This window comes from Variovorax sp. R-27 (assembly GCF_049913215.1).
Classification (GTDB): domain Bacteria; phylum Pseudomonadota; class Gammaproteobacteria; order Burkholderiales; family Burkholderiaceae_C; genus Variovorax.
In genome coordinates this window covers 3380114-3436484 of the sequence record NZ_CP183984.1, presented here as the reverse complement: position 1 = coordinate 3436484, position 56371 = coordinate 3380114, and the positions used below count along the sequence as shown (strand labels likewise).

The 56371-nt window shown below is 67.6% G+C and carries 52 protein-coding genes (2 of these 52 cut by a window edge); 30 read left to right on the top strand and 22 right to left on the bottom strand.

The genetic code is table 11. The features are described from left to right. The 12 genes from ACN9MV_RS16040 to ACN9MV_RS15985 all read left to right on the top strand — a co-directional run. Positions 1-349, top strand: partial view of a polysaccharide biosynthesis tyrosine autokinase gene (locus ACN9MV_RS16040; protein ID WP_426393095.1) — the 3' portion only. Its footprint begins 1985 nt before the window's first position; only the last 349 of its 2334 coding nucleotides appear in the window; the start codon falls outside the window, past its left edge; the stop codon is at positions 347-349. Continuing rightward, a complete protein-coding gene (locus ACN9MV_RS16035) occupies positions 346-1050 on the top strand; it encodes a sugar transferase (protein ID WP_093058351.1) in 705 nt (234 codons plus the stop codon). The genes ACN9MV_RS16040 and ACN9MV_RS16035 overlap by 4 nt, the downstream gene beginning before the upstream one ends. A 79-nt stretch (positions 1051-1129) precedes the next feature. After that, positions 1130-2128: a GDP-L-fucose synthase family protein gene (locus ACN9MV_RS16030; protein WP_093058350.1), complete on the top strand. Its 999-nt coding sequence runs from the start codon at positions 1130-1132 to the stop codon at positions 2126-2128. 34 nt (positions 2129-2162) lie between these two features. Continuing rightward, positions 2163-3488, top strand: coding sequence for a hypothetical protein (locus ACN9MV_RS16025; protein ID WP_093173713.1), 1326 nt, complete (start codon positions 2163-2165; stop codon positions 3486-3488). 11 nt (positions 3489-3499) lie between these two features. Then, complete coding sequence (locus tag ACN9MV_RS16020) at positions 3500-4597, top strand: glycosyltransferase (RefSeq protein ID WP_426393094.1); 1098 nt, start codon at positions 3500-3502, stop codon at positions 4595-4597. Beyond that, complete coding sequence (locus tag ACN9MV_RS16015) at positions 4594-5553, top strand: hypothetical protein (protein ID WP_093058347.1); 960 nt, start codon at positions 4594-4596, stop codon at positions 5551-5553. Before ACN9MV_RS16020 ends, ACN9MV_RS16015 begins: the two co-directional genes overlap by 4 nt. A 45-nt stretch (positions 5554-5598) precedes the next feature. Continuing rightward, the gene (locus tag ACN9MV_RS16010; protein WP_093074426.1) at positions 5599-6531 is read left to right on the top strand and encodes a hypothetical protein; all 933 of its coding nucleotides are present in this window, start codon (positions 5599-5601) and stop codon (positions 6529-6531) included. Positions 6532-6551: 20 nt separating this feature from the next. Continuing rightward, positions 6552-7811: a lipopolysaccharide biosynthesis protein gene (locus ACN9MV_RS16005; RefSeq protein ID WP_426393093.1), complete on the top strand. Its 1260-nt coding sequence runs from the start codon at positions 6552-6554 to the stop codon at positions 7809-7811. Continuing rightward, entirely contained in the window at positions 7808-9055 is a 1248-nt protein-coding gene (locus ACN9MV_RS16000) for a glycosyltransferase WbuB (RefSeq protein ID WP_093173721.1), read from the top strand. The genes ACN9MV_RS16005 and ACN9MV_RS16000 overlap by 4 nt, the downstream gene beginning before the upstream one ends. 28 nt (positions 9056-9083) lie before the next feature. Continuing rightward, a complete protein-coding gene (gene galE / locus ACN9MV_RS15995; RefSeq protein WP_426393091.1) occupies positions 9084-10208 on the top strand; it encodes a UDP-glucose 4-epimerase GalE in 1125 nt (374 codons plus the stop codon). Continuing rightward, on the top strand, positions 10201-10980 hold the full coding sequence (locus tag ACN9MV_RS15990; protein ID WP_093058343.1) for a LuxR C-terminal-related transcriptional regulator: 780 nt from the start codon (positions 10201-10203) through the stop codon (positions 10978-10980). Before galE ends, ACN9MV_RS15990 begins: the two co-directional genes overlap by 8 nt. Positions 10981-11009: 29 nt before the next feature. Beyond that, positions 11010-12506, top strand: coding sequence for a mannose-1-phosphate guanylyltransferase/mannose-6-phosphate isomerase (locus tag ACN9MV_RS15985; protein WP_426393090.1), 1497 nt, complete (start codon positions 11010-11012; stop codon positions 12504-12506). Between the two features lie 26 nt (positions 12507-12532). Here ACN9MV_RS15985 and ACN9MV_RS15980 read toward each other — a convergent pair whose 3' ends face one another. Further along, on the bottom strand, positions 12533-13135 hold the full coding sequence (locus ACN9MV_RS15980) for a DJ-1/PfpI family protein (RefSeq protein WP_093074436.1): 603 nt from the start codon (positions 13133-13135) through the stop codon (positions 12533-12535). Positions 13136-13220: 85 nt separating this feature from the next. On the opposite strand from ACN9MV_RS15980, the gene ACN9MV_RS15975 reads away from it, so the two are divergent. Beyond that, complete coding sequence (locus tag ACN9MV_RS15975; protein ID WP_426393174.1) at positions 13221-14555, top strand: PLP-dependent aminotransferase family protein; 1335 nt, start codon at positions 13221-13223, stop codon at positions 14553-14555. Positions 14556-14601: 46 nt separating this feature from the next. Here ACN9MV_RS15975 and ACN9MV_RS15970 read toward each other — a convergent pair whose 3' ends face one another. From ACN9MV_RS15970 to ACN9MV_RS15960, 3 genes are all read right to left on the bottom strand, one after another. Next, the gene (locus ACN9MV_RS15970) at positions 14602-15258 is read right to left on the bottom strand and encodes a dihydrofolate reductase family protein (RefSeq protein WP_093058339.1); all 657 of its coding nucleotides are present in this window, start codon (positions 15256-15258) and stop codon (positions 14602-14604) included. A gap of 169 nt (positions 15259-15427) precedes the next feature. Next, positions 15428-16564 carry a DSD1 family PLP-dependent enzyme gene (locus tag ACN9MV_RS15965; RefSeq protein ID WP_426393088.1) on the bottom strand — a complete coding sequence of 379 codons (1137 nt, stop codon included), beginning with the start codon at positions 16562-16564 and terminating at the stop codon, positions 15428-15430. A gap of 11 nt (positions 16565-16575) precedes the next feature. Next, entirely contained in the window at positions 16576-17220 is a 645-nt protein-coding gene (locus tag ACN9MV_RS15960; RefSeq protein WP_426393086.1) for an HAD family hydrolase, read from the bottom strand. Between the two features lie 72 nt (positions 17221-17292). Between ACN9MV_RS15960 and ACN9MV_RS15955 the strand changes: the two genes are divergently transcribed. From ACN9MV_RS15955 to ACN9MV_RS15930, 6 genes are all read left to right on the top strand, one after another. After that, on the top strand, positions 17293-18204 hold the full coding sequence (locus ACN9MV_RS15955; protein ID WP_093173737.1) for a LysR family transcriptional regulator: 912 nt from the start codon (positions 17293-17295) through the stop codon (positions 18202-18204). Between the two features lie 95 nt (positions 18205-18299). Next, positions 18300-19316 (top strand): ABC transporter substrate-binding protein, encoded by a 1017-nt coding sequence (locus ACN9MV_RS15950; protein ID WP_426393085.1) that lies wholly within the window; start codon positions 18300-18302, stop codon positions 19314-19316. Further along, positions 19313-20386 carry an ABC transporter permease gene (locus ACN9MV_RS15945; RefSeq protein ID WP_093058335.1) on the top strand — a complete coding sequence of 358 codons (1074 nt, stop codon included), beginning with the start codon at positions 19313-19315 and terminating at the stop codon, positions 20384-20386. Before ACN9MV_RS15950 ends, ACN9MV_RS15945 begins: the two co-directional genes overlap by 4 nt. Continuing rightward, entirely contained in the window at positions 20380-21183 is an 804-nt protein-coding gene (locus tag ACN9MV_RS15940) for an ABC transporter ATP-binding protein (protein ID WP_426393083.1), read from the top strand. Before ACN9MV_RS15945 ends, ACN9MV_RS15940 begins: the two co-directional genes overlap by 7 nt. A 1-nt stretch (position 21184) precedes the next feature. Further along, entirely contained in the window at positions 21185-22348 is a 1164-nt protein-coding gene (locus tag ACN9MV_RS15935) for a c-type cytochrome (protein WP_426393081.1), read from the top strand. Between the two features lie 66 nt (positions 22349-22414). Continuing rightward, positions 22415-22621 (top strand): dodecin, encoded by a 207-nt coding sequence (locus tag ACN9MV_RS15930; RefSeq protein WP_093058332.1) that lies wholly within the window; start codon positions 22415-22417, stop codon positions 22619-22621. 34 nt (positions 22622-22655) lie between these two features. Here ACN9MV_RS15930 and ACN9MV_RS15925 read toward each other — a convergent pair whose 3' ends face one another. Continuing rightward, positions 22656-23150 carry a low molecular weight phosphatase family protein gene (locus tag ACN9MV_RS15925; RefSeq protein ID WP_097199325.1) on the bottom strand — a complete coding sequence of 165 codons (495 nt, stop codon included), beginning with the start codon at positions 23148-23150 and terminating at the stop codon, positions 22656-22658. A gap of 101 nt (positions 23151-23251) precedes the next feature. Here ACN9MV_RS15925 and ACN9MV_RS15920 point away from each other — a divergent pair, with 101 nt between their 5' ends. Genes ACN9MV_RS15920 through ACN9MV_RS15910 form a run of 3 tightly spaced genes read left to right on the top strand, consistent with a single transcriptional unit; the run spans position 23252 to position 28982 of the window. After that, positions 23252-25954, top strand: a complete 2703-nt coding sequence (locus ACN9MV_RS15920; RefSeq protein ID WP_426393079.1) for a GNAT family N-acetyltransferase — start codon at positions 23252-23254, stop codon at positions 25952-25954. Between the two features lie 59 nt (positions 25955-26013). Further along, a complete protein-coding gene (locus ACN9MV_RS15915; protein WP_093173748.1) occupies positions 26014-27045 on the top strand; it encodes a DUF4105 domain-containing protein in 1032 nt (343 codons plus the stop codon). After that, positions 27045-28982 carry an esterase/lipase family protein gene (locus ACN9MV_RS15910; RefSeq protein WP_426393077.1) on the top strand — a complete coding sequence of 646 codons (1938 nt, stop codon included), beginning with the start codon at positions 27045-27047 and terminating at the stop codon, positions 28980-28982. The genes ACN9MV_RS15915 and ACN9MV_RS15910 overlap by 1 nt, the downstream gene beginning before the upstream one ends. An 8-nt stretch (positions 28983-28990) precedes the next feature. Here the strand turns inward: ACN9MV_RS15910 and ACN9MV_RS15905 are convergent, their stop codons facing one another. Further along, entirely contained in the window at positions 28991-29785 is a 795-nt protein-coding gene (locus tag ACN9MV_RS15905; protein ID WP_426393075.1) for a tetratricopeptide repeat protein, read from the bottom strand. Positions 29786-30009: 224 nt separating this feature from the next. Between ACN9MV_RS15905 and ACN9MV_RS15900 the strand changes: the two genes are divergently transcribed. After that, positions 30010-31662: an ankyrin repeat domain-containing protein gene (locus tag ACN9MV_RS15900; RefSeq protein ID WP_426393073.1), complete on the top strand. Its 1653-nt coding sequence runs from the start codon at positions 30010-30012 to the stop codon at positions 31660-31662. A 126-nt stretch (positions 31663-31788) separates the two neighbouring features. On the opposite strand, the gene ACN9MV_RS15895 is transcribed toward ACN9MV_RS15900, so the two are convergent. The 10 genes from ACN9MV_RS15895 to mgrA form a co-directional block, all read right to left on the bottom strand. Further along, positions 31789-32796: an LLM class flavin-dependent oxidoreductase gene (locus ACN9MV_RS15895; protein ID WP_426393072.1), complete on the bottom strand. Its 1008-nt coding sequence runs from the start codon at positions 32794-32796 to the stop codon at positions 31789-31791. Next, positions 32793-33731 (bottom strand): ABC transporter substrate-binding protein, encoded by a 939-nt coding sequence (locus ACN9MV_RS15890; protein WP_426393071.1) that lies wholly within the window; start codon positions 33729-33731, stop codon positions 32793-32795. The genes ACN9MV_RS15895 and ACN9MV_RS15890 overlap by 4 nt, the downstream gene beginning before the upstream one ends. 8 nt (positions 33732-33739) lie before the next feature. Continuing rightward, entirely contained in the window at positions 33740-34660 is a 921-nt protein-coding gene (locus ACN9MV_RS15885; protein ID WP_093173758.1) for an ABC transporter substrate-binding protein, read from the bottom strand. Positions 34661-34698: 38 nt separating this feature from the next. Beyond that, on the bottom strand, positions 34699-36534 hold the full coding sequence (locus ACN9MV_RS15880; RefSeq protein WP_426393070.1) for an amino acid ABC transporter permease/ATP-binding protein: 1836 nt from the start codon (positions 36532-36534) through the stop codon (positions 34699-34701). After that, complete coding sequence (locus ACN9MV_RS15875; RefSeq protein WP_426393069.1) at positions 36531-37070, bottom strand: GNAT family N-acetyltransferase; 540 nt, start codon at positions 37068-37070, stop codon at positions 36531-36533. The genes ACN9MV_RS15880 and ACN9MV_RS15875 overlap by 4 nt, the downstream gene beginning before the upstream one ends. Further along, complete coding sequence (locus tag ACN9MV_RS15870; protein WP_426393067.1) at positions 37070-38410, bottom strand: LLM class flavin-dependent oxidoreductase; 1341 nt, start codon at positions 38408-38410, stop codon at positions 37070-37072. Before ACN9MV_RS15870 ends, ACN9MV_RS15875 begins: the two co-directional genes overlap by 1 nt. Before the next feature lie 42 nt (positions 38411-38452). Beyond that, positions 38453-39463: an LLM class flavin-dependent oxidoreductase gene (locus tag ACN9MV_RS15865; RefSeq protein WP_426393066.1), complete on the bottom strand. Its 1011-nt coding sequence runs from the start codon at positions 39461-39463 to the stop codon at positions 38453-38455. Positions 39464-39564: 101 nt separating this feature from the next. Beyond that, complete coding sequence (locus tag ACN9MV_RS15860; RefSeq protein ID WP_426393064.1) at positions 39565-40065, bottom strand: AAA family ATPase; 501 nt, start codon at positions 40063-40065, stop codon at positions 39565-39567. A 38-nt stretch (positions 40066-40103) separates the two neighbouring features. After that, positions 40104-40301, bottom strand: coding sequence for a hypothetical protein (locus ACN9MV_RS15855; protein WP_307614151.1), 198 nt, complete (start codon positions 40299-40301; stop codon positions 40104-40106). 106 nt (positions 40302-40407) lie between these two features. After that, positions 40408-41448 (bottom strand): L-glyceraldehyde 3-phosphate reductase, encoded by a 1041-nt coding sequence (gene mgrA / locus ACN9MV_RS15850; RefSeq protein ID WP_426393062.1) that lies wholly within the window; start codon positions 41446-41448, stop codon positions 40408-40410. A gap of 215 nt (positions 41449-41663) precedes the next feature. Between mgrA and ACN9MV_RS15845 the strand changes: the two genes are divergently transcribed. The 4 genes from ACN9MV_RS15845 to ACN9MV_RS15830 are packed head-to-tail and all read left to right on the top strand — an operon-like array spanning position 41664 to position 45252. After that, positions 41664-42728: an ABC transporter substrate-binding protein gene (locus ACN9MV_RS15845; protein WP_426393061.1), complete on the top strand. Its 1065-nt coding sequence runs from the start codon at positions 41664-41666 to the stop codon at positions 42726-42728. 10 nt (positions 42729-42738) lie between these two features. Then, entirely contained in the window at positions 42739-43548 is an 810-nt protein-coding gene (locus ACN9MV_RS15840; protein ID WP_093054897.1) for an ABC transporter ATP-binding protein, read from the top strand. Further along, a complete protein-coding gene (locus ACN9MV_RS15835) occupies positions 43545-44375 on the top strand; it encodes an ABC transporter permease (protein ID WP_426393060.1) in 831 nt (276 codons plus the stop codon). Before ACN9MV_RS15840 ends, ACN9MV_RS15835 begins: the two co-directional genes overlap by 4 nt. After that, positions 44368-45252 carry a substrate-binding periplasmic protein gene (locus tag ACN9MV_RS15830; RefSeq protein ID WP_426393058.1) on the top strand — a complete coding sequence of 295 codons (885 nt, stop codon included), beginning with the start codon at positions 44368-44370 and terminating at the stop codon, positions 45250-45252. Before ACN9MV_RS15835 ends, ACN9MV_RS15830 begins: the two co-directional genes overlap by 8 nt. Positions 45253-45275: 23 nt before the next feature. On the opposite strand, the gene ACN9MV_RS15825 is transcribed toward ACN9MV_RS15830, so the two are convergent. Beyond that, entirely contained in the window at positions 45276-46763 is a 1488-nt protein-coding gene (locus tag ACN9MV_RS15825) for an MFS transporter (protein ID WP_426393056.1), read from the bottom strand. A gap of 127 nt (positions 46764-46890) precedes the next feature. Here ACN9MV_RS15825 and ACN9MV_RS15820 point away from each other — a divergent pair, with 127 nt between their 5' ends. Both ACN9MV_RS15820 and ACN9MV_RS15815 read left to right on the top strand, forming a co-directional pair. Then, positions 46891-47823, top strand: coding sequence for a LysR substrate-binding domain-containing protein (locus ACN9MV_RS15820; RefSeq protein ID WP_307614145.1), 933 nt, complete (start codon positions 46891-46893; stop codon positions 47821-47823). A gap of 125 nt (positions 47824-47948) precedes the next feature. After that, positions 47949-49679: a carboxylesterase/lipase family protein gene (locus ACN9MV_RS15815; RefSeq protein ID WP_426393055.1), complete on the top strand. Its 1731-nt coding sequence runs from the start codon at positions 47949-47951 to the stop codon at positions 49677-49679. Positions 49680-49728: 49 nt separating this feature from the next. Here ACN9MV_RS15815 and ACN9MV_RS15810 read toward each other — a convergent pair whose 3' ends face one another. Together ACN9MV_RS15810 and ACN9MV_RS15805 are read right to left on the bottom strand one after the other, a co-directional pair. Next, positions 49729-50961 carry a class I SAM-dependent methyltransferase gene (locus ACN9MV_RS15810; RefSeq protein ID WP_426393054.1) on the bottom strand — a complete coding sequence of 411 codons (1233 nt, stop codon included), beginning with the start codon at positions 50959-50961 and terminating at the stop codon, positions 49729-49731. Positions 50962-51115: 154 nt separating this feature from the next. Further along, on the bottom strand, positions 51116-52108 hold the full coding sequence (locus tag ACN9MV_RS15805) for an AraC family transcriptional regulator (RefSeq protein ID WP_093054883.1): 993 nt from the start codon (positions 52106-52108) through the stop codon (positions 51116-51118). Positions 52109-52352: 244 nt separating this feature from the next. Here ACN9MV_RS15805 and ACN9MV_RS15800 point away from each other — a divergent pair, with 244 nt between their 5' ends. After that, positions 52353-53405 (top strand): aldo/keto reductase, encoded by a 1053-nt coding sequence (locus ACN9MV_RS15800; RefSeq protein WP_093054881.1) that lies wholly within the window; start codon positions 52353-52355, stop codon positions 53403-53405. Here the strand turns inward: ACN9MV_RS15800 and bioD are convergent. The 3 genes in view from bioD to bioA are tightly spaced (each overlapping or abutting the next) and all read right to left on the bottom strand, a layout consistent with a single transcriptional unit that may run on beyond the window. Further along, on the bottom strand, positions 53388-54131 hold the full coding sequence (gene bioD / locus ACN9MV_RS15795) for a dethiobiotin synthase (RefSeq protein WP_426393052.1): 744 nt from the start codon (positions 54129-54131) through the stop codon (positions 53388-53390). The genes ACN9MV_RS15800 and bioD overlap by 18 nt on opposite strands. Then, on the bottom strand, positions 54128-55360 hold the full coding sequence (bioF, locus tag ACN9MV_RS15790) for an 8-amino-7-oxononanoate synthase (RefSeq protein ID WP_426393051.1): 1233 nt from the start codon (positions 55358-55360) through the stop codon (positions 54128-54130). Before bioF ends, bioD begins: the two co-directional genes overlap by 4 nt. Further along, positions 55344-56371, bottom strand: partial view of an adenosylmethionine--8-amino-7-oxononanoate transaminase gene (bioA, locus tag ACN9MV_RS15785; RefSeq protein WP_426393049.1) — the 3' portion only. 355 nt of this gene lie beyond the right edge of the window; the window shows 1028 of its 1383 coding nt (coding positions 356-1383); its start codon lies beyond the right edge, outside the window; its stop codon occupies positions 55344-55346. The genes bioF and bioA overlap by 17 nt, the downstream gene beginning before the upstream one ends.

The window sequence follows — 56371 nt, the reverse complement described above, 5'->3', positions numbered from 1 at the left end:
GTCCGCACGCTACGACGTGGTGATCGTCGATGCGCCCCCCACCCTGCTGGCATCGGAGACCGCAGCGATGGCACCGAACATGGGCACGCTGCTGCTGGTGGCCCGGGCCGACAGCAGCGAGATGGGCGAGCTGGTGGAAAGCGCCAAGCGCCTGGCCCACGTGGGCGCGGCCTTCCACGGCGTGGTGTTCAACGCGGTGGACACCTCGCGGCGCCAACACCGCAGCTATGGCTACGGCTACTACGGCTATGCCCCGGCCACGACAACACGCAGCGAACCCCACTACGCGCTGGACACGGCCGACACCGTCATGCCCAAACGCATCGAACCGGAGCACGCAACATCATGAGCACGCTTCGATCGACCACCCCCGCAGGGCGAGGAACAGGCAGCGCGGCGGCCAACACTGCCGCGTACGGGCCGCTCGGCGGCTCGCCCTGGCTGCGCCATGCCAAGCGCGCGGCCGACATCCTGATGGCCGGCTCGTTCTTCGTTTTCTTCGGCTGGGCCTACGCGCTCATCTGGCTCGGCGTGCTCTACACCTCGGGCGGCCCGGCCATCTACATGCAGCCGCGCTACGGCAAGGACGGCCGCGTCTTCAAGTTCTACAAGTTCCGCTCGATGGTGGCCGACGCCGACGCAGTGCTGGCGCGCCACCTGCGCGAGAACGAGGCCGCGCGGCGGGAATGGGCCATTTACCAGAAGCTGGTGCACGACCCGCGCATCACCCGCTTCGGCGCCTTCCTGCGCAAGTACAGCATCGACGAGTTCCCGCAGTTCTGGAACGTGCTCAAGGGCGACATGAGCATGGTCGGCCCGCGCCCCTGCATGTTCACGCAGAAGGACCTGTACGGCGACTACTGGGACCACTACTGCGCCGTGCGCCCGGGCATCACGGGCCTGTGGCAGATCAGCGGGCGCAACGAGATCAGCTACCGCCGCCGCGCCGCGATGGACGCGGAGTACGTGGCCCACCTGTCGCTGTGGCGCGACCTCGCGATCCTGCTGAAGACCTTCGGCGTGGTGACCGGTGCGCGCGGGTCGCGCTAGCCGCGGCCATCACCGCTTCTCCCGATTTCTCTCGATTTCGTCTCCCTCGAACTTCATCAACCTCTTCACGAAAGCTCATATGCGTATCTTTGTTGCAGGTCATCGCGGCATGGTGGGTCAGGCGACGACAAGGCGCCTGCGCGAACTGGGCCACGACGTGGTGACGCGAACCCACAGCGAACTCGACCTCCTCGACCAGGCGGCCGTGGCCCGTTTCTTCGCGACAGAGCAGATCGACCAGGTCTACCTGGCGGCGGCGAAGGTCGGCGGCATTCACGCCAACATGACCTACCCCGCGCAGTTCATCTACGAGAACCTGGCGATCGCCACCAACGTGACGCACCAGGCATTCGTTTCGGGCGTCAAGCGGCTGCTGTTCCTCGGCTCCAGCTGCATCTACCCGCGCATGGCAGAGCAGCCGATCCGCGAGGAGTACCTGCTGGGCGGCAAGCTCGAACCCACCAACGAGCCCTATGCGATCGCCAAGATCGCAGGCCTCAAGCTGTGCGAGAGCTACAACCGCCAGTACGGCGCCACGCACGGCATCGACTACCGCAGCGTGATGCCGACCAACCTGTACGGTCCCGGCGACAACTACCACCTTGAAAACAGCCATGTGGTGCCGGCGCTGATCCAGCGCTTTCACCTGGCAAAGATCAGCAATGCGCCCAGCGTGCTGATCTGGGGCAGCGGCCGCGCGCGGCGCGAGTTCCTGTACGTCGACGACATGGTCGAGGGCTGCATCGAGGTGATGAACCTGTCGCGCGCCGAATACGACCGGCAGACCGACGCGATGCGCGGGCACATCAACCTCGGCACCGGCGAAGACGTGTCGATCGCCGAGCTCACCGAGCTGATCCGCGACGTGGTGGGCTACACAGGCGCCATCCGCTACGACCTCGCGCAGCCCGACGGCGCACCGAGAAAGCTGCTCGACGTGTCGCGCGCCAGCAGCCTCGGCTGGCACGCGACGGTGTCGCTGGCCGAAGGCCTTCGCCGCACCTACGCCGACTACCAGACGGCGATCCGCCCGGTCGAGGAAATCGACCCGATCCAGACGGCGCAGGTCGCCGCCTGAGCCACCCCGGCAGCCACACCACAGCAGGCCCACCATGCGCATCCTCTCCTTCTGGTCCGGCATCGTCTGCGCCATGCTGTGCGGCCTGGTCGACCCCGTGTGGGGCTATGCGGCGGTGTGCGCGCTGTCGCTGATCCAGCTCTCGCTGCTGGGGTCCTCGGGCTCCAGCGTGTTCCTGCTGATCCACTACGCGACGATCCTCACGTACTTCTCGATCGCGCCGGCGATGCAGATCTCGCACGACGTGGAGTTCTGGGAGGCAGGCGTGATGAGCACGGCGGCGCACACGCAGGCACTGATGCTCCTGCTGCTGTACATGGCCGGCGTGGAAGCCGCGCGGCTGGGCGTGCCCGACGTACCCGCGCACCTGCCCGGGGGGCACGACCGGCGGCTGGTCGGCGTGGCCCACCCTCTTCTTCTGCTGCTGAGCTGCTCGCTCGCGGCCTTCGCCACGCTGTTCATCAAGCCCGAGCTCAACTTCGTGGCGCGCGGCCTCACTGGCACCAGCGGCGGCGAAGAGAACGTGCCGATCGACTTCATCTTCTATTCCACGCTGCCCAAGCTGGTGGTGCTGATGTGCTTCGTGGCCCTGGCCATCCACGCTGTGCGCCGTCGCACGCTGTGGTCCTGGTGCGCGGCGGGCCTGGCGTTCGGCCTGGCGCTGGCTGCGGCCAACCCGGTGAACACGGCGCGGCAGGTCTTGCTGATCGGGCTGCTGCCTCTGCTCATCCACGCCCTGGGGCGCAGCCGGCGCTGGCTGCTCGGCAGCGTGATCTTCGGCTCCATCGCGGGCCTGGGCCCGGTGCTGAACCTGATCTCGCGCGGCAGCTTCTGGGGCGAAGAGCTCACGACCTTTCCGTTCAGCCAGGACTTCGACGCCATGTTCGTGGTCGCGGGCATCCTGGAGCGCGCACCCATTCCCGATCTCGGCTGGGGTCGCTACCTGCTCTCGGCGTTCTCGTTCTTCCTGCCGCGCGACCTGAAGATGTTCCCGGACTTCGACCCGCTCGGCTGGTCGGCCATCCTCGGCAACTTCTCGCAGAGCAACCTGTCGCTGCCGCCCTTCACCACGGCGTATTTCGACTTCGGACTGGCAGGGCCGGCACTGTTCGGCTATGCGATCTCGGCGGGCTTTCGCGTTGTCGACCGCGCCATCGATCCGAACCGGCCGCTGTCGGGCTCCTACCTGTCGGCGCTGGTGCTGCTCGCCGCCTACGTGCCGTTCATGCGCGGCCCGATCCTGGGCTGGGGACCGTTCGCGGTCTCGGGCCTGATCGCCGCCGTCATTGCCGGCGCCCTGAGTTCCCGTGCCCGCCGGCCGCTGCCGCGCGCGGTGCGTCACGGCCTTCCGAGTGCGTGAGGACGTCGCACATGGCCACCTACCTCTACTACGACACCGTGCGCCTGAACAAGGCGGCCGGCGGCGTGCTCAACGTGTCCGAGGTGCTGCTGCGCCACATGCGGATGTCGCGGGACGACCGGGTCGAGCCGGTCAGCGAGCGGCATCCGCGCATCTACGCGCTGGCGCAGCGCCTGAAGATCAGCCGCTTCGTGCTCGACACGCTGCTCTACAACTTCCACTACCTGCGCGCGCTGCTCATGGGCGAGCAGCTGTTCTCGGTGTTTCCCAACTACTTCCTGCCGCTGACGTTGTTCGGGCGGCATCGCGATTCGATCGTCATCGTCCACGACCTGCAGTACAAGGCCTACCCGCAGTACTTCAGGCGCAGCAAGCGGCTCTTCCTCGATTGGAGCCTCTGGCGCGCGGCGCACAGCGCGGCGGATGTGGTCTTCATCAGCCGCAGCAGCCAGCTGGACTTCGAGCGCCATTTCGGCCACTGCGAGCATTCGGCCGTGATCTTCAACCCGGTGGACGCGCCCCGGGTCGGGGCGGCCCCCACTACACCGGGTGCAGCAACGAATGCGGCGCCGGGCGAGCGCTACCTCATCGCGGCCTACCACTACTACCCGCACAAGAACTTCGGCGGCATCCTCGCCCTCTTCGAGCGCATGAAGCGCGCGGGCCTGGTCGACTACCTCGACATCACCGGCAACGGCGCCGCCGATGTCGAGCGCATGGTGGCCGCGCTGGCGCCCGAGGTGCGTGGCTCGGTGCGGCACCGGGGGCTGGTGTCGCGCGACGAGCTGCTGCGGCTGTACCAGGGCGCCACCGCGTTCATCTCGCTGTCTACCTTCGAGGGCTTCAACCTCTCGGCGGCCGAAGCGGCAACGCTGGGCGTGCCGCTGCTGCTGTCGGACATTCCGGTGCACCGCGAGCTGTTCACGGACTACGCCTTCTTCGTGGGCAGCGCTGCCAGCGACCCGTACCGGCTGGCCAAGCACCTCGCGCGCCACGAGCGCACGCATCCGGTGTGGGCCCATGCCACCGCCTGCGCGCCCGCGGCGGTCGCGGGACGCTATCTCATGCTCAAGCGCGGCGCGCTGTCGCTCGCCCGGGCCATGCCATGACGAAATGGCCGTTCCCCGCGATGCGTTTTCTTGCAGCGCTGCTGTTGCTGGCAGTGATGCCGCTGGCCGGCCGCGCACAACCCGCGGTCACATCGGCGGGCGCCCCGATGCCGGGCTTCGGCGTGATGGTGCATTACCTGCCCGACAAGCAATCGATCAACGAGATCAAGCGCTTCGACGTCGAGGCCTTCGCCTCGACGCTGGCGGACATGCGCGCCTCGCACTTGATCCTGACGCTGGGCCAGAACAACGGCCAGTACATCGCGCCCAATGCCGCGCTCGAAGTGCTCTGCCCGGGCAGCGCCGCGAACCGCTCGCCGCGCGACCTGCCGATGGAGATCGGCCAGGCGCTGCGCAAGCGCGGCATCTCGCTGATCCTCTACCTGCCGTTTCGTGCGCCGCAGGCAGACCCCGCGCTGATGGATTGCCTGGGCGACGTATCCGAGCAGGAGCCGCCGCCCGCGCGCTTCATCGCCGCATGGTCGAGCGTGATCCGTGACTGGTCGGAACGCTACGGCTCGCTCGTGAGCGGCTGGTGGTTCGACGGTACCTACAACACGAAGGGCATCACGCCGGCCGGCTGGGAAATGCTGTGCAGCGCGGCCCGCACGGGCGCCGCCAACCGCTGGCTGGCCTTCAACGCGGGCGAAGGAGCTGAGCGCTTCAGCGCCAAGTCGGCGCCCTGCCAGAACCTGATGGCCGGCGAATACATGCAGCCGCCAGCGCATCTCACCGCCCCGCCATCGGAGCTGGCGCTGCACGTGCTGACACCGCTGAGCGCCTCGTGGGGCCGCGAGGCGCCGGCGCGCTTCACGGCTGCGCAGCTGCGCAGCTGGATTTCGGAAGCGGCCGCCGTGCGCGGCCTCTTCACGCTGGACATGCCCATCGACGCCGCCGGCCGCTTTCTTCCCGCGCACGTCGCGCTGATGAAGAGCGTCACCGCGCGCAAGCCCTGAGCACACCGAACGCTGTCACATCCCGTCAACCCTCAACCAAGCGCCATGAACCCAACCCTGCCCTTCATCGTCGTGGAAGACCGCCAGAACAAGACCCTCGCGCTGTGCCGCGAATCGGCGGCACTGGCCGGCGAGCCGCTTTTCGTGCTGTCGGACACCGACGCGGGCCCGGCCTACGAACGCTTCTGCCGGTCCTACGTGCATCTGTCGAGCAACCCGCCGGAGTTCGAGAAGATCTGCTTCCGGCGCTACTTTCTCCTAGCGCAGTTTCTGGAATCCCACCCCGAAGTGCGCGAATTCGTGCTGATCGACAGCGATGTGCTGCTTTTTCAGGGTGCGGCGCCGCATATCGCGCGGCTTGCGGGCAAGTCCGACTTCTCGGGCTCCTGCATGCAGTCCGCGGACGGCTGGAACCCCTGCCAGATCTCGCCCCATGTCAGCTACTGGACCGCGAACGGCCTGCGCCGCTTCGTGGCCTACGTGCTCGACAGCTACGCCACCCCCTCGGGCCGCAGGAAGCTGCGTGACATCGCGGGACGTTTTGCCGCGCGAGGCGTGCGCGGCGGCGTGTCCGACATGACCCTGCTCTATCTCTGGGCCCACGCCACGGGCAACGACGCCCCCATCAACCGGGTGCTCGACGGCACGGTCATCGACCACAACATCAACGGCATGCACAACCTCGTGCGGCGGGAGTTCAAGGTGCTCGGCGGCGCCAAGCGCATTGCATACCGCGATGGCAAGGCCTGGCTGACGAGCACCGCCGGCGAACTGACGCGCGTGGTGGCACTGCACTTCCAGGGCAGCGCCAAGATGGCCATGCCCTTCGCGCTGCGCGGCCACATGCACACCGTGGCGGCCGTGACCTACGCGCTGCAGATGGCCCGCCGCGCGAAGAACAACGCGTTCCGGGCCGGTGCATTCGTGCGCCGGCTGTTCGACACCGGCCGCGTATCCCGCGCCCCGGTCGGCAAGTAAGCGTGAAGCCAGCCGACGCCATGAAGCACTTCAGCCTGTCACTTGCTCCGCCCGGCGCGCGCATGGCCTGGCTGTCGGGCCTGGGCGCGCTTGCTTCGCGGCTGTATGTGTACCTGTCGGGCTTCCTGGCGATCTTCCTGATGGCGGCGAGCATTTCGCCGGCGCGCTTCGGCGAGTACTCCATCTACCAGTCGGTCATGGAAGTGGCGCTGGTGATGGGCACGCTGGGCAGCTCGCTGCTGTTCTCGCGCAATGCGGCGAGCGTGCCGCCGGGCGTGACGCGCGGCGACGTGGTGCGCACGCTGGCCATCGGCCTGCCGCTGGCCACGGTGCTGGTGACGGTGATCCTCACGGTACAGCACATGCCCGTGGGCGACGCGCCCTTCCTGCTGCTGGTGGCCACGCTGGCGGTCTTCTCGTTCAACAGCCTGCGTCTCTCGTTCAGTCGCGGCCTCGGCCACGCGGGGCTGCTCAACCTGGAGGCCGGCATCCGCGCGACCATCCTGGTCGTGGGCATAGGCCTGTGCGTGGCGGTGCGCTTCGACCTGGGCGTGGCGCACCTGCTGCTCATCAACCTGTTCGCCGTCGTGGTGGTGTGCGTGGCCGTCGGCCTGCCGGGCAATGGCGCAGCGCCACCGGTCGGGCGGGCCGCGCTCGGGCTGGCATCGCAGGCCGGAGCGACGGTGTATTCGCTGCTCATGTTCCTGCTGCGCAAGTCGGACCTGCTCATCGTGGCGTACTTCATGCCGCTGAGCTACGTGGGGGCCTTCAAGCTCGCGTTCCTGCTGGCCGAGGCGCCGTCGCAGTTCGTGCAGGCCTTCCTGGTCACGAAGACGCCCGCGATGCTGGAAACGGACGCAGGCAATTTCACTGCGGCCAAGCTGCGCCTGGCGAAGCATTCCTTCCTGCTGGGCTGCGGGCTCTTCGTCGGGCTGGCTGCCCTCATCTCGGTGGCCGCGCCGCTGCTCAAGCTGGGCAACGAGGCGCGCACCATCTTCATGTGCATTGCGCCGTACTTCCTGCTGCGCACCTACACGATCCACCACGAGATGGTGTTGTCGCTGAAGACCTCGATGGGCTCGCTCGGTGCCTGGGCGCTGGTGGAGGTTGCGCTGCGGCTGGCGTCATACGGCGCGGTGGTGATGGTCTTTCCGGACAGGCCGCACTACGTGTTCTTCATTGCCTGCGTGACCGACTTCGTGCTGTACGAGACACGCATGCGCCTGCAATTCGGCTTCTTCCCGATCGTGCGCCTGCTGACGCGGAGGCAGGCATCGTGAAGATCCTCGTCTACTCGATGAACTTCGCTCCCGAGCTGGCCGGCATCGGCAAGTACTCGGGCGAGATGGCCGAGTGGCTGCACGCCCGCGGGCATGAGGTGCGGGTGATTGCGTCGCCGCCCTTCTTTCCGCAGTGGTCGGTGCTCGAGGGCTACTCGGCATGGGCCTACCGCAAGACCGACTGGAACGGCGTGACGGTCTGCCGCGCGCCCACCTGGGTGCCTTCGAAGCCTCGTGCGCTGGGGCGCATCGGGCACCTGCTGTCTTTCACGCTGTCGAGCATTCCGCTGCTGCTGGCGCAATTGCGCTGGAAGCCTGACGTGGTGTTCGTGGTGGAGCCGCCCATCTCCTGCGCGCCGGCTGCGCTGTGCTTCGCGAAGCTGCTCGGCATCCGCTCCTGGCTGCACGTGCAGGACTACGAAGTGGACGCTGCATTCGGCCTCGGCTGGTTGCGTGGCGAACGCGTGCGGCGCTTCGCCCTGGCCGCCGAGCGCTGGCTGATGCGCAAGTTCGACCGGGTGTCGTCCATCTCTTCCACGATGTGCACCAAGGCGCTGGAGAAAGGCGTGGACGAATCGCGGCTGGTGCTGTTTCCGAACTGGGTCGACGTGGAAGCCATCCAGCCCGTTGCGCGACCGCCGGTGGCCGAAGGCGTGCCGGCGCAGGGCTTCCGGGCCGAGCTGAACATTCCCGCCGGCGCGGTGGTCGTGCTCTACGCGGGCAGCCTCGGCAGCAAGCAGGGCATCGAGCTGCTGGCCGAAGCGGCGCGACTGCTGGTGTGCTCCCACAACATCCACTTCGTGTTCTGCGGCAACGGCCCGAGCCGGGCCTCGCTGATGGACGCCTGCATCCGGCTGGGCAACACGCATTTTCTTGATCTGCAGCCTGCCGAAAGGCTCAACGAGCTGCTGGGCATGGCCGACATCCACGTACTGCCACAGCGCGCCGATGCCGCCGACCTCGTCATGCCGTCGAAGCTGGGCGGCATGCTCGCAAGCGGCCGTGCCGTGATCGTGACCGCGCATGCCGGCACCGCGCTCAGCGAGGCCGTGTGGGGCCGCGGCGTGGTGGTCGAGCCGGGCGATGCGGCCGCGCTGGCCGATGCCATCGAACAGCTCTCGATGTCGCCCGAAACGCGCGAGCTGCTGGGCTCGGCCGGCCGCCGCTTCGCCGAGGCCGAACTTGACCGCAACGCAATCCTGCAGCGCCTCGAAGAGGAACTGCAGCGCTGCATCGCCGGCTGACGCGGCACCCCACACGAGGACCACGACCATGCCCAAGTCCACATCCGCACCCAGGGTCCTCGTGACCGGCGGCGCCGGCTTCATCGGCAGCCACACCTGCGTGGCGCTGATCGCGGCGGGCTACCTGCCGGTGGTGCTCGACTCGCTCGTCAACAGCGACGCGCGTTCGCTGCAGCGGGTGGCGTGCATCACGGGCGTCGAACCCGTTCTCGTGCGCGGCGACGTGCGCGACGCGGCGGCGCTCGACCGCGTGTTCGCGGCACACGGGATCGAGGCGGTCGTGCATCTCGCGGGACTGAAGGCGGTCGGCGAATCGGTGGCCGACCCGGTGAGCTACTACGACGTCAACCTGGCTGGAACCCTGGCGCTGGTGCAGGCCATGGGCCGAGCCGATGTGCGCACTCTGGTGTTCTCCTCATCGGCCACTGTGTACGGCGACTCGCGGCCCTCGCCCATTGCGGAGAGCGCACCTTACGGCGCGGTCAACCCCTACGGCCGCACCAAGGCCATGGTCGAGACCGTGCTGGCCGACCTGGCGCAGGCCGACGCACGCTGGGGCATTGCCTGCCTGCGCTACTTCAACCCCGTCGGTGCGCACGAAAGCGGCCTGCTCGGCGAGCGCCCGCACGGCCCACCCAACAACCTGATGCCCTACATCTCGCAAGTCGCGGCCGGCGAGCGTGAATGCCTGGTGGTGCACGGCGACGACTACGAAACGATCGACGGCACCGGCGTGCGCGACTACGTGCACGTGATGGACGTGGCCGAAGGCCATGTGGCGGCGCTGCGCCACGCAGTACGCCACAGCGGCATTCTCATGACCAACCTCGGTACCGGCCGCGGCGCCTCGGTGCTGGAGGTTGTGTCGGCCTTCGAGCGCGCAAGCGGCCGTCGCATCGCCCTGCGCATCGGGCCGCGCCGCCCCGGGGACGCACCTGCCTACTGGGCCGACGCGCGCAGCGCCTTCCTCGCCTTCGGCTGGCGCGCGCGCCGCGACCTCGACCAGATGTGCGCGGACAGCTGGCGCTGGCAGGCCACGAACCCGCACGGCTTCGACGATCCGGCGCCGGCCTTTACCGCGGACCTCCCGCGCTTTCAGAGCAACGGCACCAGCACCCACATCAACTCCAACCTGGGACACACCCATGTCTGACAACCCATCCCCCTTTCTTGGCGAGCAGGCCGATGGCCGCTCGGGGTTTCCACCGGGCATCGTTCCGCCTGTTGCGCCGCTGTGGCCCGGCTTCCTGACGGGGCAGGAAGATGCGCCGGTGCGCGTACTGCTCGTGGATGACGACGAATTCATGCGCCGGGTGATAGCGCAGGAGCTGCTGTCGGACCTGCGCATCCAGCTCGAAGGCCAGGCAGGCAGCCTGCGCGACGGCCGCCGTCTGCTGGCCACGCACGAGTTCGACGTGCTGATGGTCGATCTGCGGCTTGGCGACGGCACCGGCTTCGACCTGATCCAGGAAGCCCGCGAGCAACATCGCACGGGAGAAATCATCGTGATCTCCGCGCTCGAGGACGAGTCGCACGTGCTGCATGCCTTCGAGCTGGGCGCCACCGGTTACCTGCTGAAGGACGCGTGGCTCCAGAGCTTCGCGCAGGCCGTGCTGCAGGTGGTCAACGGCGGCGCGGCCATCACGCCGCGGCTGGCGCGCCGGCTGCTCTCGCGGCTGAGCCACCGGCCCGACAGCCGCACGCCGCCGTCGGTGGAGCCGCCCCCGCGCGAAGCGACGCTGACGGCGCGCGAGTGCGAAATCCTGCGCTTCGTGGCGCGCGGCCATGTCACCGAGGAGATCGGCGTCAAGCTGGGCATCTCGGGGCAGACCGTCAACGCCCACATCAAGAACATCTACAAGAAATTGCACGTGCATTCGCGTGCCCAGGCCGTGAGCTATGCGGCGTACTCCGGCCTGATCTGAACCCCCGCCCCACCACAACGCAAACGATCATGAACACCCCCCTCATCCATCCCGTGGTCCTGTGCGGCGGCAGCGGCACGCGGCTGTGGCCTTTGTCGCGCAAGGCGCTGCCCAAGCAGTTCGCGCCGCTGGTCGGCGGCAAGAGCCTGCTGCACCTCACGCTCGAACGGCTGGCGGTGCTGAATGCCGACATCACCTGCGTCACGTCGGAAGACCATCGCTTCCTGGTGAAGGAAGCGGTGGAAAACGCGCACGCCACGGGCCTGCAGATCCTCGAGCCGGTGGCGCGCAACACCGCTGCCGCCATGGCCTCGGCCGCGCTGCTGGCCGAGCCCGACGACCTGCTGCTGTTCGCGCCCTCCGACCACCACATTCCCGACGCCGCGCTGTTCGCCCGCACCGTGCGCACCGGCGTCCAGGCCGCATTGGCCGGCAAGATCGTCACCTTCGGCGTGGTGCCGAGTTTTCCGAGCACCGCCTACGGCTACATCGAAGCCGGCGAACCCTCGGCCGATGGGCGCAGCCAGGCCGTGGTGCGCTTTGTCGAAAAGCCTACGGCAACGGTGGCTGAACAGCTGATCCTGCATGGCGGCTACAGCTGGAACGCGGGCATCTTCCTCGTGCAGGCGCGCACGCTGATCGCAGCGCTGCGCGGGCATGCACCCGACATCCTGCTGGCCTGCGAGCGCGCCACTGCCGCCGTTGCAACCGACGGCAGCTTCCTGCGGCTGGACCGCGCAGCCTTCGAGGATTGCCGGGCCGACAGCATCGACTACGCCGTGCTCGAAAAGCACAAGGACATCGCTGTCGTGAAGTTCGAAGGCTTGTGGAGCGACGTCGGCAGCTGGAACGCGGTTGCCAGCCTGCACCCGGCGGACGACGCGGGCAACCGGCTGAGCGGCAAGGCCAGCGCGCTGAACTCGCGCAACACCTTCATCCACGCGCCGCACCGGCCGGTGGTGGCGCTGGGCACCGAAAACCTGATCATCGTGGACACCCCCGACGCCGTGCTGGTGGCCGGCGCTGGCTGCGCCGAGCAGGTGGCCGACGTGGTGCGCAAGCTCTCGCTGGAAGGCTGCGCCGAGGCCACCGAGCACCGCCGCGTGGTGCGGCCCTGGGGCGCGTACGACAGCATCGACCTGGGCGAGCGCTTCCAGGTCAAGCGCCTGACCGTGAAGCCCGGCGGCAAACTGTCGCTGCAGATGCACCACCACCGCGCCGAGCACTGGATCGTGGTGAAGGGCACGGCGCGCGCCACCTGCAACGGCGAAGTCACGCTGGTGCGCGAGAACGAATCGATCTACCTGCCCTCGGGCGCCATCCACCGGCTGGAGAACCCGGGCAAGACCGTGCTCGAAGTGATCGAGGTGCAGACCGGCGGATACCTGGGCGAAGACGACATCGTGCGCTTCGACGACACCTACGGGCGCTGCGGCCCGGTCAGGACACTGGCCGACGCATCGCCGACGCAGGCTTCGGCCGGGTCGGGGGCGAATGCGGTGCTGCATGCGCCCATAAGGCGCTGAGCTGTCGATTCAGCCCGCACAAGAGGTCATTGCGGCAGGTACGGCGTGATGTTTCCGAGTGCGTTGGCCACGTAGGCTTCCTTTTCGCCCACCGGGGCGACGTAGTGAAGCGCTGCGGCGGCAGCCTCCAGCCCTTCGGTGCGGGCAATGATCCAGCCGGCCAAATAAGGCGCGGCAAAGCAACCACCCGCAGTTGCGACATTGCCACGCGCATAAAAGGGCTGGTTCAAGACCTCCACGCCGGCCTCCTGCACCCAGGGCTTGGTGGTCAGGTCAGTGCAGGCCGGTATGCCGCCCACAAGGCCGAGCTTGGCCAGGATCAAAGTGCCCGAGCACTGCGCTGCGATCAACTGGCGGGCCGGATCGAGCGCCAGGCGCCCCATCAGCTCGGGGCTGGCGACGACCTCCCGCGTCTTCACCCCGCTGCCGACGACGACGGCATCCGCGAGGCGCGCATCCTCCAGCAACGACTGGGCACGTACGGTCACGCCGTTCATTGACGTGACTTCAGGGGTCGGACAACACAGGCTCACGCGCCAATCCGGCTTCTTGATACGGTTGAGCACGCCCAGCGCGATGAGCGAGTCCAGTTCGTTGAAGCCGTCGAAGGTGAGGATCGCGATGTGCATAGGATTCGTGCGTGAGGGCTGAGATGCGCTCATCGTAGGCCGGGCGATCAATACAATCAAAAAATTGTCATGCATACATCGCACGATGGCCGAAGCCCGCTACAAGCAACTGGTCGATGAACTCGCCGCCGAGATCCGCGCGGGACGCCTGCAGCCGGGCACCCGCCTGCCTACGCACCGGCGGCTGGCCGAGCGCCACGGCCTGGCGCTGGTTACTGCTTCGCGCGTCTATGCGGAGCTGGAGGCGATGGGGCTGGTCAGCGGCGAGGTCGGCCGCGGCACCTTCGTGCGCGAAGCGGCGATGCACGGCGGTGTTGGCGTCGATCAGCGGACCATGGCACCGGACCTGGTGGACCTGAACTTCAACTACCCATCGCTGCCCGGACAGGCCGAGCTGCTGCGCGCCGCACTACGGCAGCTCGCCGCCGGTGGTGAACTGGACGCCATGCTGCGCTATGCACCCCATGGCGGCCGAATGCATGAACGCGCCTGCGTCGCCCGGCATCTCGCGTCGCGAGGACTGGCGGCCGAGCCGTCGAGCGTGCTGCTCGTCGACGGCGCACAGCACGGGCTGGCAGTAACGGTGATGGCGCTGCTGCAACCGGGCGACGTGGTCGCCGTCGACGCCCTCACCTACCCCGGCTTCAAGGTGCTCGCCGAGGCACACCGGCTGGAACTGGCGCCCATACCGGCATCCGGACAGGGGCCGGACCTGGACGCGCTGGAACGCCTGTGCGCGCGCCGCCGCGTGAAGGCCATCTACGCGATGCCGACCCTGCACAACCCGCTGGGCTGGGTGATGAGCGCAAGCCGGCGCCGCCGGCTGGCCGCCATCGCAAGACGGCATGGCCTGCTCATCATCGAAGACGCGGCCTACGCCTTTCTGGCCGATGACCCGCCGCCGCCGCTGGCAACGCTGGCACCGGAGACGACGGTGTATGTCTCGGGTCTTTCCAAGAGCGTGGCGACCGGGCTGCGCGTGGGCTTCGTCGCCGCGCCCGATGTGTTGGTGCCCAAGCTCGAACGCGCAATCCGGGCCACGACCTGGTGCACGCCGGGCGTGACCACGGCCATCGCCTGCGCGTGGCTGGAAGACGGCACGGTCAATCGCCTCGAGGCGGAGAAACGGCGGGACGCCGCGGCGCGGCAAGCCATCGCCAGCGAGGAGCTTGCCGGACTGCGGTGCGTGCGGCACCCTTCGTCGTACTTCGTCTGGCTGTGCCTACCGGACGAAACCCGCGCCGACTTGGTTGCGGCGGCGCTGATGCGCGATAGCGTCTCGGTGTCCACTGCCGAGCCCTTCGCGACGTCACAGCACGTGCCGCATGCGCTGCGCCTCGCACTGGGGTCGGTCGGGCTGGACGATCTGCGCAGTGCGCTACGGACGGTGCGACGAGTGATCGGGGAGCGGTCGTTCTGAGATGACGTGGCGGGACCCCGTCGACATTTGAGCCACTCTTCCCATGTCAAGGCGCGCTGCGGCGCAGGAACATATGCGTGGCGCGCTCGCCTGCCACCTGTCGTTCGCAGCTGTAGCCCATCGCCGGCAGGTCCAGGCCTGCGAACAGCGCCTCGCCTTTGCCCAACAGCACCGGACGCACGGCCAGGTGCAGTTCGTCGATCAGCCTGGCCTTCAAGTATTCGCGTACGGTGGCCACGCCGCCGCCCACGCGCACGTTGCGCGCACCCGCGGCGACCTGTGCCTGTGCCAGCGCTTCGCGGATGCCGCCGGTGACGAAGTAGAAAGTAGTGCCACCCTGCATCGTCAGCGGCGCGCGGGCATGGTGGGTCAGCACGAAGACCGGCACGTGGTACGGGGGCTCATCGCCCCACCAGCCTTTCCAGCTCTCGTCCGGCCAGGGACCGCGCACCGGCCCGAACATGTTGCGTCCGAGGATCCAGGCACCTATTTCGGCGAAGCCTTGTTCGGCGATCTCGTTGTCGATGCCGGTCTCGCCGTTGGCCTCGCCCGTCTTGTGCATCTGCTGCCAGACGCGCGTGGGAAAGAACCAGTCCATGAGTTCAGGACCACGAACGCCCAGCGGGTGCTCCAGGCTCTGGTCTGGGCCAGCGGCGAAGCCGTCGAGCGAAACGCTGAAGCTGCGCACCAGTACTCGGGTCATGGGGCTGTCTCCTGAAAAAAGAGAGGCCACATCCTAGCGCGGTCGGCTTCCTCTGGGGCGACAAGGCTGGTGGCAAGATTCAGGAACCCTCCACGCGCACCCTGCTGCGGCGGCTCGACTTGGCTGACCGACACGAGGCCGCTCTCGCTCAAGCGCCGACGCTGTGCACTCACCAGCCGTGGAACCGCCCCCAGGTTTCCAGCGAGCCGTCTTCAGACAGCGCTTGATATTCCGGAAACTGCGCGCCAGTCGCACAAGCGTGGTTCGGCAATATGCGCAGCCGCGTCCCGATGGGAAAACGCGCCGCAATGCCCGTGTCCGGCGCGCCTTCGCGCGAGAGGATGCCGTGCTCCTGATTGGCACCGCTGAGCACATAGCCGTCGAGTACGGTCCCATCCACGGAGCAGACCTGCCCATAGCCGAAGTCACGCTTCTGCTTCTGCGTGCCACGGTCGCGGCTCATCGCCATCCAGCCTGAGTCGACGATGGCCCAGCCCTTGTCGGCCTGGTGGCCGATCACCGTGGTGAGCACGCTCAGGGCGATGTCGTCCTCGGTGCATACGCCGATGTTGCGCATCACGAGGTCGAAGAACACGTAGACGCCGGCCCGCACCTCGGTAACGCCCTCGAGCGCCTCGGCCATCAGCGCCGTAGGCGTCGAGCCCACGCTGACCACCGGGCACGGCAGGCCCGCGTCGCGCAGCCGCTGGGCAGCGCGCACGCAGCCCGAGCGCTCCTGTTCGGCCATGGCTCGCAGGGCTTCGGGCGTATCGAGCTCGTAGCTGGAGCCGGCATGCGTCATCACGCCGCCGAGGCGCATGCCGCCGTCGTGCAGCACGTGCGCCACTTCGAGCAGCGCGTCTTCTTCGGGCCGGATGCCGGAGCGATGGCCGTCGGTGTCGACCTCGATCAGCACGTCGAACACCTCGCCGTTCGCGCGGCCGAACTCCACGATCGCGCGCGCCGACTCGACACCATCCGTGAGGATGCCCAGCGCGCAGCCTCTACGGCGCAGATCCATCGCATGCTGCAGCCGGTGCGGCGCCATGCCGACGGCATAGAGGATGTCGGTGAAGCCCTCGGCAAAGAACTGCTCGGCCTCCTTCAGCGTGGAGACGGTGATGCCCTGCGCGCCCCCATCACGCTGTGCCTTGGCAACGGCGATGCACTTGCTGGTCTTCACGTGCGGGCGAAAGCGCACGCCGAGTTCGTTCATGCGCTGCTGCATGCGCGCGATGTTGCGCTGCATGCGCGAGCGCTCGATGAGGGCGGCGGGCGTGTCGATGGTGGCGAGGGTGTTGTTCATGAGCGGGCTCGTCATTTGCTGAAGGATTGCAGCCAGGGCAGCGCGGGTGCCAGTGTTGCTGCTTGCAGTTCGGGCGTCGGGGCACCCTGCGGCAGCGCCAGCCCGACGCGGTTATGCCAGTAAGTGCGCAGCCCGACCGCCGATGTGCCGAACATGTCGTAGCCCGAACCGGCAACGAAAGCCACTTCTTCAGCCTTCACACCCAGCCGGTCGAGCGCCAAGCGATACGGACGTGGATCGGGCTTGTAGAAGCCGGCCTCCTCCGAAGTGACGACCACGTCCCAGTCGATGCCCAGCCGCGCCGCCGCGCGATGACCGAGCCGCTTCGAGCAGTTGGTGACCACCGCAAGCTTGCAGTGCGGCTTCAGCGCCAGCAACAGCTCGCGTGCGCCGTCCCACACGGGCAGGGTGTCCCATTGGGCTTCCAGTGCGTCGGGCACGGAGTCGGCCATGCCTGTGTGGCGCGCAGCGTCTTTCACCAGCTGCTCGTAGGGCACGTAGGCACCGCAGCCGTAAGTGAGCCGCAGGTACTCGGCGCGCCAGGCGCGGCCTTTCTCTTCGGAACCTGCGGCGGTGTTCCAGACGGTCCAGGAATCGAGCAGTGCCGTGAGCAGGTCGAAAAGTACGGCGCGCGGATAGGCGTTTTGAGCTTGCATGAGCACCGACTGTACGTTTCAAGGCCATGCTTGTGCTTCAATGCACGGTCATCAATCGTTAAGCACAAGTTAATGATCCAGATCGAAGACATGCAGCTTGCGGCCGCCCTGCTGCGCGAACCTTCGCTGAGCGCCGCGGCGCGCGCGCTCGACGTCACACCGCCCGCGCTGTCGATGCGGCTGCGCAAGCTCGAAGCCACGCTGGGCCTGTCGCTCGCCACCCGCACCGCGCGGCGGCTGAGCCTCACGCCCGAGGGCGAACGCTTTGCGCGCGAGGCGGCTACGCTGCTCGGCCAGATCGAGGGGCTGCGCGAATCGATGCAGCGCGACGACCAGCGGCTCACCGGCACGCTGCGAATCGCCGCGCCCTTCGGCTACGGCCGGCAGTACATAGCGCCCATGCTCGCGCGCTTCGCCCGGCTGCACCCGGGCCTGAGCGTGCAGCTCGACCTGCGCGAAACCCCATGGCCCGACCGGCACGACGCCGACGCAGTGATCCATATCGGCACGGTGCGCGACTCGTCGTGGGTGGCGCGCACGCTGAGCGCCAACGAGCGCTGGCTGTGCGCGAGCCCGGAATACCTGCGCCTGCACGGCGTGCCCCGCGTGCCACGCGACGTGATGGCGCACGGCTGCATCAGCATCCGCGAGAACGATGAGGACGTAACACTATGGCACGTGCGCCCGGCCAGCCGCGCAGCCGCCAGGGCCAAACCCCAGACCCTGCGCATCTCGCCCGCCTACGTTACCAACGACGGCGGCGTGGCCCGCCAGTGGGCCGAACAGGGCATGGGCTTGGTGCTGCGCTCCGAATGGGACGCGGCCGACGCCGTGGCACGCGGCACGCTGGTGCGCGTGCTGGCCGACTGGCAGTTCGACAGCGCGCCGGTCACGCTGCTGGTGCCTAGCCGCAAGGGGCGCACGGCGCGGGTGCAGGCCATCGTCGAATTCCTGGCGGAGAGCTTCGGCGCCAGGGAAAAGTAGTTGCGCGCATATCCATAGCCGCATTCATTCGTTGGCCGCGCGGGCCTCGCGCGCCAACACTCGCTGCTTCCAATTTTTCGGTGGAGAAGCTTGCGATGACCGTTCCTCTCGATCACTTACCGCCTTCGCGCCGCAGCGTGCTGCAGGCCGGGGCGGCGGCAGCCATCGTGGGCTCCGGTGCCCTGCTCGCCACCGTGGCACGCTCGCAGCCACGCAAACTCACCTTCGCCTGGAGCCAGGCCGGCTTCTGCCTGGCCCCAGTGCCGGTGGCACTGGAGCGGGGTTTCTTCGAGAAGAACGGGCTCGACGTCGAGCTGCTCAACTGGGCGGGCTCGTCCGACCAGATGCTGGAGGCACTGGCGACCGCCAAGGCCGACGTGGGCGTGGGCCTGATCCATCGCTGGGTGAAGCCGCTGGAGGCGGGCTTCGACGTCAAGGTGGTGGGCAGCGTGCACGGCGGCTGCCTGCGGCTGGTGGGGGCCAAGGCCTCGGGGGTGACGACCGACCTTGCCAGCCTCAAGGGCAAGACCATCGGCGTGTCGGACCAGAACAGCCCGGCCAGGCAGTTCTATGCCATTCATCTCGCGAAGAAAGGCATCGACATCGAGAAGGACGTCGACTGGCGCGTCTACCCCGCGGACCTGCTCGACGTGGCCGTGAAGAAGGGCGAGATCCACGCGATTGCCGACGGCGACCCGAACGTGTTTCTCATCGAGAAGCGCAACCCCGGCGTCTTCACCGAGATCGCCAACAGCGCCAAGGGCGAATACGCCGAGCGTCTGTGCTGCATCGTCGGTGCTCGCGGCGAACTGGCGCGTAACGACAAGCCACGCGCGGCCGCCGTGGTGCGCGCGCTCGCGCAGGCCTCCGACTACGTGTCGGAGAACCCGAACGAAGCCGCCAGGATCTATTCGAAATACGCGCCCAAGGTGCCGCTCGAAGACCTGCAGAAGCTGCTGGCCGAGCTTACCTACAAGCACCATCCGGCCGGCAAGGCGCTGCGCAACGAGGTGGAAGCTTTCGCCGCCGACTTCCGCAACGCCGGCATCCTGAAGAAAAGCACTGACGTAGCGCGCTTCGCCAATCACGTGTCGCTGGACGTTCTCGCATGACCACCGCTGAACAGGTTCTGGACTCGCCGCTCGGGTTGCAGGGCAATGCGCCCGCTCATCACGCACCGCGGCAGAAAACCCCGCAGACGGTTGCGCTGCGCCCTCCCGCCCCCACCGGCATCTGGCCCACCGGCCTGCTCGCTGCAGCCGCCTGGGTCGCGCTGGGCCTTCTCACGCTGCTGTGGCCGAACAAGGAAGTCGGCTTCAACGACTGGGCCTTCACGCGCGAGTTCGGCATTGCCACGCTGGTGGTCGCCGCCCTGCTCTTCGCAATTTCGCTGCTGGGCCACCGCGCGGGCAAGCTGGCGCGAACGCTGCGGCCGGCCGGGCAATGGCTGGTCGCGCTGGCCGTGGTGCTTGCGCTGTGGGAGATCGGCACCGCCAAGCTCGGCGTGCTGCCTTCGCCTTTCTTCGCTCCGCCGCAGAGCCTGATCGACGTGGTTCATGAGGACTGGCAACGCCTGGGCCTGTCGACCGCGTATTCGCTGCGCCTGCTGGCCAATGGTTTCGTGCTGGGCGCGCTGATCGGCTTTGTCACGGGCGTGTCGATCGGCTGGTCGCGCATCGCGGGGTATTGGGTGCATCCGCTGCTGCGCTTCCTGGGGCCGGTGCCGGCGTCGGCACTGCTGCCGCTGGCCTTCTTCTTTGCGCCGTCGAGCTATTCGGCCGCCGTGTTCCTCGTGGGGCTGGCCACCTTCTTCCCGGTGGCGGTGCTCACCTGGTCGGGCGTGGCCTCGGTGCACAAGAGCTACTACGACGTGGCGCGCACGCTGGGTGCTTCGGAGCGCTTCCTGGTGTTGCGGGTGGCGATTCCAGCCGCCCTGCCGCAGGTGTTCGTCGGCCTGTTCATGGGCCTTGGCGCCTCGTTCTCGGTGCTGATCACGGCCGAGATGATGGGCGTGAAGGCCGGGCTCGGCTGGTATCTGCAGTGGGCCCAGGGCTGGGCCGCATACGCCAACATGTACGCGGCGCTGTTCGTCATGGCCGCGCTGTGCTCGGGCCTCATCACGCTGCTCTTCAAGGTGCGCGACCGCGTGCTGTCCTGGCAGAAAGGAACCGTCAAGTGGTGAATGCAGTGCTTCCTCGCGCGCCCGCGCCGACCCAGACCACCGGCGGCGCGCACATCGACATCCGCGGCGTCAGCCACTGGTTCGAGGTGTCCGGCGGCGTGCTGCAGGTGCTCGACGGCGTCGACCTGCAGGTGCGCCCCGGCGAGTTCGTCGCGCTGCTGGGGCCCAGCGGTTGCGGCAAGTCGACCCTGCTGCGGCTGGTGGCCGGCCTTGAGCCTGCAACCGCCGGCACCATCACGCAGAACGGTGAAGCCATCACGCGGCCCGACCCGTCGCGCATCGTCGTGTTCCAGGACCCGACGCTCTACCCATGGCGCAGCGTGTGGGACAACGTGGCGCTGGGCCTGCAGGCACGCGGCGTGCTGAAGGAACAGCGCGCCCGCGTCGACGAAGCGCTCAAGCTCGTGGGCCTCACCGAATTCGCGAAGGCCTTTCCTCATCACCTCTCCGGCGGCATGGCGCAGCGCGTGGCGCTGGCGCGCGCGCTGGTCAACGACCCGCAGCTGCTGGTGCTCGACGAGCCGCTGGGCAAGCTCGATTCGCTCACGCGCATCGCGATGCAGAGCGAGCTGGTCAACCTGTGGCAACGCGCCGGCTTCTCTGCGCTGCTGGTCACGCACGACGTGGAAGAGGCGCTGTTCCTGGCCAACCGCGTGATCGTGCTGAGCGACCGGCCGGCGCGCATTGCGGCGGAACTGGTGGTCGATCTGCCTTACCCGCGCCATCGCGGCGACCCGCGGCTGGCCGAACTGCGGCACGAGGCGCTCAAGCACCTGGGACTCGACGCCACGTGGTGACATGAGCGTTTTGCCCGAGGCCGGTTGGCTCAACCTGCTGATCGGCCTGCTGCAGGGCGCGCAACTGCAGCTGTTGCGCCTGCTCGATGCGCTGGGGCTGGTCTCGCACGCGCACGGCCAGCCGGCATGGCCGTGGGCGCTGCGGTTGTCGGGCGAGAACCTGCTGATCGATCCTGGCCAGGCGCGACGGCTCGGGCTCACAGTGGTCGTGCTTGCGGTGGCGGTGCTGACGCTGCTGCTCGCCGCGCTCTGGCGTCGCCGCCGCGTGTGGCTCGTTGCAGCGGCCGCGTTGCTGGTCGCGCTGGCGCCCTGGCCCGAAGCCAACGTGGTGCTGGTACCCGCGTACCCGACCAGCTTCCAGACATCGCCCACGGGTTTCACCGCAGACAGCATCGAGCGCGGGCGCGTGCTGTATGCGGCGCAGTGCGTGGCCTGCCATGGCACCGATGGGCGTGGACAAGGACCGCTGGCAGCTTCACAACCCGTGTGGCCGCCCAATCTTGGCGGGCCGCTGCTGTGGCGACGCGCCGACGGCGATGTGCTCTGGCATGTGATGAATGGCATGCGCGACCGGCGCGGCGCCCCGACGATGCCCGGCTTCGGCGGTGTACTGCGTGACGCGGACGCCTGGGCACTGATCGACTTCATGAAAGCGCAGGGCGCGGGTGAAAGCCTGCGTGCGGCCGGGCTGTGGACGCAGCCGGTCGCTCCGCCCGATGTGGCTGTGCAATGCAAGGGCAAGCCGCCACGCAGTCTGAGCAGTTGGCGCGGGCAGCGCTTGCGGATCGTGGCTGCGGGTGCGAGCGTGCCGCCGCTGCTCGACGACCCGCGCCTCGTCACCGTGTTCCTTGCGCCAGATGCCACCACAGCCGTATCGCAGGCCGGTGACTGCATCGCCGCTTCATCCGCCGCATGGGCCGCCTTCTCGCTGGTCGCCGCGACCTCGCAGCTCGCGGGCACGCAGCTGATCGTGGACCGCGACGGCTGGCTTCGCGCGCGCGGCGAACCCGGCAAAGGCGCGTGGAGTGACGACGACCTGCTGTGCCGCACCGAGCAGCCTGCATCGGCTGGCACGCGGCCGTTGGCGCCGGACGGTCTGGGCGCACTCATCGCGCGCATGGACGCCGAACCCGTGCGCTTCGTCAAGGGCGGATTCGTTCACTGACGCCCGCAACAGGACTACGATGTTTTCCGGGCCCATCGCCCATCAACCCAGAAGGAGACAGACCCCATGTCCAACCACGTCTACAAATCGCTGGAGCTGACGGGCTCCTCCTCGACCGGCATCGAAGACGCCGTGCAAACCGCCATCGCCAAGGCGCACGAGACGCTGCGCAACATCCAGTGGTTCACCGTCACCGAGACGCGCGGGCACGTGGTGGACGGCAAGGTCGCGCACTGGCAGGTGACGCTGAAGATCGGCTTCACGCTGGAGTGAGCCGAACGCGGGGGCGTTCGAGCCAGGGCCTCTGCTAACGCATGTATCCCAGGTCCCGCACATCGGAGCGAACGGCCGAGCGGTCCGCCCCCTGCATCGGCAGGCTCACCAGCAGTTCGAGCCGGCGGCGCAGCGAGAACAGCATCTGGACGGCGTCGTGCGCGGTCTTCTCCAGGTCGTTGCCGCCGGCGATGTCGGGGTAGGCCCACAGCGCCGCGTCGGGCTGGCCGGGCCATGACGGCTGGCGGGATGCGCTGGCCGCGTCCAGCGTGATGACGAAGTCCGCCGGGGAGGCATTCGCGCGCACCAGCTCGTCCCAGCTGCGCGGCGGCCGCTCGGGAGGGGGAATGCTGGCGCTCGTCAATGCGGCAACGGCCGCGGGATGGAACTCACGGGCAATGTGCCCGGGTTGACCGCAGGAAGATACCGAGAACCGCTTCGGGTCCAGGTGCGCGAGGCACGCTTCGGCCAGGATGCTACGCAATGAATTTCGTCGCGAGACGAAGATCACGCCAATACGTTTTTGCATGGAGCCTTGAATATAGCCAAGCGCGCTGACCACGTCATGACTTAGGTCAAGACCCTGCGCAACTGCCCCCGAACGGTGCGGAACGGTGCAGACTTGGGGGCATGGACAAGCATTTCCTGACCCCGCTTTTCGCACCCGCCTCCATCGTGGCCTTCGTCGGCCACGCCGACGACCCGGGCGGCCAGACCCCTGCGGGCCGCACGCTGCGCGAGGCCTTCCGTGCCGACCGTTTCGACGGCACCCTGCGCTTTCTGGACGTGCGCACCAAGGGCACGCTCGAAGAACTGGCCCAGACCCATGCCGACCTCGCGCTGATCGCGCTGGCGCCGCGCGACGTGGCGGCCGCGCTTGAAATCGCGGGGCGCATCGGCTGCAAGGCGGCGGTGGTTCTTTCGAGTGGCATCGGCGCCGACGAGGCGGCGCAGTGGCGCAAGATCGCGCGCCGCGAAGGCGTGCACCTGCTGGGGCCGAATTCGCTGGGCTTCCAGCGCCCACTGCTGCACCTTAATGCCGGCGTGGCCGGGCCGCTGGCCAAGCCGGGGCCGCTCGCGCTGGTGGCGCAATCTGGCGCGCTCACGGCCTCGATGCTCGACTGGGCGCGCCAGAACGGCGTCGGCTTTTCGAGCGTGGTGTCGCTGGGCCCGCACACCTCGGTCGACATTCCGCAGGTGCTTGACTTCCTGGCCAACGACCAGGCCACGCACAGCATCATCGTGTACCTCGAAGGCATTGCCGATGCGCGGCGCTTCATGAGCGCGCTGCGCTCGGCCTCGCATGCCAAGCCGGTGGTGGTGCTCAAGGCCGGGCGCAAGCCGGCGGGCAACGAGGCCGCGCAGACGCACAGCGCCGCCATCGTGGGCAGCGACGACGTGTTCGATGCCGCGCTGCGCCGCGCGGGCGCGGTGCGGGTCCGCTCCTTCGTCGAGCTGTTCTCTGCCGCCAAGTGCCTGGCCTCGCGCTACCGGCCGGTGGGCAAGCGCCTGGCCGTGGTCACCAACGGCGGCGGGCCCGGCGTGCTGGCGGCCGACTGGATCAACGAGATCGGCCTCCACCTGGGCAAGCTTTCCGCGCCCGCGCAGAAGCTGCTGCAGCCCACCCTGCCCCCGCTCGCATCGTTGAACGACCTGATCGATCTTTCCGAAGAGGCCCTGCCCGCGCACTACCGCGCCGCCATCGATGCCGCCTCGGCCGACAGCCAGGTCGACGGCGTGCTCGCCATCTTCTCTCCCAAGGCCGGCGCCGACGCAGCTGCCACCGCGAAAGCGCTTGCCGACATCCCCCGGCCGATGAACAAGCCGCTGCTGGCCTGCTGGATGGGCGACTCGTCCGTGGGCAAGGCGCGCTCGGTACTGGCCGACGCGACCATTCCGAGCTTTCGCACGCCTGAAGCCGCGGTGGGCGCCTTCGGCAACATCGCGGCCTTCTATCAGAACCAGCAGTTGCTGCAGCAGACGCCGCCGCCGCTGTCGGCACTGGCCAAGCCCGACATCGAGGGCGCGCGCCTGATCATCGAAAGCGTGCTGGCCGAACGGCGCCATGTGCTGACCGAGATGGAATCGAAGTCGCTGCTGTCGTCCTTCCACATTCCGATCACGCGCACGCTGCTCGCACGCAGCGCCAGCGAGGCCATGATGATCGCGACGCAGCTGGGCTTTCCGGTGGCGCTGAAGATCGACTCGCCCGACATCGCGCACAAGTCCGACGTGGAAGGCGTGGCGCTCAACGTGCTGAACGGCACCAGCGCGCGCGACACCTACGTCGAGATGATGGAGCGCGTTGCCCGCCTCGCGCCCGAGGCCCGCATCAACGGCGTGACCGTGCAGAAGATGGTGCGCGCGCGGCGCGGGCGCGAGATCTACGTGGGCATGGTCACCGACCAGCCTTTCGGCCCCGTCATCGTTTTCGGCGCGGGGGGCACCATGATCGAGCTGCTGAACGACCGCGCCATGGAACTGCCGCCGCTCAACCAGTTTCTTGCGCACCGGCTCATCGAGCGCTCACGCGTGGCCGAGACGCTGGGCGAATGGCGCGGCGCTCATGCAGTGAACATGGAAGCACTCGAAGACGTGCTGCTGCGCGTGTCCGAAATGGTGTGCGAGCTGCCCGAGCTGCGCGAGATGGACATCAACCCCATCATCGTGGACGAGTCGGGCGCCATTTCGGTCGACGCGCGCATCGTGGTCGGCAGCACCACGCAGGCGGTGGCGGCCCACGTCAGCAATGCGGTCAACGGCTACCAGCACCTGGCCATCATGCCGTACCCCGCGCGCTACCGGCGTGAATGGCCGCTGCCCGGTGGCGGCACGTACATCGTGCGGCCGGTTCATCCCAACGACGCGCAGATGCTGCAGGCGCTGGTGCAGGGCCTGTCGCCCGAGAGCCGCTGGTTCCGCTTTGTCTCGCGCTTCCACGAGCTGCCGCCCTCGATGCTGTCGCGCTTCACGCTGATCGACTACGACCGCGAGATGGCGCTGGTGGCGGTGGTGATGGAGCGCAGCGTGTCGCCCGAGGGCACCGTGCTCGAAAGCGAGCACATCGTGGGCGTGTCGCGCTACATCACCAACCCCGACCAGACCAGCTGCGAGTTCTCGCTGGTGGTGGCCGACGAGTTCAGCGGCAAGGGCATCGGCTCGCGGCTGATGGAAAGCATCATCGACGTGGCGCGCGACAAGGGCCTGGCCGAGATCGACGGGCTGGTGCTGGCCAACAACCCCGACATGCTGAAGCTGGTGCGCAGGCTTGGCTTCACCGTGAAGCCCTTCCCCGAAGACCCGGACTTCAAGCTCGTGACGTACATGCTGTAGAGGCCCCGGGGCGCCCGGGTCGGGCGGAGATAATCGCGCCTCACTCTCCGATGACCTGAATGTTCCTGCGCTTCCTCGGCCGCTTCGCGGCATCGCTAGTCGTATTGCTGTCGGCGATGTGGGCCTGCATGGCACTTTGGTATCAGTTACCTGGGCCTTCCTTCGTGAAGATCGGCGCAGGCGTGCTGTGGGCCGGCTTCGGCCTTGCCGCCATCGCGCTGCTGTGGCGCGGCAAGGCAGCGCGCGCCCTGCTCTCCTACGTGGTTGGCTTCGCATTGCTGATGGGCTGGTGGGGCACTATCCTGCCCTCGCAGAACCGCCTGTGGGCCGATGACGTGTCCCGCCAGTTGCACGCCCATGTCGACGGCAACATCGTGACGATGGACAACGTGCGCAACTTCGAATGGCGCAGCGACACCGACTACACCCAGCGCTGGGAAACGCGCAGCTACGACCTCGACCGCCTGCGCTCGGTCGACGTGGCGCTCTCGTACTGGAGCGGCCCGGCCATCGCGCACACGCTGGTGTCCTTCGGTTTCGATGACGGGCAGTTCGTTACCTTCTCCATCGAGATCCGCAAGGAGCGCGGTGAAAGCTTCTCGTCGGTCGGCGGCTTCTTCAAGCAGTTCGAGACCAGCCTCGTTGCGGCCGACGAGCACGACATCATGCGCGTGCGTACCAACGTGCGTGGCGAAGACGTCTACATGTACCGCGTGCGCCTGCCGCAGCAGGAAATGCGCTCGCTGTTCGTGGCCTACCTCGGCGAAAGCGCGGCGCTGGTGCGCGAGGCCAGCTTCTACAACACGCTCACCGCCAACTGCACCACCATCGTGTATGCATTGGCCAAGCGCATCGTGCCCGGCCTGCCGATGGACTGGCGGTTGCTGGCCTCGGGCTACCTGCCCGACTACCTCTACGACGTGGGCGGCCTTACGCCCGGCTACAGCATGGAAGCGCTGCGCGCGGCGGGCCGCATCACCGACCGTGCCATCGCCACCGACAAGGCGGCGCCGGGCGTGAACTTCTCGCAGGCGATCCGGCAAGGCCTGCCGGGCCTCGAGGACTCCAAGGCACCCAAGGCGAAGCCGTGATGCGCATGCGCTTTCTTTGCCTTCTGTGCTCTGCCGTGCTGCTGGCCGGTTGCGCGGGCGTGAAGGTCGGCTCGATCTCGCCGGCCGAATACCTCGCGCAGCGCCGCGGCGACGTGCTCACCACCGGCGAGCTCAGCACCTCCGCACAGGAAGTGCTGCGCGTGATCGGCTCCGACGCCGATCTGTGTCGCAAGGACGGCCAGGCCTGCCGCAATGCGCTGGCCGACTCATCGGGCCTGAGCGACGAACAGCGCCTGTCCGCGCTGTCGGAAGTGTGGCTGCAGGTGGCGCTGGCGGCAGACAAAGGCGGCACCGCAGCGCAGTCAGATTCATCGGCCACCACGGCCATCGAGGCCTGGCTCGAAACCGCGCGCCATGCCTACGCCTACCTGTTCTACACCGCCCGCAAGCCGCGCGACCGCGCCTTCGAAGACCGGCAGACGCAGGTTCGCGACTACTACAACTACGCAGTGCAGCAGGCCATCACCGGCCTCTTCAAGACCTACCGGCGCACCGGGTCGCCATCGGACCCGACCCCGGAAGTGCCGCAGGTAGGCGACTGGCGCATCGAAACAGATGTGTCGGGACTGCGCCTGCCCACCAGCGCGCCGCTGCCGGACGAACTGATTCCCGCCGCCTCGCTGACCTTCTCTGGCCTGCGCAACACCTACCGGCGCGACGGCTTCGGCGCGGAGCTGGTGGCGGCAAACGCCAAGCGCACGGACGACGAGGCAACGCCCGGCCCGGCCGACGACAAGCGCCCGCCCCGGCCGCCCTACCGCGAGATGCCCTTCCCCGCCGTCACAGCGCTGCTGCTGTTCGACGGCGCCAATCTCGACGAGATCCTGCGCACCCACACGCTGCGCATTGCGGCCTACGACCCGTACCGCACCGCCAACGTGCAGCTGGCCGGGCAGGAGGTGCCACTGGCCGCCAACTTCACCTCGGGCTATGGCCTGTGGCTCGCGCGCTCCGACTTCGCGCTGCAGGCCCTGCGCAGCCTGTTCGGCGGCCGCGACGGGCTCACGCAGCCGCGCATCTACCTGATGCAGCCCTACGACCCGAACCGCCGCACAGTCATCATGCTGCACGGCCTCGCGAGCAGCCCCGAGGCGTGGATCAACGTGGCCAACGAAGTGCTCGGCGACGAAACGCTGCGCCGCCGCTACCAGATCTGGCAGGTGTATTACCCCACCAACGCACCGCTGCCGATCAACAACTTCGCGATCCGCGAAGCCGTCACGCAGACGCTTGCGCACTTCGACCCCACGGGCAAGGCCGAGGCCTCGAACAACATCACGCTGATCGGCCACAGCATGGGCGGCGTGCTGTCGCGGCTGATGGTGTCGTCGTCGGAAGACAAGCTCTGGGAGGCGCTGCTGGCCAGCTACCCGATGCAGGGCGCGCAGCAGCAGCGCATGGAAGAAAAGCTCGCGCCCTACCTGCGCTTCGAGCCGCTGCCGCAGGTGAGCGACGCGATCTTCATCGCCTCGCCGCATCGCGGCACCGACTTTGCCAACAACCGCGTCTCGCGCTGGGTGGCCAACCTCATCACGCTGCCGGTGGCGATGCTGGGGCAGCTGAGCGACATTTCGCGCGAACTGATCCGCATCGCGCCCAGCACGCAGGGCCAGGAGCCGCTGCGCATTCCCAACAGCATCGACAACCTGAGCGACCGCGATCCGTTCGTGCGGCTGTCATCGGGGCTGCCGATGAATCCGCGCGTGCGTTTTCATTCGATCATCGGCAACGACACGCCGGGCGTGGCGCAGGCGCTGTCGAGCGACGGCATCGTGCCGTACGCAAGCTCGCACCTGGACGGCGCGGCATCGGAGCTGGTGATTCCGTCAGCGCACAGCGTGCAGGAGAACCCGCTGGCGATCCTGGAGATACGGCGGATCCTCAGGGAGCAGCTGCGTTCGCAGCCGCCGCGCTGACCGCGCGGCTACCTCTTCGCGGAGCGCTGCGCCCGCACGCGCTTCAGGAAGTCCTGGAAGAGCGCCTTCTTCTCGGGAAACCGCCCCACTCCCTCCGCGAAGATTGCCTCTGCGGCAGCCAGCTCGCCCAGCCGCATCAGGCACTCGCCCTTTGAGAAGAAGGCAGCCGGCCCGTCGGGGTTCACCCGCAGCGACTGCTCGAAGTCGTTCAGCGCTTCACGGAAATTCCCGAGTTCCATGTGGGTGAACGCCCGGTTGTCGATGGCTTCGAAGAACAGCGGAAACAGCTCCACCGCCGCGTCGTACTCGGCAATGCCCTCCTGTTTCTTGCCCTGCTCGCAGAGTTCGTTCCCGCGCAGGTAATGCGCGTTGGCCTCGCGGACGATCTCCTTGCTGTCCTTTCCGGTCACCTCGAGGTAGCGCGGAAAGTCCGTGAGCCTCAGGTACTCGACAAAGCCGATCAGGTCTTCTTCGGTGGGCTGCCGGTTGCCGATCAGCTCCCAGCCCTCCTCACCGAAGCTGCCTGCGTCGATGGGGGCATGCCATATCGACACCTCCGCCCGTTTCAGGGAATCGGCCGTGGGCTTGGCATCCATCGGCTTGTAGCTCAGGCAATGGGCGGCCGCCGTTCCATCGGGCCATGGGTCGACCTCGAGGATCCAGACGGCCCGCCAGACCTGTCCGTCGCGTTGGGTCAGCAAATCGCCCGGCTTCACCGCGAGCTGGTTTTCCGCCGGAGAGTCGGGCGTCGAGGTCGAACCACCAAGGCGTGCGGCGAGCCGCTGAATGAATCGGGGCAGCATGGTTTGCGTCGGATATCGGAAGGATGGATGTGCGCGCCACTGTAGCCGCTCGCAGTCTGTCCGTTGACCGGCGCGCGCATCGTGCCCTAACATCCCGCCCGCGGTGCAAGCCGCGCCCGGGCCCGCGGGAAGGGTTGAACCCACTTGCCTTCATTTGCCGATCCACAACACCTTTTGTGCAGCCGGATTTGCGGGTCATCGGCGTCTGATGCACGGAGGTTCAAATGAAGCGCATGCCCGCCCGGCCCGACCTGGGCCACCTGAAGAAGCAAGCCAAGGAGCTGCTTGCTCTCTACCGAAGCAACGACCCCACCGCCACCACCCGTTTCCGCGAGGCCCTGCCGGCCGCCGCCGGCAAGAGCGACGCCGCCATCGCGGCCCTCGGCCTGCGCCTGCACGACGCACAATCGTGCATCGCGCGCGAGTACGGATTCGTTTCGTGGACCGACCTGCAGGGCTTCGTTCTTGCGCGCCGCTCGCAGGTGGAAGATCCGGCGAAGGCCGTGCTGCAATGGCTGCGCCTCGTCTATGCAGGCGACATCGCCGGAGGCGTGAATCGCGCACGGCCTGCCCTGGCCCTGCGCCTGCTCGATGAAAGCCCCGGCCTGTTGGGCGACGACCCCATCCTCGCCTGTGCCATCGGCAACGAGGCACCGATCCGCCAGGCCATCGAGCGCGATCCGGGCTGGGTGAACCGCGCCGGGGGCTCGCTCTCGCTCCCGCCCCTGGTCGCGGTCGCCCACTCCGGGCTGCTCCAGCTGCCGGACTACCAGGAACGCCTGCGCAACTGCGCGAAGCTGCTGCTCGACGCAGGCGCGGACCCGAATCAATCGGCAGGCAACCGCTGGCCGCCGGCATCGCTTGCCGCGCCCGACGAAACCGAGCGCCTGTCCGCGCTCTACGGCGCCGCCGGCCAGAACCGCGATGCTGTGCTCACCAGGCTGCTGCTGGACGCGGGCGCCGATCCCAACGACGGCGAATCTCTCTACCACTCGCTTGAAACCCCGGCCTGCACAAAGCTGCTGCTCGAAGCCGGAGCACGCGTCGCGGGCACGAACGCGCTCTACCGCGTACTCGACCTCGACGACGTGCAGACCCTGCGCCTGCTGCTCGCGCACGGCGGCAACGCGAACGAGCCGCCCATGGGCTCGCCCACCAGCGACTGGGGTTCGCTGCTGCTGTGGGCCATCCGCCGTCGTAGGTCGCCCGCGCACATCGAGGCGCTGCTGGCGGCAGGCGCCGATCCATTCGCCACCACATCAGACGGCACGAGCGCCTACACCGCCGCCCTGCGCTTCGGATTGCCCGAAGTCGCCAGCCTCCTGCAGAAGGCCGGCGGCGGCACCCCGATCCCGGTGGACGAAGCCTTCACCGCTGCCTGCGCGCGAGGCGACGAAGCCGCGGCCCGCGGCATCCAGTCGACGCACCCCGGCATCGTCGGTTCGCTCTCCGATGCACAACTGCGCCTGCTGCCCGAACTCGCCGCACAGGGCTGCGTCGACGCGGTGAAGCTGATGGTCAAGCTAGGCTGGCCCATCGCCACCCGCGGCGGCGACTGGGACGCCTCGGCGCTGAACAAGGCCGTGTTCCGAGGCGACGCGGGCCTCGTGCGCTTCCTGCTGGAGCACGGCGCCAGCTGGGAAGAGCGGCACGGCTTCGGCGACAACGCCTGCGGCGGCCTTTCCTGGGCCTCGTGCAACGAGCCAGAAGGCGAAAGCGACTGGCTCGGCTGCGCCGAAGCGCTGGTCGAGCACGGCATGCCGACCGCACAGCCCGACCCCGAGAGCCCTGACAGCGTGCTCATCGGCGGACGGCGCTATGTGTTCTCGGATGAGGTCACCGATTTCCTGCTCGGTGCATCCGCGACCAGAAACTGAAGAAAAAAAACGGGCCCAAGGGCCCGCCCAAAGCCGTCCGTCGAATCGCGCGGAACGCAACCCGACTCCGACTCACCTCGAACTCAACTCCTACCTACTCTTGCTTCCCCGTTTTCCTCCTCGAACTCAAAGCGCGCGCCAACCGAGTTCCGGCGCGATGCGGCGGGACAGGTCGGTCAATATCTGTTCGTAGTCCTCGCTGCTGAAGTTGTAGGGCAGCTCCACGCGCAATTCGCTCACATGCGGCAGCACCGGGTCGTGCCGCAGGCGCTCCAGGATTTCATCGGACGTGCCCACGAGATCGGTCGCGAACAGCGTGCGCCGCTCACCCTGCGGTGCCAGCGTGCGTTCGACGCGGCCGGCTGCGAACTCGCGGTAGCGCTTGCGCGTGGCGGCATCGGCGCCATCGAGCGGCACGATCACACGGCCCAGCGCCACCCTCCCCTTGCGCGCGTCCGCTTCGCTTGCGCGGTAACGCTCGATCAAGCCCAGCTGTGCCTGCAGAAAGTCGTCGGTGGTCTCGCCCGAGAGCACATTGCCCAGCAGCAGGTTGAACCCGTTGCGCCCCGCCCATTCGGCCGAGCGCAGCGAGCCGCCGCCATACCAGAGCCGGTCGATCAGGCCCGGCGCATGGGGCTGCACGCGCGGCCGCACACGTCCGCCGGCCGATTCGACAAAAGTCTGGTCGTCGCCGAGCAGCGTGTCTTCCAGATTGGCCTTGAGCCGCCCCACGCGCTTGTGCGTGAAGTCGATGGTGTTCGGCGCCGCGTCGTAGAAGCGGTTGCCGAGCAGTGCTCCATGCAGCGGCGCGCCAGCGCTCAGGCCCACCTGCAGCCTGCCGCGCGACAGCACATCGACCGTGGCCAGGTCTTCGGCGAGACGGAACGGGTTCTCGTACCCCATCTGGATCACCGCCGCGCCCAGTTCGATGCGGCGCGTGCGCTGTGTCGCGGCGGCCAGGAAGGTCGCGGCCGACGACACACCGCGCTCCAGATGGCGCTGCCGTACCCATGCGCCGTTGAAGCCCCGCTTCTCGCCGAACTCGAAGAGCTTCAGCGCGGCCTCGATGCCTGCGAAAGGGTCGGCCTCGGCGTAGTTGCCCGGTGTCAGGAATGCGAGATGGCGAATGTTCACGGCGCGAACTTCGGCAACCCGGGCGGGTTGGTCTCCGACTTTGGCAACGCCTCTTCGGCCAGGCTCCAGCGCGCGAGCGCCTTGGCATAGGTGCCGTTGCGGATCAGGTTGTTGGCCGCGGTGGTCAGCGCCGCTGCGAGGCCGCTGCCCTTACGCGTGGCAATGGCCACGTCCGACTTCAGCGGCCAGCCTGCATTGACAGTGCCGACCAGCCGGATCTGCCCGTTCTTCGCCGCCTCGTAGGCCTGCGGCGCATTCGGATTGAAATTGGCATCGACCCGCTTGGTGACCACCGCCAGCGTGCGGGTCACATCGTCGTCGTAGTACTGAATCTCGACGGGCTTCAGGCCCGCAGCAACGTTCTGCCGGTTCCACTCGAGCAGGATGCGCTCCTGGTTGGTGCCGGCGCCGGTCGTCAGCTTCAGGCCCGCAACGTCCTTCGGCTCGCGGATCGACTTGATGGCGCTGTCGGTGCGCACATAAAAGCCGTGCAGGCCGAGGCGATAGCTCGAGAAGTCGAACTTCTCCTTGCGCTGCTCGGTCACGCCCACGTTGGAGATCACGGCGTCGTACTTGCCCGAGCTCAGGCCCAGCGGCCAGTCGGCCCAGGCGATGGGCTGCAGGTCGAGCTTGAGGCCCAATGCGTCGGCGATGAGAAGCGCGAAGTCGGGGTCGAAGCCGACGACGGTCTTCGCATCGGTGGCGTAGGTCGATATGGGTGGCGCGAACGGTGCGATCGCGACCGTCAGCACGCCTTCCTTCACGAACTTGAAGCCCGGCGGAATCGCGTTGACGGCCTCGGCGTCCTTGCCGGTGCGCAGGCGGCCGCGTTGCTCGGGGCTGAAGTCGAACTTGTCGGCGGCATGGGCCGCGCCGGCCACGAGCGTGAGCGCGACAAGGCCACGGGCGATCCAGGCGTGCTTGAGAAAAGTCATGGCCATCATCAGTTCTTCGGCAGGCCCGGCGGGTTGGTGCGCGAGGCTGCGATGGCCTCCGACTCCAGGTTCCAGCGCGACAGCGCCTTGGCGTAGTTGCCGTTCTTGATTTGCGTGTTCAGCGCCAGCGTGACCGCATCGGCAAGGCCCGAGCCCTTGCGCGAGGTAACGGCAATCTCGGCCGTCTGCGGCCAGCCGCCCGAGAACACGCCCGCGAGCTTCGTCTTGCCGTCGCGCGCCTCGTAGGCAGCGATGGCGTTCGGGCCCACGTAGGCATCGGCGCGGCCCGACTGGATGGCCAGGCGCTGCACCACATCGTCGTCGTAGTACTGGATCTCCACCGGCTTCAGCCCGGCCGCCACGTTCTGCTTGTTCCAGCGCAAAAGAATCTGCTCCTGGTTGGTGCTGGCGGAAACGATCACCTTCAGGCCCGCGATGTCCTTCGGCTCCTTGATCGCGCCGAGCTTGCTGTCCGACTTCACGTAGATGCCGATCTGATCGTTGCGGTAGGTCGAGAAGTCGAACTTCTCCTTGCGCTCTTCCGTGACGGTCACGTTGGACACCACCACGTCGAACTTGCCCGACTGCAGGCCCAGCGGCCAGTCGGCCCAGGCGGTGGACACCAGCTCCAGCTTGCGGCCAAGGCTGTCGGCCACCAGCTGCGCGATGTCGGGGGCGTTGCCCACCGGCGTCTTCGTGTCTGTCGCATAGGCGGCGAACGGCAGGCGACCGGTGGTCGTGCCGACGACGAGCACGCCTTCCTTCTGGAACTTGAAATCCTTCGCGAGCTTGATGGCCTCGTCGATCTTCTGCGTGCGTGGGCGGCCGGCCTGCTCGGGGCTCAGGTCGGCAGCGGGCTGGGCCGAGGCGGCGAGCGGCACCAGCAGTGCGGCCAGAAGAACGGACAGGATGTTTCGTCGATGGGTCATGAAGGGCAATGCAGCAAGAAAGGGAAGAAAGGAAGAAGTCAGAGAACCTTGGCCAGGAACTCGGCCGTGCGCGGATGCTCCGGCGCGTTGAACACCTTGTCGGGCGAGCCGGTTTCGAGAATCCGCCCGCGCTCCATGAAGACGATGGTGTCGGCCACCTCGCGGGCAAAGCCGATCTCGTGGGTGACGATGACCAGCGTGGTGCCCGAGCGCGCCAGCTCCTTGATGACGGCCAGCACCTCGCCGACCAGTTCGGGGTCAAGCGCCGAGGTGGGCTCGTCGAACAGCAGCACCTTTGGCCTGAGCGCCAGCGCACGGGCAATCGCCACGCGCTGCTGCTGGCCGCCGGAGAGCTGCCTCGGATAGGCATGCGTCTTGTCGCTCAGGCCCACGCGCACCAGCAGCTCCGAAGCCAGCGCCTCGGCTTCCGCGCGCGGCAGGCCGCGCACCGACACCGGCGCCTCCACGATGTTCTCCAGCACCGTGAGGTGCGGGAACAGGTTGAAGTTCTGGAACACCATGCCCACGTCGACGCGGCGCTTGAGAATTTCCTTCTCGTGCAGCTCGTAGAGCGTGTCTTCGTCGCGGCGGTAGCCGATGAGCTCGCCGTCGATGGCAATGAAGCCGTCGTCCACGCGCTCCAGGTGGTTGATGGCGCGCAGCAGCGTCGACTTGCCCGAACCCGACTGGCCGAGGATGACCGTCACGCTGCCCTGCCCCACGGTCAGCGTCACGTCGTCGAGCACCTTGAGCGCGCCGAAGCTCTTCGAAACGCCGTGGATAGTGACCTCGCCACCCTGCGTGAGCGGATCGGTCCAGCACGGCACCTGTGCAGGGGCATCGGCAACAGATGCGTCATCAGCCACAGGCCGCGCTGCCGGCACCTTCGCGCGCCACAGCCCGCGCACCACGCCGCCAAGCCACGAGCTCGGCGGATTGCGCAGCGCACCGCGCGAGAAATGCCGCTCGACGTAATGCTGCACCACCGACAGCACCGTGAGGATGATGAGGTACCACACCGTCGCCACCATCAGCAGCGGAATCACTTCCAGGTTGCGCCGGTAGATGATCTGGATCGTGTAGAACAGCTCGGGCAGCGCCAGGATGTAGAGGTTCGACGTGCCCTTGGCCAGCCCGATGATGTCGTTGAACGCCGTGGGCAGAATGGTTCGCATGGCCTGCGGCAGCACGATGCGAAAGGACTGCCGCGTGCGCGACAGCCCCAGCGCCGCCGCGGCTTCGAGCTGCCCCTGCTCCACCGACAGGATGCCGCCGCGCACGATCTCCGAGGCAAAGGCCGCCTGGTTCAGCGTGAGGCCCAGCAGCGCCGCCACGAACGGGCTGATCAGTTGCGTTGTCGGGTACGAGAAGAAGGTGACGTCGGTGCCCGGAATGCCCAGCGTCACCGTCTCGTAGAGATAGCCCAGGTTGTTGATGATCAGCAGCAGCACGATCACCGGAATCGACCGGAAGATCCAGGTGAACACCCAAGCTAGCCGCGCCAACAGCGGCGAGCGGGACACACGCGCCAGCGCCAGGGCAGTGCCGAAGAAAAAGCCCAGCAGCGCGCCCAGCGCCGTCAGCAGCAGCGTGCGGCCCAGGCCTTGCAGCACCGGCTCGGCGAAGAACCATTGCGCGAATACGCCCCAGCCCCAGCGCGGGTTGGTCAGCGTCGAATGCAGCACGATGCCGATGACGAGCACCGCGAAGATCGTGCCGGCCGTTCGCGCGGGGTATCTGGCCGGCACGACGCGAAAGTGCGAGTAGTCGCCCTTCGCGGGCACTGGTGCAGGTGCTGGGCGCTGCGGTTGCGGCGCGCGAACCGGTACGGGGCTTCGCGGCTCGGCGCCGGCATCGAGAACGGTCGTATTCATCGCTGCACCGCCTCAGCCTGTTGCTCGGCAAGGCGACCGTGATGGCGCCCCGTGTTCAAGTACTTCTCGAACGGCAGCTTGCGCGGCGTCTCCGGGTCGACAGGCGGATCGAACAACGCCGTGTAGCCATGGCCGAGATACAGGCCCACGGCCTCAGGCTGGCGAAAGCCGGTCGTCAGGTAGATGCGCTCATAGCCCTGCCGCAGCACCTGAGCTTCCAGTTCAGCGAGCACCTTGCTGGCCAGGCCCTGCCGCCGCAAATCGCTGTGCGTCCACACGCGCTTGAGTTCCGCCGTGCGCTCGTCGTGGCGCATGAACGCGCCGCCACCGATGGCAACGCCGTCGCGCAGCAGCAGCACGAAGTTGCCGCCGTGCGATGGCGCGAACACCTCGGGCGGATAGCGATCCATCTCGCGCGGCGCACCCGGCTCGCGCAGCACGTCGCCGTAGCGGCTGTCGTACTCGAAGGCCAGGCCCTCGATGAGCGGGTTCGCGCGCGGGTCGAGCGGCGTGGTGTAGAGGAACTGCTCGCTCATCAGGCAGCCTTCTGCACTGCGGGCGCAACTTCTTGCGCCGCATGGCGGCTCGCCTTGCGCGGCAGGCCCAGGTGGTCACGCAGCGTGTGGCCGGGCAGTTCGCGCTGATAGCGCCCACGTGCCTCCAGCACCGGAATCACGAACTCGATGAAGTCGTCGAGGCCCTGCCCCAGCACCGGAAATCCGAGGATGAAGCCATCGGCCGCGCCCTCGTCCACCCAGCGGATGATCTCGTCGGCAATGCGCTCGCCGGTGCCCACGAACTGCGTGCGCGGCGTGGCCACTTCGAGCGCCACTTCGCGCAGGGTCTGGCCCTTGGCCTTCGCATTGGCCTTGATGCGGTCGGTGGTCGAGCGAAAGCTGTTGCGGCCGATCTCACCCAGCTCGGGGAACGGCGCGTCCAGCGGGTACTGGCTGAAGTCGTGGTGATCGAAGAAGCGGCCGAGGTAGGCCAGTGCCTCTTCCACCGTCAGCAGCTCGCGGATGGCGCGGTACTTGGCCTCGGCCTCCGCCTCGGTGGCCGCGACCACGGGGCCGATGCCGGGGAAGATCTTCACGTCGTCGGCCTGCCGGCCCTGTGCGACCGCGCTGGCTTTCACCTGCCTCAGGAAGCTGCGCGTATCTTCCAGCGAAGGCGAATGGGTGAACACTGCGTCCGCATACTTGCCCGCGAGCCCGATACCCGCATCCGACGAACCGGCCTGGAAGATCACCGGCTGCCCCTGCGGCGAGCGCTGGATGTTCAGCGGGCCCGACACCTGGAAGAAGCGCCCCTTGTGGTCCAGCGGGTGCAGCTTCTCGCGGTCGAAGAACTGGCCGCTCTCGCGGTTGCGCACGAAGGCGTCGTCGTCCCAGCTGTCCCACAGGCCTTGCGTGACGGCCAGGTACTCGTCGGCGATCTCGTAGCGCAGCGCGTGCTCAGGGTGCGCGCGGCTGTAGTTCTTTGCGCTGCCTTCGAGCGGCGTGGTCACCACGTTCCAGCCCGCGCGGCCGCCGCTGATCAAATCGAGCGAGCCGAACTGGCGTGCCACCGTGAACGGGTCGCTGTACGAACTGGAGACGGTGCCTGCGAGGCCGATCTTCGAGGTCACGGTCGCGAGCGCCGACAGGATCGAGATCGGCTCGAAGCGGTTGAGAAAGTGCGGGATAGATTTCTCGTTGATGTAGAGCCCGTCCGCCACGAATGCGAAGGCGATGCCCGCCGCTTCGGCCTTCTGTGCGGTGCGCACGAAGAAGTCGAGGTTCACGCTGGCATCGGCCGGCCCACCCGGATGCTTCCAGGAATTCATGTGGCTGCCTGCCCCCTGCAACATGACGCCGAACTTGATGTTGTTGCTCATGACGATCGCTCTCTTGTCTCTTCTGGAATGGAAAGGGAAGGCTCAGGCCGGCACGGGTGTCGATTTGTTCGCCTTGGCGAGCAGTTCGACGGATGCGTGACGCTCCGCGAAACCGGCCACCGGGATGTCGATGACGAACTCCTCGATGTCATAGCGCTCGCTCAGCGCATCGAGCGCATCGCGCACCTCTTCACCGGTGCCCGCGACCACATGAGGGCGGCGCTCTTCGGTGCGGTAGTCGCTCACGCCGGCCTGCCGCGCGAACTCGGCGGCGGCTTCGAGGCTCGGCAGGTTGACGCTCTGGCCGGTAGGCAGGTGCACGCGAAAGCTGCGCAGCGCGCCGACAAGCTCCGCTGCTTTCTCACGCGTCTCTGCCGCGAATGCAAAGAGCGCGAGCAGCGGTGCGCGCCCCGACTCCGCGCGATAGGCATCGAGCGATTGCGCGAGATTCACCGGATCGCCGTTGAAGTGCCCCGCATAGACGAACTGCCAGCCGAGGCGCGCGGCAAGCACCGCGCTCTCGGGGCTGCCGCCGAGCAGCACGCGCTGCGGCAACTGCGGCGGGTTGGGCGTGGCAAGCGCACCGGCCAGCGCATGGCCGGAGGCAATGCCGTCGTGCAGGAATGCATCGAGCTCGGCCAGGCGCACACCGAAGTCTTCGCCCTTCTTCACCGGATCGTGCAGCCACTGCAGCGCCTTGCTCGTCAGCGGCAGGCCGCCCGGCGCCTTGCCGATGCCCAGGTCCACACGACCCGGCGCCAGCGAGGCCAGCACGCGGAAGGTCTCGGCCACCTTGAACGGGCTGTAGTGCTGCAGCATGACGCCACCCGTGCCTACGCGGATGCGCGAAGTCTTCGCAAGCACATGCGCGGCCAGCACTTCGGGCGCCGAGCCTGCGTAGTTCCTGTTGCCGTGATGTTCGGCGAGCCAGTAGCGGCGGTAGCCCAGCCGCTCAGCGCTCTGTGCGAGCGAGATGGTGTGCTGGAACGCCTGTGCGGCGTCGGAGCCTTCGGGAATCAGGCTCTTGTCGAGCAGGGACAGCGAATAAGACACGGTGTGAGGCGGGAAGCGCCCTTGAAAGAATTGCTTCAAATTCTCTTGGGCATCGCGCGCACCGTTTGCGCCGAATTTCTATATCGATATCTGCTGAGTGCTCAGTCGCGCGTGTGAGAAAGAATTACCTCGGCAGCTTCTCGCGCGCCAAGGAAAGCCGTGTCAATGACGAGACGTTGCGTAGTCCACGGTTCGTAGTCACGCTGCTGCACGGCCGCCCATGTCGTTGGCACGAGGCCCGGCACATCGATGCTTCGCTGCTCGACGCGGCGTCGATGCTCGGCGATGTCCGAACACACGATCTCGACCTCGACGATGCGCGACGAGGTATCCGCCGCAACGGCCTGCCAGGCCTCTCGCGTGACGAGCAAGGGATTGACGCAATCGGCCACGATCGTCTGCCCGAGCGAAAGATTGGAGCGGGCCAGTTCGTAGGCCACGACGTAGCCTCCTGGCCCCACGTCACCAGCCAGCACACCAGCCGAGCGCAGTGCCTGCTCGATGGTGTCGATGCGCAGGTACACGCAAGGCACGAGCGCGGCTATCTCGCGTGCGATGGTGGTCTTGCCGGTGCCGGGCAGGCCACCCAGAACGATCAGCATCTTCTTGCGTCTCCAGGTTCAGGGCCCTGGTGCGGAGTTCACCACGAATGCGGCAGCAAGGCCAGAGCGGCCGCAGCATGCAGCCGCCGCAGCGCCCTTGCCGGCACATAGCCATGCGGCGCGCGCCGCGCCACTTCGTGTGCCGAGCTTGGCGGAATGCGCCAGGCCTTGGTTGTCAGGGCGAGAACGTGGCGGGCCTGGGCCGCCGGAGAAACGTAGTGGGTGCGCAGTGGCATGGCAACGGTCGAAAGAAAACTTCGACCGATTCTGCGCAGTGCCACTGCTTTTCCAAAGACGGATTCCAAGTTACCTGATGCGGTTCGCGAATCGCGATCCCGGGGTTCAGGCGAAATCGGTCGATGGCTTCTCCCAGAGATTGACGCCGCCTTCCACCGCGTACTTGTCGATCTCGGCCAGCTCCTCTGTGCTCAACGGCGCATGCGACAGCGCCGCAACGTTGTCGACGATCTGCTCGGGCCGGCTCGCACCGATCAGCGCGGAGCTGACGCGCGGGTCGCGCAGCGTCCACGTCAGCGCGAGCTGCGCCAGCGTCTGGCCGCGGCGCTTGGCGATCTCGTTGAGCGCGCGGGCACGCTCCACATTGGCTTCGGACAGGTGCTCCTGCTTGAGCGAGCCGCCGCCGGGCCGGTTGATGCGCGCATCGGCCGGAATGCCCTTCAGATACTTGTCGGTCAGCAGACCCTGCGCGAGCGGCGTGAAAGCGATGACGCCGGCGCCCAGTTCATCAGTCGCGTTCAGCAGGTCTTTCTCGATCCAGCGGTTGAACAGGTTGTAGGCCGGCTGATGGATCAAGAGCGGCACCTTCCACTCGCGCAGCAGCGCGGCGATCTCGCGCGTCTTGCCGGCCGAGTAAGACGAAATGCCGATGTACAGCGCCTTGCCCTGCTGCACGGCCTGGGCCAGCGCGGAGGCGGTTTCTTCCAGCGGCGTGTGCGGGTCGAAGCGGTGCGAATAGAAGATGTCTACGTATTCCACGCCCAGCCGCTGCAGGCTCTGGTCGAGGCTCGCGAGCACGTATTTGCGCGAACCGCCGCCCTGTCCGTACGGACCCGGCCACATGTCCCAGCCGGCCTTGCTCGAAATGATGAGTTCGTCGCGGTACGGCTTGAAGTCTTCGCGCAGCAGCCGGCCGAAGTTGGTTTCCGCGCTGCCGTACGGCGGGCCGTAGTTGTTGGCCAGGTCGAAGTGGTTGATGCCCAGGTCGAAGGCCGTGCGCAGCAGTTGGCGCTGCGTGGCAATGGAGGTGGTGTCCCCGAAGTTGTGCCAGAGCCCGAGCGAGATGGCGGGCAGCACGAGCCCGCTGCGCCCGACGCGGCGGTAGGGAATGGCGTCGTAGCGCTTGGAGTCGGCGTGGTAGGTCATGGGAGTGTCTTGTCTTGACGGTGGATGGAGAAAAGGAAAAGAGCCGTCGAGGATGCCCCCGCAGGCACTGCGCGGCAAGCATTTCCACGCCGCTGTCGCGCTTATCCGTCGCCGCATATGCATAGGCGGTTTTCTTCGTTGGCGCAGCGCGGGGCGCTTTCTAGCATCGGCGCTCCGCCAACTCCCAGACCGCTCCCCTGCCGGAGCGCGCCGTCATGCCCATCGAAGCCCCTTCCCTCCCTTCGCGCCGCCTTGCGCTCAAGACTTTCGCCTCGCTGACCGCGGCCGGGGGCCTCGGTGGCCTGTTGCTGGCGGGTTGCTCGCGCGACGAAGGCAAGACCGCATCGGCCGGCGGCGCTCCGGCCGTGGTGAAGAAGGTCGGCGAGAAGGTTACGTTCAAGTATCCGAACAACCCCTCGTTCGACCTGATCTACCTGGCCGACGAGCTCGGCTACTTCGAGGGCACGAACACGCGCCCCGAGTACGTGGGCAAGATCGCCGCGCCGCAGATCATTCCGCTGGTGGGCACGGGCGAGATCGACTTCGGCAGCCGCATGGTGCCGCTGGTGATCTCGGCCATTGCCTCGGGCGCCGACCTCAAGGTGGTGGCGGCAGGCGGCAAGACGCTGCAGGAAGCGCCGCACATGAAGTACTTTGTACGCAAGGACTCGGGCATCCGCGAACCGAAGGACCTCGAAGGCAAGACCATCGGCTTCAACAGCTTCGGCGCCTGCGCCGAGTTCGTCACCAAGAAGTACCTGCGCCAGCACGGCGTGGACGTGAACAAGATCAACTTCGTCGTCATTCCCGACGAGCAGGCCGAGCAGACGCTGGTAACGCGCAACACCGACCTGGCGATCATCCACGCGCCCTTCTCGGGCCGCGCCGACAACGCCGAGCAGCTGGTGCGGCTGTGGAGCGACTTCGACCTCGACGGCGGCCTCGGCGGCATGGCGCCGTACAGCGCGCACGGCCAGTTCATCCGCCAGCACCCCGAGGCGGTGCGCGACGTGGTCGTTGCGCTGGCCAAGGCCGGCAACTGGGTCAACGCCAACACCGAGGAAGCCCGCAAGCTGGTGGCCAAGCGCATCAACATGGACCTGAAGAATGTCGACCGCTATGCCTACGTCGACGACCTGGTGGTGACCGAGCCACCGATCCAGTACTACATCGACATCCTGCAGTCCGAAGGCAAGCTCGCCGCCGGCAAGGTGGCGGTGAAGGACGTGTACACGAACGAATTCAACCCCTTCGTCAACAAGATCGCCACGAAGGCCTGAGCACGCGCCGATGACCATCAAGATCTCTGCCCGCGATGTGCGGATGGACTACGCAGCTCGCGGCGCGAGCGAGCGCGTGCGTGTGCTCGAAGGCTTCGACCTCGACGTGCGCGAGGGTGAATTCCTCTCGGTGCTCGGCCCGTCGGGCTGCGGCAAGTCGACCTTTCTCGGCATCCTGGCCGGGCTGACCGAGCGCACCGGCGGGCGCATCGCCATCAACGGCCAGCCGCTCGCGGGCATCAATCGCAACCAGGGTGTGGTGTTCCAGGGCTATGCGCTGTTTCCTTGGCTCTCGGTGCTCGACAACATCGCTGTCGGGCTCGAGATACGTGGCGTCGGCAAGGCCGAGCGTCGTCGCACCGCGCACGAATATCTCGAACTGGTCGGGCTGCATGGCTTTGCTGACCGATACCCGCACGAGATTTCTGGTGGCATGAAACAGCGTGTGGCCATTGCGCGCTCGCTCGCCTACAAGCCCGACGTGCTGCTGATGGACGAGCCCTTCGCCGCGCTCGATGCGCAGACGCGCGAGATTCTCCAGGGCGAGCTGCTGCGCATCTGGGAGCAGTACCGCAAGACCATCGTGTTCATCACGCACAGCCTGGAAGAAGCGGTGTACCTGTCGGACCGCGTGGCGGTGATGACGCAGCGGCCCGGCCGCATCAAGGACATCATCGACATTCCGCTTGCACGGCCGCGCTCGGCGGAGCTTCGTCACTCGGCCGAGTTCGCCGCGCTGCGCCAGCGTGCGTGGGAAGTGCTGAAGGACGAAGTGCAGATCGGCCTGCGGCCCAGGTCGCTCGAAGGGGTCGTGTCATGAGCGCCGTGCTCGACGCGCCTGCAGCTCGCCGGCCGGGCAGCTTCTTCAAGAAGTTCGCTCGTGGCCTCGGCCGGGTGGCCGAACGCGGCATCGGCATCGTGATCTTCCTGGCGCTGTGGGAGGCCCTGCCGCGCCTTGGCATCGTGAGCGATGCCTACCTGAGCCCGCCTTCCGCCGTGATCGCGAGCATCGCCCAGCTCGTCGACACCGGCCAGCTCTGGAAGCACATGGCAGCGAGCCTGCAGCGCTCGCTGTGGGGACTGGCGCTCGCGAGCTTCTCCGGCGTGGTGCTGGGCCTGCTGATCGGCAGTTCAAGGCGGCTGGCGGCCATCGTCGATCCGGTGCTGCAGCTCTTTCGCCAGACTTCTGCCTTCGCGCTGTTTCCGGTGTTCATCCTGTTCCTGGGCATCGGCGAGCTGTCGAAGGTGGCGATCATCTTTTGGGCTTCGTTCTGGCCCGTGCTGCTGAGCACGGTGAGCGGCGTGAAGCAGGTCGACCGGCTGCTCGTGAACTCGGCGCTGTCGATGGGCGCGTCGCAGCGCTTCATCTTCTTCAAGGTGGTGCTGCCGGCGTCGCTGCCGTCGATCTTCACCGGCGTGCGGCTGGCGGGGGCGTACAGCATCACAGCGCTGGTGGCGGCCGAGATGATCGGCGCGCATTCGGGGCTGGGCTTTCTCACGCTGAATTCTCAGGAGACCTTCCAGATACCGACCATGTATGCGGGCATCCTGCTGCTGGCGGTGCTGGGGCTGGTGCTCAACTACCTGCTTGCGCTGCTGGAGCGGCGGTTGCTGCGCTGGCGGAGGGGGTTGAGTCTCGATGAGTGACGCTGCTTCCCCGTCAGCTTCGCGCCCCCGCCGGCTCGCGCTGGCAGGCGCCTCGCTCGTCGCGGCAGCCGCGCTGGCGGGCCTGGGCGCATCCTGGGCTTCGGGGAGCCGCCTGAGCGAACTGCCCAAGGGGCCTGTGCTGGCCAGGGCCATCGAGCGCGGCACGCTGATCGTCGGCGTACGCCGCTATCCGCGCCCCGCCCCTCCCGAAGCACCCACGCCGCCGGAACCCGATGGTTTCGACGCCGCATTGGCGCGCGAGCTGGCCCGCTCGTTGGGCGTGACGCTGGAACTGGTAGGGCTGGACGCCGCCGCGCAGGACGCGGCGCTGCGCGATGGCCGTGTCGACCTGCTGATCGCAGGAGTGCCGTCTGCCGCCGCGCCGAAAGGCATCGACGCTGCACCCGGCAGCTACGACACAGGCAGCGGCCTGGTGGTCGCGCTGCGCAAGGGTCGCGTGCAGGATGCGCAGGCGCTACGCGGTGCGCCGGTCTGCGTGGGCGAAGGCTCGGGCTATGCCGGTGCAGTGTCTCTGCGCTATGGGGCTGAGCCGCGCAGCTATCCCTCTTCCGTACATGCCGTGTCGGCCTTCATGGCGGGCGAATGCGCTGCGCTGGCCGAAGACACCGAAGTGCTGGAACGCCTGTTGAAGAACGACGAATGGCGCTTCTACAAGCCTCTGGCAAGCGGCCTACGCCCGCCATCGGACGCCGCCATCCGCCTGCCGCAAGGCGACGCCGCTTCGCGCGACTACCTGGCCGCCGCGCTGCGCCAATGGCGCGCGGACGGCACGCTGGCACAGGCGCGCGGCGCGCGCGCGGGCAACCTGCAGTTCGAGATCACGCTGCTCAAGGACGGGTTCGTCTGTCATTCCTGAGTGGGCGGCGGTTCGGGGCCGGACTACTTCGGCGCCGGCTTCCCCGCCCCCACTGCATGGCTCTCCAGCCCTTCCTTGGGCAGCAGCAACGCCAGCGCGATCACACCCAGGCTCACGACCAGCATCGCCACGAAGGTGAGATGCAGTGAGCCACCCAGTGCCAGACGGATGCTCGCATCCCCCGCGACGGAGCCGTGCACGCCCTGCAGCAGCAGGCGCAACTGGTCGTCGGTGAACATCATCGTGCCGTCGCCGCGCGTCAGCCCGAAATTGAAGACCGCACCGAAGAAGGCTGCACCCAGCGCACTGCCGAGGTTGCGCGAGAACACGTTCGATGCGGTGGCAACGCCGCGTTGCGAAAGCTCCACGCCCTCCTGGATCAGGATCAGCGAGCTCAGGCTCATCACGCCCATGCCGAGGCCGATGATGAAAGAGCCCACGGCGGGCAGCACCGGCGAGCTGCCTGCGCCCAGCAAGGCGAAGGTCGATGTGCCCAGCGGAATCAGCGCCGCACCGGCCACCACCATGCGCCAAAGCCCGATGCGGTGGAAGGTGCGCGAGGTCAGCGTCGCGCCGATGGGCCAGCCGAGCATCACCATCGTGAGCGTGAGGCCGGCCGTGACCGACGAACGCTCGAGCACCACCTGCACGTACATCGGCAAAAAGGTCGTGATGCCGATCAGCACCATGCCGGCGAGCATGGCCGCGCCGTTCACGGTGGCGATCATCCGCGCGCCCCAGAGGCGCAGCGACACCATGGGGTCGGCCGCGCGACGCTCCTGTGCGATGAACAGCGCGAGCGTGACGACGAACAACCCGGCCCACGCGAGCGCCACGCCTGAATTGCCGACGCCGAACTCGGTCAGCGCAATCATCAGCGCCGCAATGCCGATGGTGAACAGCACCGCGCCCACCATGTCGATGGACGAGCGCCGCACCGTGGGCGCCTCGTGCAAGAAGAACCAGAAGCCCGCCGCCGCGGCCAGGCCGATGGGTACGTTGACCCAGAAGATCCAGGCCCACGACAGCTTCTGCACGATCAGCGCCCCGATGATCGGCCCGACCACTGCAGACACGGCCCACACGCTCGCGAGCCAGCCCTGCACCTTGCCGCGCTCGCGCACCGGATAGAGGTCGCCCACGATGGTGAGCGACACGGGCTGGATGGCGCCCGCGCCAATGCCCTGTATCAGCCGGAAGCAGATCATGGCCGGCATCGACCACGAGAAGCCCGCCAGCACCGAGCCGATGACGAAGACGGCGATGCCCACGAACATGATGGGCTTGCGGCCGTACAGGTCGGAGAGCTTGCCGAACACCACCGTCATCGCGGTCTGTGCGAGCAGGAAGGAGGCGAACACCCAGCTGTAGAGATGCAGGCCGCCCAGCTCGGAGGCGATCTGCGGCATCACGGTGGAGACGATGGTGGCTTCGATGGCCACCATCGCCATGGAGGCCATGATGGAGGCGATGACCAGCGGGCGGTTTGTTGTTCTGTTGGGGGAGGTCATGAGCCGTGCATGCTATAGACGGCACGAGTCCCTGTCCGCTGCTCGGGCTCTCGGTGCCGTTCGTTGGCTACAGTCCGGTGCAGCCGGCCGGCGTCATCCGGGCGCCCGGCGCTTCAGAAAGCTGCGAATGGATGAACTCAATGGCGTCGTCGACGACCTGATCGCACTCGTGCTGGTGGTGGAAGCCGGCGGGTTCAACGCTGCGAGCACGCGCCACAACATTCCCGTGTCCCGGTTGAGCCGCCGCATCGCGGGCCTCGAAAAGCGCCTTGGCGTGAGCCTGCTGGTGCGCAGCTCCCGGCGCTTCAAGGTGACGGAAATCGGCGAACGCCTGTACCAGCACGGCCTGGCGATTCGCGCCGAGACCCGCAACGCGCTCGCCGTGGCGCAGGACACGCTCAACGAGCCGTCGGGCCATCTGCGGGTGTCGTGCCCCGTTGCCATGGCCACGGGCCTGGTCGGGCGGCTGTGCGTGGAGTTCGTCAAGCGGCACCCGAAGGTGACGCTGACGCTGGACTCCACCGACGGGCGCCCTTCCCCTTGGAGCGAGGCGGCCGACCTGCTGATTCGCCCGAGCATCGACACGCTGCCCGATTCGAGCATGGTGTCGCGCAAGCTCGGCGATTTTCCGTACCTGCTGGCAGCCGCGCCGGCGCTGTTCGAATCGCTGGGCGAGCCGGCCACGCCGCAAGCGCTTGCCGCGCTGGACGACTGCCCCGCCATCGGCTGGACCTTCGGCCCGCATCCCTCGCGCTGGCTGCTGCGCGGGCCCGGCGATGCCGAGGTCGAGCTGAACGTGCATCCACGTTTCACCAGCGACAGCCTGCTGCAGATCCACCAGGCGGCGCTCGCGGGCATCGGCATCGCGCGGCTGCCGGTCAGCCTGTGTGCCAAAGACCTGGAACAGGGCCGCCTGCGCGTGGTGGCGCCGGGGTGGGCGCCGCCGACCATCTCGATCCACGCGCTGTATCCCTCGCGCCGCGACCTCACGCTGGCGGGGCGGCAGTTTCTGGCGATGCTGGTGGAGGCCACCGAGCCCTATTCGAAAACGGTGAGATAGCGTCGTTTCGAAACTGCATATTCAGAAAGCTGCGTTGCATTAGCCCGGGTGTCATCGCACGGTCATCGCTCCTAGCATCGGCCGCAAGTCGGGTCCGCTGTGGAACCGGCCACCCGAGGACGACGATGGCGCATCACGAGAAGAAGAGTTCTTTCCCGATCTGGCCCGAAAGCCGGCGGCGGTTCATCCAGGCGACCGGCGCGTTGATCGCGCTGCCGCTGGCCGGTTGCGGCGGCGGCGGTGGCGGCTTCCCGACACCTTTTGCCGGCAACGGCACAGGCACCGGACAACAGGCCGCTGCGCCGGTCACCGACACCACCTCGGGGCGGTTCAAGGGACAGGTCAGCGGCAGCGTTGCGTCGTACCTCGGCATTCCGTATGCCCAGGCGCCTGTCGGCGCGCTGCGCTTCCAGTCGCCGAAACCGTTCAAGCCCGCGTCCGACGTGGTGAACGCCGACAAGTTCGGCGCTGCCAGCCTGCAGACGCTGCCGCCGTACGTCACGTGGATCTACCCCGTACCGGCGCAGCAGAGCGAAGACTGCCTGACGGTCAACGTGTGGGCGCCTGCCGATGCCGCCAGGGCGCCGGTGATCGTGTGGCTGCACGGCGGCGCCTGGCGCACCGGCGCCACCAGCATGCCGCTGATGAACGGCGCAGCGCTCGCGGCACTCGGCGTGGTGGTGGTCACGGTCAACTTCCGGCTGGGTGCGCTGGGTGGCCTTTCGCACCCGGACCTTGTCGATGCCGACACCGGCAGCGTCGCCAACTGGCAGCTGCAGGACCAGATGGCCGCGCTGCAATGGGTGCACCAGAACGCCGCCGCCTTCGGGGGTGACCCGGACAACATCTGCCTGATGGGGCAATCGGCCGGCGGCACCAGCGCAGCGGTCATTGCGCAGAACCCCGTCTCCCGGAAGTTCCTGCGCAAGGTCGTGCTGTTGAGCCCCGGCAGCAACGCGGCACCGAACAGCTTCAGCCTGAAGGACGCGGCGGCATACACCGAGCTGCTGGCCGCCCGCCTGAACACTACGCCGCGGGGCCTGCGCGACGTGCCGGCCGCCACGCTCCATGCGGCGGAGATAGCGCTCAACGCGCAGCCGTTGCCAGCCACCATCACGACCGGGCGCAGTTCGAAGTTCGTTCCGGTCGTGGATGCGCAGTTCTGCCTCGCGGACTGGACGCGTGCCGCATGGCCGGCCGACCTGCCCGTGATCATCACGACCACGCTGACCGAAGGCAGCTTCTTCGTCGACCTGATCGACCCCGCCACCGGCAAGGCGCTGACGGCGCCCCTGCCGCAAAACGACACGCAGCTGCTGGCATACATCACATCGCTGACCAACTCGGCCACGGTGAGCAGCCAGGTGCTTGCAAGCTACCGCCAGGCCGCGGCCGACGAGGGGCGGCCGACGGGCGCCGGCGACCTGATGGTGGAGATTTATGGCGACTACGCCATTCGCGTTCATTCGGTGCACTACGCCGGCAGGCTCGCCAGCGAAGGCAAGGAAGTGCGCTTCGGCACCTACGCGCACGCTCTCAAGGCGCCGGGACACGGCGTGCCGCACTGCGCCGACCTGCCATTGCTCTTCGGCACCTACGGGCTGGACTACTACAAGGACAAGGTCGGCAACGGCACCGCGGAAGCGCAGCTGTCGGCAAGCATGGCAGCGGCGCTGGTGTCTTTCGCGCGTGAGCCTCAGGCCACGGCATTCGGCGCCGGCACAGCGTGGCCGCGCTACACGGGCCCCTTGGCGAATGCGGTGCGCATGGGCGAAGGCAGCAGCGGGGATGTGGTCGTCGGCACGGTGCCGAAGATGGCGCAACTCGCCATCTGGGACGATCTTCTGGGCTACTGAAGCGGCTCAGGCTCGCGGCCCTCGGGCCGCACGCCGCCGCAACCATCAGTCAGCCCGCATTCAACGCCGAAGTGCCGTCGTAGATGTAGCGGCGCGACCAGGGCAGCGTCTTCGCCGACCTGCCCGCCTTGCGCCCGACGATCTGGTAGATGGCCACGTCGTCGTTCTCGAAGGCATAGGCGCAGCCCGCGAGGTAGATACGCCAGATGCGGAACTTCTCCTCGTCGACGAACGCGTGCGCCTTCTCGCTATTGGCTTCGTAGGCATCGCTCCAGCAGCGCAGCGTTTGCGCGTAGTGGCGGCGCAGGTTCTCCACGTCGAATGCTTCGAGACCGCCCTGCTGCATGGCCTGCAGCGCCAGGCTGATGTGCGGCAGTTCGCCGTTGGGGAACACGTAGCGGTCGATGAAGTCGCCGCCGCCGTAAGACACGCCACCGCCCTCGGGGTCGGACGAGGTGATGCCGTGGTTCATTACCACGCCGTCGTCGGCCAGCAGCTCCTGCACGCGCTTGAAGTACGCGGGCAGGTTCTTGCGGCCCACGTGCTCGAACATGCCGACGCTGGTGATGCGGTCGAACTGACCGGTCACGTCGCGGTAGTCCTGCAGGCGGATCTCGATGCGGTCCTGCAGGCCGGCGGCCTTCACGCGTTCGGTCGCCAGGTCGAACTGGTTCTGCGACAGCGTCACGCCCACGCAGCGCGCGCCGAACTTCTGCGCCGCGCGAATCACCAGCGCGCCCCAGCCGCAGCCGACGTCGAGCAGGGTCTGGCCCGGCTTCAGTTCGATCTTGGTGAGGATGTGGTCGATCTTCTTCAGCTGCGCGGTGGCGAGGTCTTCGTCGCCGTTCTCGAAGTAGGCGCACGAATAGACCATGTTCGGGTCGAGCCACAGCCGGTAGAAGTCGTTGGAAACGTCGTAGTGGTACTCGATGGACTTCTTGTCCGACGACCTGGTGTGCGCGAAGTAGCGCGCCATGTGCCGCAGTGCGCCGCCGGGCTTGTCCATCGATGTCTTGGCCAGCCCGTAGGCAATGTCGATGACGTCGCTGAGCTTGCCTTCGATGTCGATCTTGCTCTTGACGTAGGCCTCGCCCAGGTTGTCGAGCGTGGGCTGCAGCATCAGCGACAGCGCCGCGGGCGACTTCACGTGCAGCGTGACCGAAGGCCCGCTGAAGGTGCCGAAGTCATAAGACTGGCCGTCCCATAAGGTGAGCCGCGCAGGCAGGTTGGCGCGTGCACGAACGGCGGCGCTCCACTGCGCCAGCTTCTTTTCCCAAAGCATGCATTTCTCCGTGTTGTTTGGTTCTCCCGATCACATGAACGGGCTGCTGCAGCGAACAAAACAATAGCGAAATTTTGCAAAACCTGCATGGTCGGGACGACGCAAGAAATTGCAGCAAGTGCTACAAGGCGGCCGACCCACCGCAAGCGAACGCTCAGGCTGCTTCCATCGACTCCGCGCCCATCGCGTCGTTGCCCGCCTCGCCGAGCCAGCGGCGCTTGTCGCGCAGCGGCGGCGCGCCGAACATGCGGCCGTACTCGCGCGCGAACTGCGACGGGCTTTCGTAGCCCACGTTGTGCGCGGCGCTCGCCACGTCGGCGCCGGCAATCAGCATCTGGCGGCGCGCCTCCTGCAGGCGCAGCTGCTTCTGGTACTGCAGCGGGCTCATCGCGGTAACGGCCTTGAAGTGATGGTGGAACGACGACACGCTCATGTGCACCGCCCGCGCCATGTCTTCCACCCGCAGCGACTGCGCGTAGTTGACGCGCAGCGCGCTGATGGCCTTGGCAATGCGCTGGGTGTGGCTGTCCTGCAGCGCGATCTGCCGCAGCCGCGCGCCTTCGCCGTTCACCAGCAGGCGGTACATGATCTCGCGCTTGATGAGCGGCGCCATGATCGGCACGTCTTCCGGCGTGTCGAGCAGTCGCAGCAGGCGCAGCACCGGCTCAAGCACCGGCATGGCGATGCGGTTGACGTACATGCCGCGCGAGGCCGGGGCGTTGGCCTTGGCCGGCAGCTTCTCGTCACCGATGAGGTCGCCGATTTCATCGAGGGCCAGCTCCAGCCGCACGCCGAGGTACGGCTCCTTCTCGCTCGTCACGCACACCTGGCCGCACACCGGCAGGTCGACCGAGGTGACGAGGTAGTGCATGGGGTCGTACACGTAGATGTCGTCGCCCACGATGATCCGCTTGGAGCCTTGTGCAATGAGGCCCAGCGCCGGCGACGCAAAGCCGTGCTTGGGGCCTTCGGGCTTGCTGATGCAGAACACCTGCAGGCCGGGCACGGCGGTGATGACGGTGCCGTCCTGCCCCTGGGTGATGTGCTCGATCAGCGCCACCAGTTCCTTGCGGGCTTCGTCGAGTTCGGGTTCCAGCGGCATCGGCTGTGCGATGACGGCGGCGATTTCGGGTGTTTCGTCGGACATGTTCGGGGCCTTGTCGCGGTGGGAGGCCAGGGAATGGCCACCATGGAGGATTGAGCGGTTTTGTAGCTTAGCGCGCCTCCCTTGGATTCGCACCTGCCGGCGGGGAGGTCTGGAGAATCAGGCAAATACTTTGCAGGAACGCGCTCGCCACGCCGGGGGCGGCAGCCGGATACTTTTTGCAGTCGCCCGGGCTTTCCGGCCCTTTCGGCCTCCCTCGGGCGCCTCCACCGCAAAGGATTCCTCCATGCAATACCGCAAATTCGGCCGCACCGGCCTCTTCGTTTCCGAGCTGTGCCTCGGCACCATGACTTTCGGCGGCTCCTCCGGCATCTGGGGCCAGATCGGCAACCTGCAGCAGTCCGAGGCCGAAGGGCTGATTGGCAAGGCCATGGACGCCGGCATCAACTTCATCGACACGGCGGACGTGTACTCCGACGGCCAGTCAGAAATCATCACCGGCCAGGCACTGAAGAACCTCAAGGCGCCGCGCGACAGCTTCGTGCTGGCCACCAAGGTGCTGGGCGAAACCGGCAGCAAGGGCGTCAACTCGGCCGGCGCCTCGCGTTTTCACATCATGGATGGCGTGAAGGCCAGCCTGCAGCGCCTGCAGCTCGACCACATCGACCTGTACCAGATCCATGGTTTCGACCCGGCCACGCCCATCGAGGAAACCGTGCACGCGCTGGACAACCTCGTGCGCCAGGGCCACGTGCGCTACGTGGGCGTGTCGAACTGGGCGGCCTGGCAGATCGCGAAGGCGCTGGGCATCGCCGAGCGCGACCGGCTGGCGCGCTTCGAATCGCTGCAGGCCTACTACACCATCGCCGGGCGCGACCTGGAGCGCGAGCTGGCGCCGATGCTGCGTAGCGAGAACGTCGGGCTGATGGTCTGGAGCCCGCTTGCGGGCGGCCTGCTGAGCGGCAAGTTCGGCCGCAACACCGAAGCGGAAAAAGGCAGCCGCCGCACCACCTTCGATTTTCCGCCGGTGAACGTCGAGCGCGCCTACGACTGCATCGACGTGATGCGCCAGCTGGCCGAGGCGCGCAAGGTGTCGGTCGCGCAGATCGCGCTGGCCTGGCTGCTGCACCAGCAGGTGGTGACCAGCGTGATCATCGGCGCCAAGCGCGCCGAGCAGCTGGACGACAACATCGCCGCCACGGCCATCAAGCTCACGGCCGATGAACTCGCCACGCTGGACAAGGTGAGCGCGCTGCCGGCCGAGTACCCGGGCTGGATGCTGGAACGCCAGGGCGGCGTGCGCGGCAAGCGGCTGGTGGAATCAAACCAGCGCGGCTGAGAACGTCTCCGACGACGCAGCGCGACGCGCGGCATGCGCCGCCGTCGCACGCAGTGCGCGCAGGTCGATGTGGCGGGCCGCGCTGGCCGCATCGGGGTGTTCGAGGTGCGGCACGATGCCGAGCAAGGGCGCACCGAGACGCGCGCGCAGCGTCTGCAGATTGGCCTGCGGCGCGAGCATCGATGGATCGACCATGCTCGCCACCCAGCCCGCCAGCACAAGGCCTCGCGCGCGAATCGCCTCGGCGCTCAGCAGCGCATGGTTGAGGCAGCCCAGCCGAAGGCCGACCACGAGGATCACAGGCAGGCCCAGTGCCACGGCGAGGTCGGCGCTGTCGAGGTCGTCGCCGAACGGCACGCAGAAGCCGCCCACGCCTTCGACCACCACCGCATCGGCACGCGCCGACAGTTCCGCGAAGGCCGAGAGCATCGGCTGCAGCGCGATGTGCACGCCCTCTTCCCTGGCCGCCAGGTGCGGCGACATCGGCGCACGCAGCAGGTACGGGCAGCGCAGCGCCAGCGGCGCATCGACGTTGCCGGCCGCGTGCAGCTGCTCCACGTCTTCGTTGCGCCATTCGCCATTCATGTCTTCCAGCCCCGCGGCCACCGGCTTCATGCCGACCGCGCGCAGGCCCGAGCCGGCCAGCAGGCTCAGCATGGCGCTGCTGACCAGCGTCTTGCCGATGCCCGTGTCGGTGCCGGTCACGAACCAGGCCCGGCGCGTCATGCGGCTTCCTTCAAAGGCTGCGCGAGGGCTTCGCCCAATGCATCGACCAGCCGCGCGACATCGGCTTCGCTGTGGCTGGCCGACAGCGCGATGCGCAACCGCGCCGTGCCGGCGGGCACGGTCGGCGGGCGGATCGCGCCCACACGCAGGCCGCGCGCATCGAGCTGTGCCATGACTCGCATCGCGCGTGCGTTGTCGCCGACGATCAGCGGCTGGATCGCGGTGGGTGACTCCGGCAGCCACGCGCTTCTATCTGCTGGCAGCACTTCCTTCAGGCCGCGACGCAACTGCGCGATACGGGCCTGCAGCCGCGCACGGCGTTCCGCGCCCTCCTCGCCCTCGATCAGCGTCAGGCTCGCGAGCAGCGCATGCGCGACGGCCGGCGGCGCGGCGGTGGTAAAGATGTAGGGCCGCGCACGTTGCACAAGGTAGTCGATGACGGTACGGTGCGCCGCTACGAAAGCGCCCGACACGCCAGCCGCCTTGCCCAGCGTGCCCACCAGCACCAGTCGCTCAGAGCGCAGGCCCATCGCTTCGAGCACGCCGCGCCCTATGGCGCCCAGCACGCCGAAGCCGTGCGCGTCGTCGATCACCAGCCAGGCGTCGTGCCGCTCGGCGAGTGCGAGCAGTTCGGCCACCGGCGCGATGTGGCCATCCATGCTGAACACCGCATCGCTCACGATGAGCTTGACCGGCGCATCGCAAGCCGCGAGTTGCGCGTCGAGCGCGGCCACGTCGCAATGTGGATAGCGCTCGACGCGCGCTTTGGCCAGCCTCGCACCGTCGATCAGCGAGGCATGGTTGAGCGACTCCGAGAAGATGACGGCCTCCGCTCCGCCGAGCGCGGACAGCACCGCGAGGTTGGCCATGTAGCCGGTGCAGAAGAACAGGCTCTGCGCCTCGGGAATGAAAGGCGCCATCCAGCCGGCCAGCCGCTCTTCGAGCAGTGCGTGGGCACGCGAGTGGCCAAGGATCAGGTGCGAACCGCCGCTGCCGGTGCCATACAGCGCAGCGCCTTCGGCCCATGCCTTCGCCAATGTGGGATGCGCGGCGAGGCCGAGATAGTCGTTGCTGCTGAAGCCGAGCATGGTGCGCGGAGCAGTGGCGCCGGCCAGCGTCAGGGTCTGTTCGGGTGCGCAGGCGGTTTCGGCGATCTGCCGGCGGCGGCGCAGAGACTGCGCGTCGAGCGCGTGGATCTCGCCCTGCAGGCGGTCAAGCAAGCGCGACATCGCGGGCTCCTTCCTTTGAACTCGTGGCCATGACGGCTTTCAGCGTGGCCAGCGTGCCGTCGACCAGCTGGTCGATCTCGCCATCGTTGATCGCATACGGCGGCATGAGGTAAACGGTGTTGCCGATAGGCCGCATCAGCAGCCCCTGCGCACGCGCCGCCATGTGGAAGCGCTCGGCAAAGCGCGCGCCGGGCTCGCGCACGTCGAAGGCCGTGATCATTCCCCGCTGCCGCAGGTGATCGACCGGCTGGCCCTCGAGCCCGTCGTGCAGTCGCGGCAGCAGCCGCGCCGCCCGGCTGCGGTTGCGCTGCAGCGCGTCTTCGCTCTTGAACAGGTCCAGGGTGGCCACCGCCGCGCGGCAGGCCAGCGCGTTGCCGGTGTACGAATGCGAATGCAGAAAGCTGCGCGCCACGTCGTCGTCGACAAAGCCTTCGTAGATGGCGTCACGCGTCATCACCAACGCCAGCGGCAGGTAGCCACCGCTGATGCCCTTCGAGAGGCACAGGAAGTCAGGCCAGATACCGGCCTGCTCGCACGCGAAGAAGCTGCCGGTGCGGCCGCAGCCCACCGCTATCTCGTCGGCGATGAGGTGAACTTGGTAGTGGTTGCACAAGGCGCGCACGAGCCGCAGGTATTCAGGGTCGTGCATCGCCATGCCGGTGGCGCATTGCACCAGCGGCTCGACGATCACGGCGGCGATGGTGTCGTGCTGTTCGGCCAGCAGAGCTTCGAGTTCGGCTGCGGCGCGGCGGGCGACGGCGGCCGCGTCTTCGCCCGGCTTGGCGTTGCGTGCATCAGGTGAAGCAACGAGGTGCGCATTCGCGAGCAAGGGGGCGTAGGCGTCGCGGAACACCGGCACGTCGGTCACGTGCAGGGCGCCGAGCGTTTCGCCGTGGTAGCCCTGCTTCAGCGCGACGAAGCGCTGCTTGCCGCCACGGCCCGCATTGCGCCAGGCGTGGAAGCTCATCTTCAGCGCGATCTCCACCGCAGAAGCGCCATCGGAGGCATAGA

Coding starts and splice junctions, on each gene's coding strand:
- ACN9MV_RS15900 (WP_426393073.1), top strand. CDS start 30,010: ATGAAGCGCATGCCCGCCCGGCCCGACCTGGGCCACCTGAAGAAGCAA.
- ACN9MV_RS15910 (WP_426393077.1), top strand. CDS start 27,045: ATGCGCATGCGCTTTCTTTGCCTTCTGTGCTCTGCCGTGCTGCTGGCC.
- ACN9MV_RS15975 (WP_426393174.1), top strand. CDS start 13,221: ATGGCCGAAGCCCGCTACAAGCAACTGGTCGATGAACTCGCCGCCGAG.
- ACN9MV_RS15905 (WP_426393075.1), bottom strand. CDS start 29,785: ATGCTGCCCCGATTCATTCAGCGGCTCGCCGCACGCCTTGGTGGTTCG.
- ACN9MV_RS15955 (WP_093173737.1), top strand. CDS start 17,293: ATGATCCAGATCGAAGACATGCAGCTTGCGGCCGCCCTGCTGCGCGAA.
- ACN9MV_RS15915 (WP_093173748.1), top strand. CDS start 26,014: ATGTTCCTGCGCTTCCTCGGCCGCTTCGCGGCATCGCTAGTCGTATTG.
- ACN9MV_RS15980 (WP_093074436.1), bottom strand. CDS start 13,135: ATGCACATCGCGATCCTCACCTTCGACGGCTTCAACGAACTGGACTCG.
- ACN9MV_RS15925 (WP_097199325.1), bottom strand. CDS start 23,150: ATGCAAAAACGTATTGGCGTGATCTTCGTCTCGCGACGAAATTCATTG.
- ACN9MV_RS15920 (WP_426393079.1), top strand. CDS start 23,252: ATGGACAAGCATTTCCTGACCCCGCTTTTCGCACCCGCCTCCATCGTG.
- ACN9MV_RS15845 (WP_426393061.1), top strand. CDS start 41,664: ATGCCCATCGAAGCCCCTTCCCTCCCTTCGCGCCGCCTTGCGCTCAAG.
- ACN9MV_RS15885 (WP_093173758.1), bottom strand. CDS start 34,660: ATGACCCATCGACGAAACATCCTGTCCGTTCTTCTGGCCGCACTGCTG.
- ACN9MV_RS15930 (WP_093058332.1), top strand. CDS start 22,415: ATGTCCAACCACGTCTACAAATCGCTGGAGCTGACGGGCTCCTCCTCG.
- ACN9MV_RS16035 (WP_093058351.1), top strand. CDS start 346: ATGAGCACGCTTCGATCGACCACCCCCGCAGGGCGAGGAACAGGCAGC.
- ACN9MV_RS15855 (WP_307614151.1), bottom strand. CDS start 40,301: ATGCCACTGCGCACCCACTACGTTTCTCCGGCGGCCCAGGCCCGCCAC.
- ACN9MV_RS15870 (WP_426393067.1), bottom strand. CDS start 38,410: ATGAGCAACAACATCAAGTTCGGCGTCATGTTGCAGGGGGCAGGCAGC.
- ACN9MV_RS15800 (WP_093054881.1), top strand. CDS start 52,353: ATGCAATACCGCAAATTCGGCCGCACCGGCCTCTTCGTTTCCGAGCTG.
- ACN9MV_RS16030 (WP_093058350.1), top strand. CDS start 1,130: ATGCGTATCTTTGTTGCAGGTCATCGCGGCATGGTGGGTCAGGCGACG.
- ACN9MV_RS15820 (WP_307614145.1), top strand. CDS start 46,891: ATGGATGAACTCAATGGCGTCGTCGACGACCTGATCGCACTCGTGCTG.
- bioF (WP_426393051.1), bottom strand. CDS start 55,360: ATGTCGCGCTTGCTTGACCGCCTGCAGGGCGAGATCCACGCGCTCGAC.
- ACN9MV_RS15890 (WP_426393071.1), bottom strand. CDS start 33,731: ATGACTTTTCTCAAGCACGCCTGGATCGCCCGTGGCCTTGTCGCGCTC.
- ACN9MV_RS15880 (WP_426393070.1), bottom strand. CDS start 36,534: ATGAATACGACCGTTCTCGATGCCGGCGCCGAGCCGCGAAGCCCCGTA.
- ACN9MV_RS15950 (WP_426393085.1), top strand. CDS start 18,300: ATGACCGTTCCTCTCGATCACTTACCGCCTTCGCGCCGCAGCGTGCTG.
- ACN9MV_RS15805 (WP_093054883.1), bottom strand. CDS start 52,108: ATGTCCGACGAAACACCCGAAATCGCCGCCGTCATCGCACAGCCGATG.
- ACN9MV_RS15815 (WP_426393055.1), top strand. CDS start 47,949: ATGGCGCATCACGAGAAGAAGAGTTCTTTCCCGATCTGGCCCGAAAGC.
- galE (WP_426393091.1), top strand. CDS start 9,084: ATGCCCAAGTCCACATCCGCACCCAGGGTCCTCGTGACCGGCGGCGCC.
- ACN9MV_RS15945 (WP_093058335.1), top strand. CDS start 19,313: ATGACCACCGCTGAACAGGTTCTGGACTCGCCGCTCGGGTTGCAGGGC.
- ACN9MV_RS15935 (WP_426393081.1), top strand. CDS start 21,185: ATGAGCGTTTTGCCCGAGGCCGGTTGGCTCAACCTGCTGATCGGCCTG.
- ACN9MV_RS15810 (WP_426393054.1), bottom strand. CDS start 50,961: ATGCTTTGGGAAAAGAAGCTGGCGCAGTGGAGCGCCGCCGTTCGTGCA.
- ACN9MV_RS16015 (WP_093058347.1), top strand. CDS start 4,594: ATGACGAAATGGCCGTTCCCCGCGATGCGTTTTCTTGCAGCGCTGCTG.
- ACN9MV_RS15985 (WP_426393090.1), top strand. CDS start 11,010: ATGAACACCCCCCTCATCCATCCCGTGGTCCTGTGCGGCGGCAGCGGC.
- ACN9MV_RS15965 (WP_426393088.1), bottom strand. CDS start 16,564: ATGAACAACACCCTCGCCACCATCGACACGCCCGCCGCCCTCATCGAG.
- ACN9MV_RS15960 (WP_426393086.1), bottom strand. CDS start 17,220: ATGCAAGCTCAAAACGCCTATCCGCGCGCCGTACTTTTCGACCTGCTC.
- bioD (WP_426393052.1), bottom strand. CDS start 54,131: ATGACGCGCCGGGCCTGGTTCGTGACCGGCACCGACACGGGCATCGGC.
- mgrA (WP_426393062.1), bottom strand. CDS start 41,448: ATGACCTACCACGCCGACTCCAAGCGCTACGACGCCATTCCCTACCGC.
- ACN9MV_RS16005 (WP_426393093.1), top strand. CDS start 6,552: ATGAAGCACTTCAGCCTGTCACTTGCTCCGCCCGGCGCGCGCATGGCC.
- ACN9MV_RS16025 (WP_093173713.1), top strand. CDS start 2,163: ATGCGCATCCTCTCCTTCTGGTCCGGCATCGTCTGCGCCATGCTGTGC.
- ACN9MV_RS16020 (WP_426393094.1), top strand. CDS start 3,500: ATGGCCACCTACCTCTACTACGACACCGTGCGCCTGAACAAGGCGGCC.
- ACN9MV_RS15860 (WP_426393064.1), bottom strand. CDS start 40,065: ATGCTGATCGTTCTGGGTGGCCTGCCCGGCACCGGCAAGACCACCATC.
- ACN9MV_RS15875 (WP_426393069.1), bottom strand. CDS start 37,070: ATGAGCGAGCAGTTCCTCTACACCACGCCGCTCGACCCGCGCGCGAAC.
- ACN9MV_RS15830 (WP_426393058.1), top strand. CDS start 44,368: ATGAGTGACGCTGCTTCCCCGTCAGCTTCGCGCCCCCGCCGGCTCGCG.
- ACN9MV_RS15835 (WP_426393060.1), top strand. CDS start 43,545: ATGAGCGCCGTGCTCGACGCGCCTGCAGCTCGCCGGCCGGGCAGCTTC.
- ACN9MV_RS15840 (WP_093054897.1), top strand. CDS start 42,739: ATGACCATCAAGATCTCTGCCCGCGATGTGCGGATGGACTACGCAGCT.
- ACN9MV_RS15825 (WP_426393056.1), bottom strand. CDS start 46,763: ATGACCTCCCCCAACAGAACAACAAACCGCCCGCTGGTCATCGCCTCC.
- ACN9MV_RS15970 (WP_093058339.1), bottom strand. CDS start 15,258: ATGACCCGAGTACTGGTGCGCAGCTTCAGCGTTTCGCTCGACGGCTTC.
- ACN9MV_RS16010 (WP_093074426.1), top strand. CDS start 5,599: ATGAACCCAACCCTGCCCTTCATCGTCGTGGAAGACCGCCAGAACAAG.
- ACN9MV_RS15990 (WP_093058343.1), top strand. CDS start 10,201: ATGTCTGACAACCCATCCCCCTTTCTTGGCGAGCAGGCCGATGGCCGC.